Origin of the sequence: Siphonobacter sp. BAB-5385 (genome assembly GCF_002261125.1) — a bacterium.
In the GTDB taxonomy this organism is placed as follows: domain Bacteria; phylum Bacteroidota; class Bacteroidia; order Cytophagales; family Spirosomataceae; genus Siphonobacter.
This window is the reverse complement of sequence record NZ_NMPS01000119.1, coordinates 1-44,864: the sequence shown is the minus strand read 5'-3', so window position 1 is coordinate 44,864 and position 44,864 is coordinate 1. Positions and strand designations below refer to the sequence as shown.

Below are 44,864 nucleotides of genomic sequence, written 5' to 3'. Positions count from 1 at the left end.
CATTTATTTACTCGCTTATGGTACCAACTGGTTTGCCAACAATGCCGACGCGGGTCTGTACCGGATCGAGTACGCGGAAGGTAATCGCAACCCCGTGGCGGATATTCAGGTGGATCACCGCTACGGAGCGGCTCCGTTGAAGGTACATTTATCCGCGGCTCGTTCCAAAGATTACGACCCCGGTGATCAGCTCACATTTGAGTGGCAGGTGGGCAAACAAACGCTGAAAGGTACGGAGGTATCCCCGACTTTCGAGAAGCCCGGCGTCTATCCCGTTACGCTCACGGCCATTGATTCGCAGGGTGGAAAAGGTACGGCTACGGTTACCATTAAGGTAGGTAATACGCCGCCGAAGGTTGAAATTCTTTCGACGAGCAACCGGAGTTTTTACTGGGATCATTCGCGACTGAACTATGAGGTACGGATCACCGACCGCGAAGACCAGAAGATTGATCCGGCCCAGACGAAGCTTTCGTTTACGTACCTGGACTACGGAAAGGACCTGGCCAGCGTTTTGTCAGGAAATTCGCATACTCCAACCGCTCAGGTGAAAGGCGAAAAACTGTTTCTGGCTTCCGACTGCAAATCCTGTCATGCCCTGGCGACGGCTTCCATCGGACCAAACTTGCAGGCCATTGCCGGGAAGTACAAGGACGATGCCGTTGATCGGCTGGCTCAGAAAGTCATCAAGGGCGGTAGCGGCGTTTGGGGTAAGTACGCGATGAGTTCGCACCCCGATTTGTCCGCTGCCGATGCTCAGGAGATGGTTCGCTATATTCTTTCGTTAAATCAGAAAACGAAGACTTTACCGCTGTCGGGTACCTTGTCTCTCAATCAGCATTCTGCCAAAAATCCGGACGGTGCCTACGTACTGCTGGCTCGTTACACTGACCGGGGTGCTCACGGGATTGAACCGTTGACGAGTCGCGAACATCTGGTTTTGCGTAACCCATTGCTTCAGCTGGAAGACAATGATCGGGGTACGGTTGGCGTCGTCATTGCTACGGCCAACAATGGCTACCAATCGTACATCCGGAAGATTTACGATCAGACGTATGTGGCCTTTCATCACCTGGATTTAGTCGGCATTCGGCAGATCAAACTTCGGTTCCTGTCCTACGGCGAAGGCGGTCAGGTGGAGATTCGGCAGGATGGGGTAAACGGTCCTCTAATCGGTCGGGTCACACTACCAGCCGGGAAAGCCAACGTACGAAACGAATGGAAAGAAGTACAAACGCCCATTCAGCCAGCCAAAGGCTTTCACGATCTGTACCTGGTTTTCAGAAATCCAGAAGCAGCACCCAAGCAAGAGCTCTTTTACCTCGACTGGATGTTGATGGAACGTTAATGGTTGCTAGACTACGAAAAAGGCCAGCCTTCTGCCGAGGGCTGGCCTTTTTTCGTAGTTTGTTGTATCGAACGATGGAATAAGCTAAACCAACGAAAGTAGTCGGTCACGAACCAGTAGACAGGCACCTACAATACCCGCGTGCTCGCCCAATTTCGACATTTTCACCTGCGTATCATTGTTGACCAGACTCAGGGAGTATTTGTTAATGGCCGTTTTGATGGGTAAGTAGATGTAATCCTGCGTGGTGGCCAAACTGCCACCAAGAATGATCAGTTCCGGGTTAAAGACATTGATCAGAAAGGCAATGCCCCGCCCGATGTTCTCGCCCAGTTGAGCCATGAGTTCGATGGCCAGTACATCGTCATTTTTGGCCGCCTGAATAATGTCCTGCATTTGAATCTGATCCGGCTGCAACCCCGTACGGGTCAGAACCGACGTAGACCCTTCGCGTATTTTTTCCTGAAACAATCGCGTCAAGGCCCAGCCCGAAGCTTCCGTTTCCAGACAACCTTTCTTGCCGCAGTGACAAATCACTTCATTGTCGAAGATGGGCACGTGGCCGAGTTCCCCGGCGTAACCCGATTTCCCGTAGTACAACTGCCCATCAATGAGAATGCCTACACCGATGCCAAAATCCAGGTTGAGAAAGAATACATTTTTCTCCTTTTCTACAATTCCATTACAGAATTCTCCGTAAGCCATGGCTCGGGAGTCGTTTTCCAGAAAGACCCGGTACCCTACTTTCTTCTCAATGATTTCGCTGAGCGGTCGTTCCTCGAAAAAGAAAAAGCTATAACTGTAACCCGTGGCGTAATTAATCCGGCCGGAAAGATTGATTCCGATACCCAGAATTTTGGTTTTCGGAATCGTTAAACCCGCGATGAAACCAGTAATTAATTCACAAAGCGTATCCAGCGATTCGGTGGTATTGTCGAGCGTATACGGCAAATTCTCGGTCACTTTCAGCAGGTTTTTCTGCAAATCAAGCAGGCCAATGTTGATGTGCGTATGTTTGACATCCACGCCAATAAAAAAAGCGGAATCGGCAACTACTCCGTACAGATTGGGCTTACGACCACCCGTAGAATCAATTTTGCCATAATCCTGAATCAATCCTTCCTGAATCAGCTCATTGACGGTTGAAGTCACCTTGGGAATACTGATGGCTAATTCTTTACTTAATTCGGGAATGATGGCGTTACCGACGTTCGCAAAATAACTCAGAATGCTTCGTTTCGGATCGATACTTTTGTGCGTAGTTCGGGTCTCGCTTACTACCTTGGTCATTGCAAAAGGCGACTGATGTTACAGGAAACAACCCGGATAAAGCCGTTGGTGGAGCCCTTTGTGCAGTCGGGCAAAGGTGATTAAAAAATAAAAACAAAACCAAGGTACGCAGAATTTGTCGCTGTCCCAAACCCCATAAAAGGATAACTATTAAGGCTGCTGAAGTTTAGATTCAGAATGTTTTGATCCATTCCGCCAAGCCGTACGAAAGCGGAAGATTGCTTCAATTTATCGTGACTCAACCGTTTTAAACGATCTGCTTTGGGGACGAAAACCAACGAAAAACCCTAGCCTTCAGGCTAGGGTTGAATCGGGCAGTGGGACTGCCACCTAAAATATCCCAAAGGATGCCTGGCGGGACATTCTTTACTCCTTGTTGTATTTCGGGGGCCAAATATGATAAGATTTGATTACAACCACAAAGTTCCTTTGGTTAAACAATAAAATACTGAATCAAAATTCTGCGTTTGTGGTTTACTATTCATTCAATTACAAATCTAATTTGGTATACTTCACTGATTTCCAGGAATTTTAATCGATAATCAGAATACGATTCATCCTTATGTGTTACTATGTGAAGGCTCAGGCTACGATGCAGCAATTACAGGATCGTTTTCAGGCGGATCCCCTGGAAACGGACGGCTACGAACCGCAGGAGAAAGTCAACGGCTTTGCCATGCCGTATCTGCCGGTCATTACGCAGGAAGATCCTGGTCGGATTCAGTTGTTTCGCTGGGGACTAATTCCGGGCTGGGCCAAGCCGGACAAAGCCCCGGAGCTGGCTAGAATGACTCTAAATGCCAAGTCAGAAACGTTATACGAAAAGCCCAGTTTCAAAGGTTCTGTCCAGCAACGTTGTCTGGTACTGGTCTCAGGGTTTTATGAGTGGCGGCATCAGGGATCCACTAAAATTCCGTACTTCATTCACTTGCCGGATACGCCTCTTTTTGCCCTGGGTGGCTTGTACAGTCACTGGAAAAATGAGCAGACGGGTACCGAAATTCCTACGTTTACCATTATTACGACACCCGCCAATGAGCTAATGGAGTACATCCACAATACTAAAAAGCGGATGCCTTTTGTACTGAATCCAGCCCTGGAAAAAGACTGGATTCGTCCGGATCTGAAGCGAAATGAGATGAACCAGTTCATGCAACCCCTGGAACAGCAACTCATGGCGAGCGAGGTAATTGGAGCGTAATACCTTGAAAATCATTAATATTTGCAACCAAACGCTTCGGTTTTACAACTGATACTTCAATTCCAGTACCCCATTGCTGTAGCTTTTGGTACGGGTAAGCTGAAAGGTATGTTTTTCCGTTAATCCCTGAAACAGCGAAATTCCCGAACCCAGTACGACGGGCATTACATGGATGATCAGTTCATCGATGCATTTTTCCTGTAGAAATGCCGCATTAAGCTGGCCCCCGCCAATCAGCCAGATGCCCTTGCCGGGTTGCTGTTTTAAAGATTGTATGAACGGGAGCCAATCCTCTGTAATGAAGGTTACGTACGGAGCTTCGCCACGGGTAGTCGAACGGGTAAAGACGTAGTTGGTCAGGTTCGCGTACGGAAAGGTCTCTTCCAGACCCAGCACGACTTCATAGGTTCGATAGCCCATCAGGGTGGTATCGATGGTTTCCAGGAAAGCTGCGTAGCCATAATCCGTCTGTTCGGGATTGGGAAATTGGATGAGCCAGTTTAACTCGTCCTGGGGTCCGGCCACAAATCCGTCCAGACTCATGGCTGTGTACAACGTTATTTTTCTCATGCGAAAGGATTTTATTCCGCAAAAGTGAATCCGTTTTTTCCGTGAAAATTGTATAAAATTTACCCAAAACTGCTTACAGATAAATCGTATTGGGTATCTCCCGAGCCACCCGCTGCTCCCGTACAGCCCGACGGTACGCACCCGGCGTCATGCCGGTTAATGACCGGAACGTTCGGATGAAGTGAGCCTGATCGTAGAAACCCGATTCATAGCCGATTTCGGTTAAGGATTGTTCAGGCTGAGTAACCATACAATGCAAAGCCTGATTGAGCTGAATCATTTGCCGGTACTTCTTCGGTGTTATGCCCAGCACTGAAACAAAACTACGCAGAAAGGTTTTATGCGATTGCTCCAGGGTTTGTACGTACGACTGAATGCTTGCTCCGGAACTAGATTCCAGCTCCGTTAATAAGTCCTGTGTGGCCGTTGGAATGGATTGAGGCCGACTATTATCACGAAGAAAGGCTTGCAGGTACTGGACTTTTTCGGCTCCCTGCGTGTGTTCCTTCAGGTTTTGTAGAAATGGTGTGGTTTGTGGACCGAACAGGGGCCGGAGTGTGCTCGGTTTTTCGGGCGTAAATCCGAATAATCGATACAGTCCTCCGGGTTTGAACAAGATCCCAAGAGCCCGATACCGTCCCTGTACCGTCGTATACAAGGGTTGTTGCGATAACCCCAGCACGGAACCTGCGGCAGTATAGGCATAGGGAAAGGCTCCGGTATTACGAAATGAATCGCCGTAGTTGATGAGTAATTCCTGATACGGAAAGGCAACGGTTTGCGTGCGTACGTGCACCTGCGGACTCTCCTCATACCAGATGCAAGCCACGCTATGCCCTAAATCGTCCGTCGGTCTGAGTTGATACGAAGTCTTCATAAAACGGTTGGATAGCCCCTAATTCAGGTGCGAAAGTAAAGGTAATACGACCGTGAAGGAGTCGGCTTCTTCCCGAATAACAATGTCCGACTGCGTCAGCATCCGGTATTTAGCCGTGATATTGTTCAGGCCTACCCCATTGCTCACCACGGCTTTATTTTTACGCTGTACGTTATTCCGAACCCACAGTTGTACTTCGGAAGGGCGGGTGAAAGCGGTAGAAATATCAATCGTCAGCGGCTGACTGGCCCGTACCACATTGTGCTTGACGGCGTTTTCGACCAATAATTGCAGGGTGAGCGGCGGAAGGGTGTAATTCAGGTGTTCGATGGGTACGGACAGTTGTACCCGAATGCCTTCCCCGTGCCGTGTTTGCAGCAAATGCACGTAGGATTCAATAAAACGCAGTTCCGTTTCCAGTGTCGTCAGTTCGCGGTCATTGGCGTATAGCAGGTATCGGTATACCTTGGAAAGTTCGTCCACAAACCGACCCGCCAGCTGGGGCGATTCCTCGATTAAGGAAGACAAGGCATTGAGGGCATTAAACAGAAAGTGCGGATTGACCTGACTTTTAAGCGAATCAAAACGGGCCTGCCATTCGGCCCGCATGAGCTGTTCTTTTTCCTGATACGTCTGTTTCCACTGATGAATCAGATAACTACCCTCGTAAATACTCACATAAACGCACACGTAAACGACCTGAATACCAACGGTTTCAAAGTAATCGTACAGATCATACAGCCATAAACCAGGATTAAGCAACTGATTGACTCCTGAGCGTAAAAACGTATTGACATTGGCTAGCAGAATAATTACAAACAGTAGCCGCCACAACCGACGCCGCGTATTAATCAAGCCGGGATACAGCTTTTGAATAAACCGGACCACCCAGCGGGCCAGCTCCCAACCGATATACCCACAAAACAGACCAATCAGCATGGACCAGAAAAAATCCCGGGGGGTTAGCTCCAGGTACATGCGGAGCTTGAAGAAAATCAGACCGAAGGCAAAAAGCCCAATAGGCCCCAGCAAGCGAAGTCGTAAATTACGTGATTGAGGAAACGGCATATAAGGCAGAAGGTATAAAAACGAAAACTAAAATTACGGCGGGTTTTCGTCACTTCAAAGAAGATTTTCTTCTCTCTCGAAAGAATAAAAGCGGGTATCTATCATCTTCATTTATTCGTCAGTGGTGTAGCTCTTTTAACATTTTATTTAGAGCCAAGGGTGAAAATGGCCGTCTCCACTTTTACCTTTGTTCGCGTATCCAATCCATCACCTGCACCGTTTATTCGGATTTGATTAACGTAGTATGTCTATTTTTTCTGTACGAGTTTACCGCTTCCTGATTTTCCTGTTTACTGGCTTATTGATTCTTACTTTTTATCACCGTACGGAACATTTTGATGATGCCTGGTTTGCGGAACAGTCCTACTGGTTTTTGAAAGAAGGAAAAGTTCGTTCTGAATTATTCCGGGGCCTTTTATACTGGGACGAACGCATTTATGTTTTTCATAAACTTTTCATTTACACCGGAGCCTTTTTAATGGGTGTGGTGGGTTTTAGTGTAGCGGGAAGTAAAGTCATTAGCATTCTTTTTGGAACGATAGCGGCGGGTTTAATCTGGAAGTACACCGAGCGTGAGTCCCGCGAACAACAATGGCTGGCCTTATTGCTGTATCTGGGCTGCGGTACACTAATCCAGTATTTCTGCATCAATCGGCCGGAAATCATGTGTATGACGCTGGGCTTTGCCTCTTACCTGTGCCTGGACCGCCCCGGCGGACGGCTCCCACACGTGGGCTGGGCGGGCGTATTCGCCGGTATGGCCGCTCTGACGCATCTGAATGGGCTGATTTACCTGGCCGCCGGTGCCCTCTGGCTACTCCTTCGCACCGACTGGCGAAAAACGCTCGTCTTTGCGGGTGTTGGCGGATTTGTACTGAGTCTGTATCTGCTGGATGCCCTGCTGGACCAGCGGGTAGACCGGATGGTTTGGCAGTTTGTGGAAGACCCGGCCATGCAATACACGCGTACCCTCTCCGACAAATTAAAAGTGATGGTTGATTATCATCAACTCTTTTTTCACAGCCAGCACGAAGCCGCGTTAACCGCACTCGTCGTGTTGACTATTATCTTCGCTCGCAAGCACCTTTCCCTGACACAGCCAATCCTGTTATACCTGCTTTTACTCGTCGTTTTTTTCTGGTTATTAACCAAAAGTACTTTCGCTTTTTATATTCTTTTATTTGTCCCCTGGTTCGCTATTCTTATAGCGACTTACGCTCCTGCATTTCTCCGAACGCAAGTGCAAAAACGGGTAGCCCGGGTCATTTTATCCGCTTACGTTTTGATTGGATTGTTTACGATTGGCGAAGTAGTATATGAAAATTATACGGTTCCTTATCAGCAAACCTATAACGAACAATTAGCCCGCCTGATGCCCGAAAAGAACAGCAGGGTAATTGCCCCGCTCAGTTTTTTCTTTGGGCAGATGGAAAATTATCAGATTCGGAGCCTGAGTTATTACTGTTCCCTGCGAGACCGTCCTCCGCTGACCTTACCGGAATTTTTCGATCTTGCTGACCGGGAAAAAGTAAAATACATCATCAGTGATGACCCCCTGAATTCGAGCTATTACATTCCGCTGGATACGCCCGAACGAATGGGAGCCTATATCCGAATTTTTAAAGATGATCGAACGGTCGTATACCAACACCAGCCCTAACCGTTAGAACAGACCTGCGACGATTTGGAGAAGCCAGCGCCCTTTGCTTAGTTTTGACTACTAAAAACCACATTCATGAAACTTCTGGGAAGAATTGTAACCGTCGAATCACATAACACCTCCCACCCTGATCCTACCTTCTCGCTTGAATTACACGTTGCTCGCCATGACATCCGCCTTTTCCGTATTACGCAGGAGCAATTCGATGAAGTCAAAGCTCGTGGCTTCGGTAAGGTTGAACTGGAAGTAAATCCGAATAGTGGCCTCGTCCTTTCGATTACCCGTACGTAAGGTAACCGGGTCGGTGGGCCGTTTCATCTGGATCAACATAACTTTGTACGCCATTGATTGGAAATCCCTTCAATCGATACCTATCACGAACGTATCATTAAAGTTCTACAATGGAATTCTATCTGCTTTTTAAAGAAGAGGATACCTAGGAAATACGATATCATTTATCCGTTACAATCCCTGTACATAAATCCCTACAAAAAAGATAATCCGTAAGAACCTTTCGTTTGTTTGAATTTTGCAAGTATTGGTTTGTTTGCTGTAAGCTACTGCTACTGAGTCACGTATACTTTTGCAGTGTACAAGAAACAAACATATTATGACTTCTTCCAAGGTATGGTTCGTCACGGGAGCCTCACAAGGACTGGGATTGATATTGACCCAAAAATTACTACAGCAGGGTTATCGGGTAGCCGCCACCTCAAGAAAGTTAGATACATTAATCAAAGAAATTGGTCCGGCTTCGGATCAGTTTTTACCCCTACAGGTTTCGTTGACGGAACCAGCCAGCGTGCAGGAAGCCGTTGCTCAAACCATCTCCGCTTTCGGTCGTATTGATGTAGTGGTAAACAATGCTGGTTACGGACAGTTTGGAACACTCGAAGAACTTAGCGACGAGGAAGCTCGCAAGAATTTCGACATTAATGTCTTCGGTTCACTTAATGTCATTCGTGAGGTGATGCCTTACCTCCGCAAGCAGCAGTCGGGACACATTTTCAATATCGCTTCGGTCGGCGGCTATACGGCCAATTTTGCGGGTTGGGGCATTTATTGTGCTACGAAGTTTGCCGTCGCTGGTTTTACGGAATCGCTGGCGGCGGAGGCGAAATCATTCGGTATTCATGCGACGGTAGTGTATCCAGGCTATTTTCGAACCAATTTCCTCACCCAGGAATCCATGGCTACGCCGGCCCGCCGTATCGAAGCATATGCGGAAGCTCAGGCCTCTTTGTCGGCCCATCGCGAGGATATCAATGGTAATCAGCCCGGTGACCCGGAGAAAGCCGTAGCTGCCTTGATTAAGGTGGCTACCACACCTAACCCACCGCTCCACCTGTTTCTGGGTAGTGACGCCTACGCAATGATGCAGGAAAAGATGGCGGCCGTGCAGGCGGATGTAGAGGCCTGGAAAGACTTGACTATTTCTACAGATTTTACGACTCAATCCTGAAACGGAACGAACCTGAAACTGTCCCAGCAAAAGTCATGAAAACAAACAATTCTTACGTAGGTATGTGGGTAACGAAAGATGGCTATATCCGGCATGAACTCTTACCTAATGGCCGCTACGATGAAGCCCGGGGTACCCGGAAAAGTGCCTATCAGGGCCGGTACACCCTCACGGGAGATCACATTGATTACGTGGACGATACGGGTTTTACGGCCGACGGTGATTTCCGGGACGGAATTCTGTACCACGCCGGAATGGTTCTGTACCGGGAAGAAAAGTAAACGAAACTCATCTCCATGCAAACGCCCAGCGTCCTGATCGTGACGCTGGGCGTTTTTTTATAACATTAAATGTTCGGGCAAAGGAATGACCTGGCTGCTTTCGTCGGCTACGGGAGCGAGCCGCTGTTGTTGGAACGGAATAATACCCGACCAGATGGGCAATTCCTTATCTTCTGGTTCATCATTGGGCATGCCCGTCCGGATTTTCGCCGAAGCCTGATCGGCTTTAAAAGCCAGAACCGTTGTTTTGCGTAATTCACTGTCGGTCATGGGCCGCAGGTAATCCCAGCTATTCGGTACTATTTTCTCGGTCAGCCATTGGAGAGCCGCTTTTTTAAGGCCAAGCTCTTCTATCTTTTCGGCTTCAGCAAAGAGAATTACGGAACGGTAATTCACCGTATGCGAAAAGGCCGATTTGGCAATGACCAATCCATCCATTAAGGTAACGGAAACGCAAACGGGCAAGCCTTTTTCAATCGTACGAATAAAATGACTGCCCACTGAACCATGGATGTAAATCTTGTCTTCGTAGCGGACAAAAGCCGTTGGAATGGAGTAAGGCTGGTTGTCTACGCAATAGCTGATGGTGCAGTATAAGGCCTCATCGAGAATAGGGTAAATGGTTTCGGCATCAAAATGAGCTTTTTTAGCATCCCGACTGGGAATAAGTTTCGGAGTATTCATTCGGCTGTTTTTTTGACAAAAGTGTAGCTTTGCTGGATTCATCTACGCATCCATTTTTAACAAAACGAGTAGTCCAATTTTATGCAGCCTTTAGCTACTCTCCTTCAGATTTATCGGCAGGATCCTCAGCCCATTTACCTTCAGCTCGCCGCTCAGCTCATTGATCTGATCCGTAAAGGCATCCTGCGTCCGGATTATCGACTCCCCAGTACGCGAGCGTTAGCATCGGGATTAACCATTCACCGAAAAACCGTAATACAGGCTTACGACGAACTCATCGCTCAGGGTTGGTTACAAACGCAGGTAGGAAGCGGTACGTTCGTAAGCCAGCACTTACCGGAATTATCGCCCCGGCCCTTGTTCAGTGCCGACGTTTTCAATCCTGCGAAACAGGCGGGGTTTCCTTTCCACCCCACACCGCATCTGGATCGACAGCCGCTCAAGGCTCAGGCCCGCTATCACCTCGACGATGGGTTTCCCGATGCCCGACTTGCTCCCGTTCAGGAATTATCGCGAGCCTATCGCTCGCAGCTGCTGGCCTCCAATCCTTACATTCGGCTGGGGTATAACGATCCCAGTGGCTCCCGCTGGCTTCGGGAGGAATTAGCCATTTATCTAAATGCTACGCGTGGTTTGCGGGCTGAACCGGAAAATATACTGATTGTACGGGGTACGATGATGGGCGTGTATCTGGCTAGTACCGCATTGCTTCAGCCAGGAGACGAAGTGGCAGTAGAAGAATACACCTGGTCAGGGGCCCGCATGAATTTTCTACAGGCCGGAGCCCGGGTTACGCCTGTACCGGTAGATGCATACGGCATCGATGTGGATGCGTTAGAGCAAATTTGTCAACAACGACCGCTGCGGATGCTGTACCTTACTTCGCATCACCAGTATCCTACAACCGTACCCTTACGAGCGGACCGCCGTATGCGGTTACTGGCTTTAGCTCAGGCCTACAAATTCATTGTTTTCGAGGATGATTATGACTACGATTTTCACTACGAAAGCAAGCCGCTGTTTCCACTCGCCAGTGCCGATCTGGGTGGCATGGTACTCTACAGCGGTTCATTCACCAAAACCATTTCACCAGCCTTTCGGGTTGGGTATCTGGTAGGCCCGGAAAATGTGATCCAGCACCTGGCCAAACTACGCCGAATCGTTGATCGTCAGGGCGATACATTGCTTGAAAATGCTATGGCCGAGTTATTACATATGGGAGTTATTCAACGGCACATCCGGAAATCGCTACGCATGTATCGGCATCGGCGGGATCTGTTCTGTGACTACCTGCAAACGGAATTGGGGCATGTTGTTGATTTTCAAAAACCGGAAGGGGGCATGTCCGTCTGGACTACCTTCGATTCGGGTATTAACCTTGTACGACTGGCCGAAAAAGCTCTTCAGAAAGACTTGTATTTATCCAACGGAACAGCACACGAGTCCGTTTTCCGAAAAGAAAATGTTGCTCGTCTGGGCTTTGCTTCTTCGACGGAAGAGGAACTAGTCTGCTGCGTTAAAATTCTTAAATCGCTACTCTAGCCAGGTAGAACGCTATATAAAACCGGCTGATTAGGCTGTGATCCAGCCCGTTAAAACAGGAAGTAAATAAAAAAGCCAGCGATAAAGGTAGCTCCTGCCATCAGGCGAATTCTATTCAACTTGCGTTCACACATTTCCTGCCGAACGGTAGCTTGTATATGTAAAATGGCGGTGTCAGGACTCAAAAGGTCGGTCGGTTCGACCGAAGGCTTTATCCATAAGATTCGTTTCATACACTTCTCCTCTTGCTTTCAAACTAATAAAGTGATGGGAAATTAACCAATGTTCATCTTCTTTATGAAATTGTACGCTACTGAAACTTGCCTGTAATTCGTCAGATGGTGTATAGGCCTGCCGTAATTCCCAGCAAATCCATACAAACCAGCACACGATATATCCACTAATTATTGCTACCCAGATCATCCGTATTCTTATTTGACAGAACCATTAAAAAAGTCGTATTCGCCTCATCAACAATGCCACAATGAAGAAGATTGAGGAAATCATTACTCAGTTACGGTCGTTCGATTCCTGGCTATAATAAGGATTGAAAAAAGTTTAAATCCCAAAAAATGCTTTTATAGTGCTAAAAAGCCGTTTTACGTATATTGCGTATATATATACCGTTAATGTTGGTATAGTCTTTTAACATACTGGTATAGAATCCATTAAAGATATTTTCTTGTATGTAATGTAGTTTGTTACCGCCAGACAAACGTATCCAAAACCCAGCGTCCGCCAACGGCTGGGTTTTGTGTTGTTAAATGAACAGCTATTAATGCTACGCAGACCTTAAAAGCGAGTCAGATGTCTTTTTCAGGAATTTTTACTAGGAATGCTACCGTCTTTTTTGTCTATTTGCCCAAAAAAGCAGAAATCAATTTTTATTATCGATGGCTACTAACTCAACCAACGATGGGGGCGATTTAACTCCCGTATACGTCTAATCGGCTTTTTGATCGTACTGTCTCTGATCATGTTACCCTTTTTCGACTACACCAACGCTCCGATTACGCCAAGTACTACGACCGGTGATGTGGGTCTGGAGAGTATTTCTCCGAAAGTAAGCCTGCCTAAAGAAGCTGCTGCGGCTGCCAATCATTAATAAAAGAAACCTCTCCTTCGCGAGAGGTTTTTTTTATGTCCTCTCTCTTTCCTGCCCCGATACGCTGTATGGCTTCGTATCGTCTGTAAACTGCTTTAATTAGAAAGCGTATCCTTCCTTAATTTCGATAGTTGGTAGTCATTTTCAGAATCTATTTCTGCCTATACTGCATATTTTATCCGGAGCTGCTGATACAACTTTAGCCTTTCCTGATTTATTTTTGTAAGTGTATCCACTTGATTGATTCTTAAAGCTACCTAACTATACATCCTATGTTATCATTTATCGCTGATAGCTGTAACTACTTTATCTTAATCTGCACGGTCCTGGGCATTCACTTCTACCTGAAAGTACACGGTCGAAATAAAGTGACCAATGCCCGCCTCAAAGGCTTATATGATCTGGGTTTGAACTCGGTTTGCGTGCTGGGCATTGGATTCTGGCTGGTCTGGTTCTGGACGTCCAGATTCTTTTAATCGTTACAAATTCTCTGTCATTCAGGCATTCCGTACCCTTTGGTTTTGAACAACAAATCAAAGGGTATTTTTATTTTTTGAACCGGATGAACGACAATGCTAGTAGCTACTTCCTACAATAGTACGAAGGACGTTGGAAGTAATTATCCTGCATATAACGACATAACAGGTCAGTAGAAAAAAGCAATTTTTCAATATATCGCTAATGCATTAGAGCTTTACAGGGGTTTTCCTACTAAAAAAGGGAATCGTTACCAAGGGATTTTATAAACACTACTTATGGGATACTTATCTCGTTTATTTTATAAGTAAATAGCTACTTTTAGGAAGTAGAATTAAGGACTATGAGCCTTTTTTTACAAGCATGCTAAATTAGATAACGGGTTGCATATGAAAAGAATATGATGTAATCTTGTACCCGAAACGTTGCCCATCATCGTCCTTGATTCTTATGAAAAAAATCTATATTCTTTCTCTTTGAGTTTCCTCCTGGTTCGTATCGTTTTCTCCCTTTTACCTTCCTGCTTTCAACCGTAACGTCATTTCTGCTGGCTACATACATCCGTATCCTGCCGATGCTTCAGCGTGATCTGGCTTTCTAGTGCCTTCTTATTTCCTCCATACATACCATGTTATCTTTTCAAGTAATTGCTCGTCCTTTTAGGCGGGTTGTTGGTTTCCTGAGTCTGTCTGTACTGTTTCTAACGTCCTGCCACAAAGAGCCCGTCGAAAAAGTGGAGCCTTTCTTAGCAGATAGTTCGTTAGTAAGTGTATACGAACCTTCAGCGTTGGCTCTCATTCAGTCTACTAACGATTCCCTGGAATATCGCCCGGCTGACTATACGATGGAAGTCTATCGTCTTACCTATCGCACAAGTTTAGCCGGCGGTACGCCCATTCTTGCTTCGGGTATCGTGTACCTGCCTCGTCAGCCCAAGGCAAAAAACTACCCCTTGTTAAGTTTCCAGCATGCCACGGCCTATTCGCCTGCCGAAGCTCCAACGGGCAATAGTCTGACGGCTCCGAGCTTTTCCTATCCGCTGTACTTTGCCACGCATGGTTACATTGTTGTGTGCCCCGATTACTTGGGTTACGGCCAGTCCAGTCAGGTTTCACACCCTTACGAACATCGCGAAACGCTGGCCAAGGCTTCCGTAGATATGCTCCTGGCCACGAAAGAGTTTCTGGAAGCTAAAAACCGCACCACGAATGGACAGGTTTTTCTGGCCGGCTATTCCGAAGGAGGGTACGCTACCCTTTCAACGCAAAAGATGATTCAGGATAGTTACGCTACTGAGTTTAAGCTTGCCAGTACCAGCTGTGGTTCAGGTCCGTATGCTACGAAAGCTTTCTTTCAGCATATCACTACGCAGCCTACCATCGGTAAGCTGGCTAACTATCTATACGTTTGGCAAACCTTGACTTACAACGAATTACACGGCCTGAATAAGCCCATTAGTTACTATTTCAAGGCTCCGTACGCCGAACAAATCCGGCAGTCCATGGCTAACGCCCGGTCCATTACGGTGAGTTTTCATGAAATGTGCACCGATACCTTCCGGGCCGATGTTTTCGATGATACGTCTATGTTTTCGGAAGCACTCAGGAAAAATGATCTGACGGGTTGGTCAACGCAAACGCCTCTGCATCTGCTGCACGGCGATACCGATGAATACATTCCCTACCTGAATACGGACAAGGTCTACGAGTCCATGCAAAAACTGGGGGCTACCCAGGCTCAACTGACTACCATTCCGAATGGCTATCACGTACCCACGGAAGTGGTATTCATGCGGCGTACCCTCGAATGGTTTGAAAAAGCGAAAACGAAATCAGTTCAGTAAGCATCGCTAATGACACAAAAGGGGTTCTAACCAGGATAGGTTAGAACCCCTTTTGTATTAAAAAAGGATCTGTCCCTACGCTTAGAGGGCAGTCAGGTAATCCACCATCTTTTTTCGGGTAGCTTCGTCCGGTAAAGGGCCAAAACCTGCCTGCATGTTGTCGGCCAGGTGATCCGGATCGGACGTACCCGGAATAACGCAGGTAACGGCGGGGTGCGACACGATGTATTTGAGAAAAAACTGTCCCCAGCTTTTTATTTCATACGCGGAAGCCCAGGCCGGAAGGGGCTGGTTGCGTACCTGAGCAAAAAGTCCCCCTTCACCCAAAGGCCGATTGATCAGCGTCGCGACGCCCCGATCAGCGGCAATGGACAAGAGCCGTTTTTCCGCATTTCGATTCAGAATGGAGTAGTTAAACTGAACAAAATCAATGGCCTCCGTTGCAAGAATGCGTTCCAGCATTTCGTGGCTGCTATCCGTGTAATGGGTTATGCCCAGATATCTGATTTTCTTCGATTCTTTCCATTCCCGCAAGGTTTGCAAATGCGTTTGCCAGTCGGTCAGGTTATGAATCTGCATGAGATCGATCGTCTCCCGTTGCATTCGCTCCCTGGATTCCTCCATTTGTCGAATGCCCTGTTCACGGCCCGTCGTCCAGACTTTGGTAGCGTAAAAAAACGAATCGGCCAGCCGGGCTGCCGTAGTAAGATCACCGATACGGGCTTCCGAACGGCCGTACATGGGCGAGGAATCAATGAGCGTACCTCCCGCCTGATGCATGGTCTCCAGGGTACGTTGTAAGCGGTCAGTGGGTGCGGGCACATCAAACGTTTGCCAGGTACCCAGACCGATCACAGGTAACGTTTCCTGCGTCGAAGGAATGGGGCGTTTAAGCATACAAGTTGAGCAATGAGTTGGGTGGAAATCGAGCGGAATCAGGAGTACAAAATCCGGGCCAATTCATTCGCTAAACCTATGGTAAGAGCGATTGTGGAAATCGTTTGGCAGTTTTCACTGGTACGCATCTTTTGCCGAAAAGAGCAATAGTGAAGCAGTATTCTGTCGATGCATCCACCAAAATCATGAAGAAATGAACGCAAATTCTGAATCCAGCCCAATGACCGATCCCCGAGAAAAATATCCGAAACCGCCGTATCCAGAGCAGGAGCAACCCGTACCCGGTAAAACGGCTAAAATGTCTCCCCAGCCCGATCATGGCGAAACTTCCTATAAAGGTTCCGGCAAACTGGAAGGACGTAAAGCCATTATCACGGGCGGAGATTCCGGCATTGGTCGGGCCGTGGCTATTGCTTTTGCCCGCGAAGGTGCCGACGTATTGATTTCGTATTTGAACGAAGAAGAAGATGCCCGTGAAACCGCTCAGTATATCGAGCAGGCGGGTCGGAAAGCCGTATTGGTGCCGGGCGATATTAGCGAAGAATCACACTGTCAGGAAATTGTACAGAAAGCCGTTGCCGAATTCGGCAGAATCGATATTCTGGTGAATAACGCAGCATTTCAGATGGCCCGCGAATCGTTACAGGAAATTCCCAGCGAGGAATGGGACCGGACGTTTAAGACGAACATCTACGCCATGTTCTATCTCTGCAAAGCTGCCGAACCTTTCATGAAGCCCGGTAGTACGATCGTAAATACAACCTCGGTTAACGCGTATACGCCCAACCCTACGCTGCTGGCCTATACGGCTACGAAAGCCGCCATTCAGAATTTTACGGGCAACCTGGCTCAGAGTATCGCCGAAAAAGGCATTCGGGTCAACTGCGTCGCTCCGGGACCGATCTGGACGCCGCTAATCCCGGCAACCATGCCTCCCGAAAAGGTACAGAAGTTTGGAGAAGATACACCGTTGGGACGGGCAGGCCAACCCGCCGAGCTAGCCCCGATTTACGTATTGCTGGCTTCGGAAGACTCCAGCTATATGTCGGGAGCAACCGTACAGGTTACCGGTGGCCGACCCACGATTTAACGCTCCAGTCATTGAACGGGTTGTTGGAAAATGATCCGTAAGACGAATGATTCCCTGCATCCGTAGTTTGGAAGCTCTACGTTGATTCTTCGGACGCAGTTCCAGATAAAAAAGGCCAGTACGTGCGATACGTACTGGCCTTTTTCGTATAGCCGCCCTTTCGTTTTCTTACAATTTCAGGAAGAATAGAGAATCGACCTTTGTGGTGGGTCAGGCCAAAGCCGGACTCTATCCATCACTACTATATTCCTGAAAAAACCATGTCTACATTCCCAAAAATTCTCATCACCGGAGCTACGGGTGGTGTCGGTTCTGCATTAACTCAGCAACTTGCTCAGCGTGGAATTCCGTTTCGGGCCCTCGTTCGTTCAGAAAAAGAAGCCCTGGCTACATTACCGGGGGTGGAAGTAGTGCGTGGTGACTTCAACGATCCGGCCAGTCTGGCCCGTGCTTTGCAGGGTATCGAACGGGCCTTTTTACTTACCAGTTCTTCTGAACAGGCCGAACAGCAGCAATTAACTTTCGTAGCCGAAGCCCGGCGGGCGGGCGTTCAGCATCTGGTAAAGCTGTCGCAGCTAGCGGCAGATCTGCATTCGCCCGTACGCTTTTTACGGTATCATGCCGTTGTAGAAGAGGCCATCCTGGAAACGGGCTTGACGTATACGTTTCTACGTCCAAACCTATTCATGCAGGGATTACTGGGTTTCCGTTCTTCCATTGCTCAACAGGGCCTGTTCTTTGCAGCCATTGGCGATGCAAAAATCAGCCTGATTGATGTACACGATATTGCCGCTGTAGCCGTAGAAGCGTTAACGGGCGAAGGGCATACCGGGAAAACGTATACCCTAACCGGGTCCGAAGCACTGAGTCATTCGGAAATCGCTCAGCAACTTTCAGCGGTACTTCACAAACCGGTTCATTTCCAGGAGGTATCGCCTGAGCTAATGCGAGAAGCCTTACGAAGCATAGGCTTTCCGGAGTGGCAAGCCGAAGGCCTCGTGGAGGATTACGCTCATTACAGCCGGAACGAAGCCGCTATGGTCACCTATACCGTACGGGAAGTAACGGGACAAGCGGCTCGTACTTTTCAGGCCTTTGCCCAGGAATTTGCTCCACTGTTCCGGAAATAATTTATTTATCGGGGAAACGGAGCAGTACTCCGTTTCCCCGATAACAAATTAGTCACTGTGGACCATGTTGGTCTGCGGTTGAATGTCTACCCGGTTCAAACTGCGGTCTACGAGTAAGTAATAAGTGAACGTCTGACCTGGATGCCGGATCATGAGTTTGTACCGTCCACTCGGAAATTTCTGTAAGTCAATGGACCGACGGTAGGTTGATCGGTTACTACGATCCTGATAGTGACTGTACTCCTCCAGTTCGTCCGTAATACTGACACTCACCTGCTTTGTATCGAGTCGAGCGTAGAAAACCTGGATCTTACCCAGCTCTTTGACCTGAGGGTTGGCCACGAAAAAAGCAACGCCATCCCGGTACCAGGTAATCTTGGTGCCGGGAGATTTTTCGACCGATAAAGGAACGCTATATATCGCCAGATTACGTTCGGGAGACAGGTGCGAACTGACCAGCCGCTGGTTGGTCACTGAAGCCAGTAACTGATCGAACAGGCGGATATTTTTTTGCGTGAGGCGACCCAAATCTTTGGGCAATGTTTCTTCATAAACGACCTGATGGGCAGCCGTATAAAACCGAATCAGAGGACTCTGACTTTCCTGTGAAGCGTACAGTTTCCAATACGCCCGGGTAGAGTCGCTGGAGGCAGACTGAGCCGACACCACCGTTGAAAAGCTAACAAGTACGGCTAGAATGCCGAATAAACGAGTACTGCGGAGGAAGCGTTGCATGAGAAGTTGACGTTAAGATGAAACCATAGGATCCAGCCCCATCCGTCGTGGATGGGTCAAAAACGCATCATAAGGGTGGTTAAGGATCCGTCTGCGAAGAGACGTCAACAGGTGTACGGCGATACGTTCAGCATCCGTAGCTACTGCCGGGCCCGGACAGCGAGGTATCAGAGCTGGTACGAGCGTACTTCTTTTCAAGTACCAAAGCCGTGCCCAGGCAACATCAAAATCGTAATCCGCTAATAATCAGATATATGTTAAAAATGAAATGTGCGAAAGTGAACAAAGTTTGTCCATTTTCGCACAAAAAAGCTTTTGATTTCACTTTCGGACAGGCCTAGCCAGACAACCGCACCGCGGACGTACGTACGGCTACGATCAAACCATCCATCGACGGATCGGAAAGCAATTTAAAACAGAGTGTTTAACGAGGATCGGGCAATGATTACGGAAATGCGACTTGTCGTTTCTGTTCAATAATAATCCTTGAAACCATACAAACGCTGAGCTTTTTCTTACATACGGTACGTCCGCACGTAGTCGCGGGGAGGCATTCCGGTAATTTCCTTGAAGCGTCGGTTGAAATTGGAAAGATTGGTATAGCCGCATTGAAAGGCAATTTCACTGATGGATTCGCGGGACTCGCGAAGGAGTCGACAGGCGTGTTCAATGCGTACTTCGTTGAGTAAATGCGAAAAAGTTTTTCGGGTATGTTGCCGGAAGAAGCGGCAAAAAGCTCCCGGCGTCAGGTTTGCCACACCCGCTACCTCTTCCAGTCCGATCGGAGCGGCGTAATGCTGGAGGATGTAAGAGAAGATCCGCTCAAGTCGCTGGTGATCATCGGGGCGGCTGGGGCGTTCGTAAGCCATTCGCGAAAGAATCTCCCGCTGCTGATTCCCCGCCAGCTGGTCCAGTACGCGTACCAGAAAGAGAAATTGCTGAAACGGACGTTGTTCGGGCAGTTGTTCGAACTCCTGCACCAGCGAGTCATCCGCCGGAACCTGCAACCGAACACCGTGCCGGGCTTCGGACAACAACTGTTTCAGGTGGACCATTTCCGGAAAAGCCAGCAATTGCTGTTCGAATGGTTCACTCATAAATAAAACGGAAGTAGATACTGCCTGTTCATTTTCGGCACCGGGCGTACTCCGCAGCACGTGCGGCAGATTGCTGCCCAGCAGTAACAGATCATAGGGTTGAAAACGGTCAATGCGGTTACCTACCACCAGCGTTCCTTCCCCTTTCTCGATCAGGGTAAGCTGGATTTCGGGATGAAAGTGTAATTGCCCGTAAAAGCTGGGTCCATTCTCCTTCTGAATTCGAAATGAACGCTGATCGACACTGGGTACGCGAAAGAACAGGGGCTTCATACTGATATTTATTTGGTCGATTTATTGGAAAGCCCCATAAAAGTAGTGAAAAAAGTATTAAAGCCAATCAAATCCGAGCAATGAAGCCTGCCAAACCTTTCGGACCTTTGAGCTAACATTTAAGCCCCTTCTACGATATGAACGTTGCCGTTACCTGGCAGGGAATTTACCCTGCACTTCTTACGCCCTTTACTGCTGAGGACACGCTGGACCTGAATCTGTTTGAAACCAACCTCCGGGCTCAGATCGACGCCGGCGTACGAGGTCTGATCATTGGCGGATCGCTGGGAGAAACCAGTACGCTGACCCGCCCCGAAAAACTGCAATTGCTCGAAAGAGCCCTGCAGGTTTGCGACGGACAGGTACCGGTTATCGTGAATATTGCCGAACAGGCCACGCGTGATGCCATCGCCGCTGCTCAGGAAGCGGAAGCGAACGGAGCGGATGGTTTGATGCTGTTGCCTCCTATGCGGTACTTTGCGGATTCCCGCGAAACAGTAGAATACTTCCGGAGCGTGGCCGAGTCAACGAAGCTGCCGATTATGGTTTATAATAATCCGGTGGATTACAAAATCCACATCACGGTACCGATGTTCCAGGAACTGGCTCAGATTCCGAACATTGAAGCCGTGAAAGAATCGACCCGCGACCTGACCAACGTGATCCGGATGCGGAATGCCTTCGGCGATCGCTTCAAAATCATGGGTGGCGTAGATACACAGATTCTGGAATCAGCCGTACTCGGTGTTGATGGCATTGTAGGTGGACTGGTTGATGCCTTCCCGGCTGAAACCGTAGCCCTTTACGAATGGGCTCAGCAGGGCAAAATCAAAGAAGCCTTTGAATTGTATCAGTGGTTCATGCCCTTGCTGGAACTTGACATTCACCCCAAACTTGTTCAGAATATTAAATTGGCTGCCGTGGCTACGGGCATCGGTTCCGAATACGTACGGGCTCCGCGTCTGCCGCTCATTGGCGAAGAACGGGCTCACGTACAGGGCATCATCGATCGGGCGATGGCGAATCGCCCCAGTCTTGCGGTTCCGGCTTAATCCAGCTCACGAAGGCTGTTTTCCCTTGAACTGTGTCGGTCTTAAGCTGGCACAGTTCAATCATTAGGATCTTTGGCAATTTTCGAACGATGTCTACAGCGTATCATTTTTTCTGTATTGATGCCCATACCTGCGGTAACCCCGTACGGGTAGTCACTGGCGGTAGTATTCCCTTTTTGCAGGGAGAGTCCATGAGCGAAAAACGGCAGCACTTCCTCCGGGAGTACGACTGGATTCGCAAGGGTCTGATGTTCGAACCCCGGGGCCATGATATGATGTCGGGGAGCATTCTGTACCCGCCCATTGATCCGGCCAACGACGCAGGCGTTCTGTTTATCGAGACCTCCGGCTGTTTGCCCATGTGCGGACACGGTACCATCGGCACCGTTACCGTAGCCATCGAACAAAATTTGATTCGGCCCAAAACGCCGGGCGTACTGAATCTGGAGGTACCCGCCGGACTGGTACGGGCCGAGTATGTACAGGAAGGCCGGAAGGTCACGTCGGTGAAGATCACCAACATTAAATCCTATCTGGCGGCGGAAGGTCTTACGGTCGAATGCCCGGATCTGGGTACCTTAACCCTTGATGTGGCGTACGGCGGTAATTTCTACGGTATTGTGGATGTGCAGGCCAATTTTCCGGGTCTGGAGCATTTCAGTGCCGATCAGCTCGTTAGCTGGGCCCGCGTTTTACGGGTTCGACTGAATGAACAGTACCGTTTCGTTCACCCCGAAAATGACACCATTCGCGGCCTGAGTCACATCCTCTGGACGGGTGCTACGTTACAAGAAACGTCTACGGCCCGCAATGCCGTTTTTTACGGCGATAAAGCCATTGACCGTTCGCCCTGCGGCACGGGAACTTCGGCCCGCATGGCTCAGTGGTACGCTCAGGGCAAACTCAAGCCCGGCGATACCTTTGTTCACGAAAGTATCATCGGCTCGATTTTTAACGGAAGAATCGAAGCCGAAACCGAACTGGCCGGCAAACCGGCCATTGTACCCAGCATTGAAGGCTGGGCCCGCATACACGGCTACAACCACCTCATCATCGACGAAGACGACCCGTATGCCTTTGGCTTTCAGGTCATTTAACTTATAAAACGAGCGGCCGCTCGTCACCCCAAAACACATGCAACACATTGGAATTGTTGGTGGAGGAATTATTGGTCTAAGCTCGGCTTACTACCTGCGAAAAGCCGGGTATGCTGTAACCATTTTTGACCAGACCGCACTGGCCGACGGCTGCTCCTACGGAAATGCCGGTATGATTGTGCCCAGCCACATTGTGCCGCTGGCCCAGCCGGGTATGATTGCCAAAGGGCTTCGCTGGATGCTTCAGCCGACGAGTCCTTTTTACGTGAAGCCCCGGCTCAACGCGGATTTGCTTCGCTGGGGCTGGCTGTTCTATAAACATTCAACCAACGAGCACGTTCAATACGCCATTCCGGCTTTGCGGGACATCAGCTTACTCAGTAAAACGATGTATCAGCAAATGGCCAAGACGCTGGATTTTGGCTGGCACGAACGCGGTTTGCTGATGCTGTACCAAACGGCTGCTGCGGAACATGAATTACAACACGAAGCGGATCTGGCGAATCAGTCGGGTATTGCAGCCCGCATGCTGGATCAGAAACAGGTACAGGCCCTGGAACCCGACGCGGAAGTGACGGTACACGGAGCCGTATACTATCCCGGCGATGCCCACGTAACGCCCCGCCTGGTTATGGAAACCCTGATTGCCGATTTGAAAAGCAAAGGCGTTCAGTTTCTGGAAAACCATCGGGTAGAGGGCTTCGAAATGAATGGCTTTCGCGTAACGGCCATTCGGGCGGGTGGTGAACAGTACCCCGTCGATGAAGTAGTCATAGCCGGAGGAGCCTGGTCGCCGGAAGTAGTCAAAAGTCTGCAACTCAATCTGCCTTTACAGGGTGGGAAAGGATATAGTTTTCTGCTGAAAGATCAGAGCCCTCAGGTGCGGGTACCGGCCATTATGCTGGAAGCCCGGGCTACGGCCACGCCCATGGGCCAGGATCTGCGGATTGCCGGTACCATGGAAATCAACGGGACTGATCTTTCCGTAAACATGAAACGCGTACAGGGAATCAGTCAGTCCATTCAACGGTATTATCCGGGTATTCGCGTAGATTTGCCCGCCCGCGAAGTCGTCTGGAAAGGCCTGCGACCCTGCTCGCCCGATGGTTTGCCGTATATTGGTCGCATTCCGGCGTACCAAAACGTAACCCTTGCCACGGGTCACGGCATGATGGGTTTAAGTCTGGGACCTGGTACGGGCAAGCTCGTTAGCGAGATCATCCGGGGTCAATCGCTGAGTATGGATATCGCGGCGTTCCATCCGTCCCGCTTTCAGTAAAAGCAGGAAAAAGCTAAGGGTGAAGCAGGGACTCTTTCCGTCCCCTGTAAAGTACAGCGGCGTTTGGCCCTGTATGCCAAGCCCCAGCAAACGGGCCTTATACGCGTTCGAAAACCTCTGTAAACCCAAGCACTGGCATGTCACAAGCTACGATAGACTCTACTTTTCAAGCCATCAATCCGGCCACGGGCGAAACCCTGCCGGGTGAATTTACTGAAACCAGTCTCGAACAAATCACGGATTTTGGTCATCGTTCGGCGGTGGCCTTTGCCGAATACCGAAACGTATCCGGACGTAAAAAAGCGGAGTTTCTTGAGCAGATCGCTCTCGAAATTGAAGCCCTGGGCGACGCTCTGCTGGAACGGGCTCACGCCGAAACGGCTCTGCCCCTACCTCGTCTGACGGGCGAACGCGGTCGTACTACGGGTCAGTTACGCCTCTTTGCGAGCTACGTACGGGAAGGCTCCTGGGTAGACGCCCGCATTGATCCGGCCCTGCCCGAACGGCAGCCCCTGCCCCGCCCCGACCTGCGGCAAATGCTGCGACCGCTCGGACCCGTCGGTATTTTTGGAGCCAGTAACTTTCCGCTGGCCTTCTCCGTAGCGGGTGGCGACACGGCTTCGGCCCTGGCTGCCGGTTGTACGGTGGTGGTTAAAGCTCACCCGGCTCACCCCGGCACATCGGAGCTGGTAGCCGGAGCCATTCGCACGGCCGTACAAAAGTGCAACCTGCCCGAAGATACGTTTCTCTGCATTCAGGGTCGAACGAACGAAACGGGCCAGGCCCTGGTGAATCATCCCGCCATCAAAGCCATTGGCTTTACGGGGTCATTCCGGGGCGGTAAGGCCATTTTCGATGCAGCGGCCCGTCGCCCTGAACCCATTCCGGTGTACGCTGAAATGGGTAGTACGAATCCGGTTTTCTTTTTACCCCAGATTCTGAAAGAACAGGGAGCGGCCCTGGCTCAGGCATACGTCGCTTCCACAACGCTCGGTACCGGTCAGTTTTGTACGAATCCCGGCTTGAGTGTTGTCACGGCTTCGGAAGCTAGCGAGCAATTCAAAACACAGGCCCAGCAGTCCATTACGCAGATAAAACCGACGTCTATGCTGACCAAGGCGATTCGCGAGGCTTTCCATCAGGGCATCACACACCTCACCAGCCACGGAGATGTGCAGGTACTGGGTGAATCGGATGCGACGGAAGGCTATGCACTGGCCCGGCCCGTCCTGCTGACCAGTACGGCTAAAACACTGCTGGCGAATCCGGCCGTAGCTGAAGAAGTATTTGGTCCCAGCAGTATCATTGTTCAGGCGGATAGTCGCGAAGAAATGCTGGCCCTGGCTCAATCGCTGGAAGGTCATTTGACGGCCACGGTTTATGGTACCGAAGATGAACTCCTGCAATACGGCGATCTGCTGGCCATTCTTGAACAAAAAGCGGGTCGATTGATCATCAATGCGTTCCCGACAGGTGTGGAAGTAAGTCACGCCATGCATCACGGCGGACCTTTCCCGGCCACAACCGATGCCCGCTCGACGTCTGTAGGTACGAACGCCATTTGCCGCTTTGCCCGACCCGTATGTTATCAGGGATTTCCCCAGGCTCTGCTTCCGGATGAATTGAAAGATGCCAATCCGCTCTCCATCTGGCGACTTTGGGATGGCGTAACACAGCAGTAGTTCCTCTACGACTTTCCATACATTCGTATCATCATCCCAGTCTGCCACAGGCTGGGATTTTTTTATTCGTTTTCGCTGGCTAGTTTCTTTTCTGTCTGAAGGATCGTAAGACGGTAGGTAGGGTTTTGCCCATTCTCCGCCAATTCTTACTCCTGGCTACAGCCTGCTTACCAAAAGAAAAGCAGGCATTCTTTTTTAACGATTCGTATACGTTTTCGGATTTCCCTGGTACTCCGCCCGTACCCGGTTTTAGCACTTTGCTTTGTTATCCGCCTTTGCAGTTCGTTCATCATCCACTATAAACTCAACGCTATGGTAACCCGCAGAAGCTTTATTCAAACAGTTTCGAACGGCATTGTCTACACAAGTGTAGCGGGCAGCGGCCTTTTGATCGCCTGCCAGGGCAAATCAGATCAGTCCAAAGAATCTGAAAAACAAGCGGATCAACGTGAGGAAAAGAAGAAGGGTAAACTGGGCATTGCTCTGGTTGGCCTGGGAAAATATAGTGAAGAACAGCTGGCTCCGGCTTTGGAGGAAACGAATCATTGCTATCTGGCGGGGATTGTTACGGGCACGCCGGATAAGGCGGAAAAGTGGAAGAAGAAATACGACATTCCCGAGAAGAACATTTATAACTACGAGACTTTCGATACGATCAAGGACAATCCAGACATCGACATTGTCTACGTGGTACTCCCCAACAGCATGCATGCCGAATATACGGTACGGGCAGCCAGGGCTGGCAAACATGTCATTTGCGAGAAACCGATGGCTCTTACCGTAGCCGAATGCGACCAGATGATTGCCGCCTGCAAGGAAGCCGGAAAAATGCTTTCGATTGGGTACCGCCTTCATTTCGAGCCGTATAATCTGGAAATGGTACGCCTGGCCGAAACCAAAACCTTCGGCAATCTGAAAAAAATCAAAGCCGAAAACGGCATGAATGGTACCGAAGGCTGGCGAGTCGATAAAGAGCTTTCGGGAGGAGGTCCGCTGCCTGATGTAGGCATCTACTGCATTCAAGCCGTACGGTATACGACTGGCCAGGAACCCCTGGCCGTACGAGCGAAAGAAGGACCAAAGAAAGACAAGGAATTCTTCAAAGAAGTAGAAGCATCGCTGACCTGGGAAATGGAAATGCCGGGCGGCGTGATTGCCGAGTGCAAAAGCAGCTACGAAGAAGATATGAGTTTGCTACGAGCCGAAGCCGACAAGGGGTTTTTCGAACTAAACCCCGCGTATGGTTATTCCGGTCAGAAAGGCGAAACGTCCCAGGGAAAAATGGACTTGCCCAAGGTCAATCAGCAAGCCTTGCAAATGGACGACTTCGCCGAAGCCATTACCAAAAAGCGGCCCACGCCCGTACCGGGAGAAATGGGTCGTCAGGACGTAAAAATCATTAACGCTATTTACGAGGCGATGAGGACGGGAAAACGGGTCGAGATTCCTGCTTAAGGGGGTGTTTGAGGTTTGAAAGTTTAAATAGGTTCGAGGTTTGAGCAGGTCTCAGGTTTGATCGGGTTTAATCCAAAGGTTTCCGGTAAAACCGAGGTTTCCTGCATACTTTTTACAACGCGTATATCCTTCCAATCTGCCAGTAATCAAACCTCAAATCATTACAGGTTTCGCCTGATCAGATTCGTGTATTAACCATTCAAACCTTAAACCGATTCAAACTTTAACCCGATCAAACTTCATCAAACCTTAAACCAAATCAAACCTCCAACCTACGTAAATGCCGACGCATTCCCACACCCTTTACTTTATAAACACTCTATTCTATCCAATTCAATGAAAACAAGAACTACATTATTCTTAAGTGCTGCACTGGCGGGCGTGATTGGCCTGAGTTGTAGCAAAGGCAGTGGATTCTGGGATTCTTTTATTCCGGAAACTGATGAGGAACCGACTTCTGCTCAGGTTACTGGTTATGTATTTCGTCCGGCTCTGGTACCAGCTACACCCGAACGCATCCAACAATTAAAAGTGCCCACTGGATTTAAAGTACAGGCGTTTGCTCAGGAAGTGGGCAAGCCTCGTATTCTGGCCGTTAGTTCGCAGGGTTATGTGTATGTATCGGATCGCGATGCTGGCATGGTTACGCTTCTGGAAGATAAAGACAAGGATGGCGTAGCTGAACGCAAACAGATGGTAGCCAGCATCAAACAAGCCCACGGATTAGCTATTCATAACTCGAAGCTTTATATCGCGGCAGTTCAGGATCTGTACGTAGCCGATATTAATTCGGATGGTACGCTGAGTCAACCCAAACTGATTAAATCCGGCTTGCCCGATGGTGGGCAACACCCTAACCGTACGCTTGCGTTTGGTCCCGATGGACTGATGTATTTCTCCATAGGCAGTACCTGTAATTCCTGCCCCGAACCCAATGCCATGCATGCTACAATGGTACGTATGAATGCTGATGGATCGAATATGAAGATTTATGCTAAAGGTCTACGAAATACCATCGGTTTTGGCTGGCACCCTGAAACCAAGGAATTCTGGGGCATGGATCACGGAATTGACTGGCTGGGGGATGAAGAACAGAAAGAGGAGGTGAACCTCATCAAGGAAAATGGCGTATATGGCTGGCCTTACATTTATGAGGACGGAAAATATAATCCCGGTACTCGCCCTCCCGGAGACACTACTTACCAACAGTACTCGCAACTTTCTACTAAGCCCTCGCTGACGTATCAGGCTCACGCGGCCCCCATGCAAATGCGTTTTATACGGGTTCGCAGTTTCCAAGCGATTACCAGGGCGACGCATTCGTAGCCATGCGGGGTTCCTGGAATCGGAGTAAGCCTTCGGGATATAGCGTAGTGCGTATGCACTTTGAAAACGGAAAACCCGTACGGTTTGAGGATTTCCTGACGGGCTTCCTCGTCGACAATAACCGTTCTCACATTGGACGACCCGTTGGCGTAGCCGTACACGCGGATGGCTCACTGCTGGTTTCGGATGATACGAATGGGGTGATTTATCGTATTTCGCGTCAGTAAGTATTTCTTCAAAAAGAGCGGCTTTCTATCGGTAGAAAGCCGCTCTTCTTATATGGACGTTCTGTGGGAACGGGGCGGTCCTGTGCCGTGCATTGCATGCGGGGCTATTTAGACTGCACCCCTCCGGGGTTGGATACTCAATTCAGGAGAAAACTGGTACAAGCATACCCCGCATTGCATACGGGGCTATCAACGTTGAACCCCTCTGGGGTTAAATACTTGATTCAAAAGAGAAACTGGTGCAAGTTTCCAAACTTGTACCCATCAACGGGCAGTTTCCAACTGCCGGGGTATGAGAAGCCTCCACCCGTTGAAGGTCATTCGTCGTCCTACAGGTGGTAGCCAGTGACCCTCTACAGCATTAAAGGTTTCGATTAAACTAAGTAAATTATGAAATTTGTACGCATTTTACGTTTCAACCTATGGGTTGAACAAAGCCATTAATCCAGTACGTCTCGTCCTTCATTTTCTGCCTCGCACCTTAAGCAAACCTTGGCCCACGGCTTCCACCGCCCGTTTATGGAGAGTTTTGTCACCCCGCGTCATGCGTTGGAGTAACGTTTTGGATTCAATCAGGTACTTCGGAGCAAAGTCAGATTTCGACGCTACAATATCCAGGCTATTATCCAGAATATCCGCGTACTTGATGGTTTGAGCGGCCGGGCTGACCTTGGCCATTCGTTCCGCTTCCCGAGTTTTTCGTTGATCCCGATTCAGCCCCGGATAATCCGCATGGGTGTATACGTCAGTCAGCTCCTGTACTAATTTTAAGGTACGTCGTGCCTCCGCCTCTTCCATAATACCCGACAGAAATTCCTGCATTCCCTCGGCCGGGACTTCAGTATCTTCCAGTACATCATGTAATAAAGCTGCCGCCAATACCGGTAATTCCGCCGAATATTCCTCACACACCTGCATAACGCGAATGGGATGATTAATGTAAGGTTCGTCGGCGTATTTCCGCCGTTGTCCCTCGTGAGCCTGACGGGCAAATTCCTGAACTTTTTCTAATGTCTCCATGGTTATCCCTGCATTTTCGTTTGTTCGTTCCTTAAAAATTACAGACCAATTTCACGCATTAAGGTTTTTACCTAACTCTAAGCTTCATTTTCACACAGATGCGTAGACGCATTTCCGACTTACGACTATTATTGAACGAAGTATTTTAAAAATAGCCGTCTGCTAGCGTTATTTACACTAGTTGCCATTTTTACCAAAGAAAATAGCGGCACTACCTCGACAAACAAAAGATCATTAGTTTTCAATTTTGCATGGCAACTGTACCTCAGGACACGGGTTTTAAGCCCCGGGTAAATTTATTTGATGCGACGATGGTCGTAGCGGGTTCGATGATCGGGTCCGGGATTTTCATTGTGAGTGCGGAGATTACCCGCAGTGTCGGCGGAGCGGGTTATATGCTGGCGATGTGGTTGCTGGCGGGAGTCGTCACCATCATTGCGGCGGTGAGTTACGGAGAGCTGGCGGCCATGTTTCCCCGGGCGGGCGGCATGTACATTTACCTGCGGGAGGCCTATGGTTCGCTGGTGGGTTTCCTGTACGGATGGGCTTTTTTCACCGTCATTCAAACCGGTACGATTGCAGCCGTAGGGGTAGCCTTTGCCAAGTTTACGGCGTACCTGATTCCGGCAGTTAGTGAGAAAGAAATTTTGCTGAGTCTGGGTGGATTTCAGCTATCGGCGGCTCAGTTGGTTGCGATTGGGACGATTGTCTTTCTGACGTACATCAACAGCCGGGGTGTAGAAAATGGCGTTGCCGTGCAGACGATTCTTACTACGGTTAAAATTCTTTCCCTGGTCGGTTTAACCATCGCTGGTCTGATCTGGGGAGCCAAAGCCGAGGTATGGGAACAGAACTGGCAAAATGCCTGGACGCTGTCGGCCCTGACCCAGAATAATGGGCAAATCGAAAGCACCGCTTTGTCAGGACTCGCTTTTTTCGGAGCCATCGCCGTCGCCATGAAAGGTACTTTATTTTCGAGTGATTCCTGGCATTCCATTACGTCCATTGCGGGGGAAGTAAAAAATCCGCAGAAAAACATCGGCTTGAGTCTGGTACTGGGTACGCTGATTGTAACGTTTCTGTACGTCCTTACCAACGTCATGTATCTGGCCGTTGTACCCTTGTCCGAAATGGCCTTTGCCCCGAATGACCGCGTAGGCGTCGTTGCCGCCGATTACATTTTCGGCTCCTGGGGTACCATCGCCATTGCCATTATGATCATGATTTCCACCTTTGGCTGTAACAACGGATTGATTCTGTCCGGTGCCCGCGTGTACTACACCATGGCGAAGGATGGACTGTTTTTTCGTAAAGCGGGTCTTCTTAATAAAAACAAAGTACCCGCCTATAGCCTCTGGATTCAATGTGCCTGGGCCAGTCTGCTTTGCCTAACGGGGGAGTACAACCGTCTGTTGGCCCTGGTTATTTTTGGTGTACTGATTTTCTACATCCTGACGATTCTGGGTATTTACGTACTGCGGGTCAAGCAACCCGACACCCCCCGCCCCTACCGGGCTTTCGGGTACCCGTATTTGCCCATCATCTATATCGTCGTGGCTCTATTTCTGGCGGTGCTACTGTTGATTTTCGAAGCTCAGTATACCCTTCCGGGCCTGGGACTGATTTTGTTGGGAATTCCGGTGTACTACCTGGTCATGCGAAAAAGGGAGCCGGTAGAGGCTTAGGAACACTGATTACAAAAGGCTTTCGGAACAACGAAAGTCTTTTTTTGTTTCATACGTTTTATAAAAATAGAATTGCCCTTCGCTGAAGACGTAAAACGGACACTTAGCCGAATACCTAATCTGCCCGATGGATTGCTTCCGGTTCACAACTGCTGCTTTCCGAGAAAAAACAGGAGATCGCTGGTCTTCTGAACCAATTCAGGGCTGTACTCCCTTCTGGTTTACTACCCTTTTGGGCGTTTTTCTTCCGGAAAAAGCCCGTTCATTTCACCAGCCATTCGCTACTTAAAAGGCTTTAGTAGGCAGAAAAGGCGGTTTGGCCCTTATTTGCGGCAGGGCCCATGACAACTCGTAGGGAAGGAATTAATTTGCGAGTCTTTTGGCAAGCCTGGCGAAGACTATTTCTGCTCTTTAATCTATTCTTTTCATGCGTAAACCCTTACTCATTGGGGCCTTGGCTCTTTCCCTGGGATTCACGGAAAGCCACGCCCAGCAAGTGTACCACTTTACGAAAGGCTGGGTGGCTACCCTGCCGCAGCGGTACGGCCGCGAAGCCATTTATACCGACGAGCTGGTGTACCAGATGCACACGAAGCAGCTGAAAACACCCGGTTCTGATTCAGAAATTAAATGGCAGGCTATCGAAGCCGACAGCACCAAACGCCTGAGAGCCCGGATGAGTTCGTTCCGTGGCTCGGGAGGTCCGGCCGGACCGGGCATTACGCCGGGCAGCCTTCGCGGCGGCATTGGCGGCAACGGGGGGTATATGTACCTGACCTACACCTCGCCCAAAGCCCAGACGGCCCTGCTGAATATTAAAGGCAACAGCCAGGTTTACGTCAATGGCGAGCTACACATGGGCGATCCGTACAGCATGGGTTATCTGCACCTGCCCGTTTCGCTAAAAAAAGGGTTGAATGAGTTTTACGTACGCGGCTTATCCATTACGGCGAATCTGACGTTTCCGGAAAAACCTGTTTTGCTGAATACGGACGATCTGACGCTACCTTCCGTTATACCGGGCAATGCCAACGAATCCTTGCAGGGAGCTTTGGTGGTTTTGAACACGACCACTAAGGAACTCACGGGCCTGCAAATCAAAAGTACGCTGGCGGGTCAGGAAGTGGTGACCGAATTACCCGCGATTCCGGCTCTTTCCTTCCGTAAGGTGGCCTTTGGTTTCAACGGAAGCAAAGCCACGACGCCCGGAAAACACGACGTTCAGCTCACGCTTCTGCAACAGGGAAAACCCATTGATCAGGCCAAACTTTCAGTAGAAGCCATGGTTAGCGGTGCATCGTATAGTCAGACATTCGTCAGTAGTATCGACGGCAGCCTGCAGTACTATGCCGTGACACCACAAATTGGCGGTCCGCGTTCGCAGCAGTCCCTTTTCCTCTCCGTACACGGAGCAGGCGTTGAAGCCAGTGGTCAGGCCCGGGCTTATAAACCCAAAGACTGGGGTACGCTGGTCGCTGCTACCAACCGTCGCCCGCGGGGCTTTAACTGGGAAGACTGGGGTCGTCTGGATGCTCTGGAAGTACTCTCCATTGCTAAAAACCGTTTTCAGCCCGACCCGCAGCATGTTTACCTAACGGGCCATTCGATGGGTGGACATGGTACCTGGTTTCTTGGAGCGACCTACCCCGATCAGTGGGCGGGCATTGCACCCTGTGCGGGTTACCCCACGCTGAAAGAATACGGCTCGGCGGATGGATTGATTCCGGCAACGAGTCAGGATCCGATGGAGCAGGTATTGCTACAATCCGGCAACCAGAGCGATGTATTAAAACTGGTTTCCAACTATAAACCTTTGGGAGTTTATGTGTTACACGGAGACGCGGACCGTACGGTACCCGTCACGTATGCCCGGCAGATGAAGAAAATTCTGGGTGACTTTCATCCGGATTTCAGCTATTACGAATATCCCGGCGGTGAACACTGGTTTGGCGACCAGAGTGTAGACTGGAAACCTCTGTTTGATTACTTCAAGTGGCATCAGCGGCCCGTGGATTCAACCGTTACGACAATTGATTTCATGACGGCCAACCCCGGTATTTCCTCCACGTTCCGCTGGGCGAGCATTCAGCAGCAGGAACGTCCTTTACAGTACAGCCGCATTCAGCTGACGCGTAATCAGCAGGGTGTATCGGGTCGTACGGAAAACGTAGCCTTACTGAAACTGGTCTTTACGGATGTAGTCGCCAATACACCGATCCGTATTACCCTGGATAGCCTAAATGCTCTGAGCTTTACGCCGAAACAGGCGAAAGACAGCGTATTTCTGGCGAAAGAAGGTAAGCAATGGGCGATTCGCACGGCTCCCGGCCTGGATCAGAAAGGACCGCATCGCTACGGTACCTTCAAAGATGCCTTCCGCAATCGGATGGTTTTTGTGTACTCAACGCAGGGAACACCCGAAGAAAATGAATGGAGCCGTCAGAAAGCTCGTTTCGACGCTGAAAGCTGGTATTACCGGGGCAACGGAGCCGTGGATATTATTGCTGACAAAGCCTATTCGCTAGGCAAGTACGCCGACCGGGGTGTCATTCTGTTTGGGAATGCTCAAAGCAATGCGGCCTGGAAAATTTTGCTGGCTGACTGTCCCATTCAAATTCAGCGGAATCGGGTACAGGCCGGTACACAATCCTACCAGGGCGACGATTGGGGTGCGTACTTTGTATGGCCCATCAAAGGCTCAAACACGGCTTCCGTAGCCGTGGTGAGTGGTACAGGTCTGAAAGGAATGAAAGCCGCCGATGCCAACCAGTATTTTGCCGGAGCCAGCGGTTTCCCGGACTTCATGATCTATCAGTTCGACATGCTGAAGCAAGGCAGCAAAGGCGTAAAACTCGCGGGTTTCTACGACAATGCCTGGAAGTTGAATCCTCAGCTTTGGGTCGTTAATCCATAATCCGTACCTTACGAAAAAGCGGTAAGTTCAGAAGATGCTGGATTTACCGCTTTTTTTATGCGGTAGCTTTTTGAATAATCCACTTCGTTACGGCCTCCGGTTCTTCTGCGGCCAGCCAGTGCGTTGCTTCTTTGAAGTAAATTAATTCGGCATTGGTGCACCAGGCTTTACTGGCTGTAGCCAATTCCGGGATCAGGGCACTGTCGCGAACGCCCCAGAGAATCAGGGTAGGTACAGTAACCCGGTGTTGTACCGACGGTCGGTGTCGAACGAAAGCCCGGTACCAATGGACCATGGTCCGAAATGCCGAAGCTCCGCCGGGCCCCGGCTGACTCCAGGCTTTCTGATATTCGATTAGATCTTCATCCGTAAACGTTCCCGGGCGACTGGTCAATCGCAGCATTCGCCGGATGGCCCAGTACTTGCCCCTTTTCGCAAGCCATTCCGGCAACCAGGGTACTTGAAAAAAGCCCACGTACCAACTCTTGAGCAGTTGCCGGGGATGCCGCCGCAGTACTTCGCCAAAAGCAGCGAGGTGGGGCATATTCAGAATGACCAGTTGATGGATACGTTCGGGGTACGTCATGGCCAGGTACCAGGCGACGCCCCCACCCCAGTCGTGCCCTACCACTGTAGCCTTTTCAACCCCGGCGGCATCAATCAGGCCAATCATATCAGCGGCGAGTTTATCGAGCGTATACGATTGGATTCCCGCTGGTTTATCACTGAGGTTATAGCCCCGCTGGTCGGGTACCCAGACGCGAAACCCGGCTTCGGCAAGTGCCGTAATCTGATGTCGCCAGCCGTACCAGAATTCCGGAAAGCCGTGTAAAAGCAGAATCAGGGGTCCATCAACGGGACCTTCCTGCCGGACGTGCAGCTGAATACCATTACTTGAGACAAATACGGAAGGCATCGGAACAACCAGTTATCATGCGTACTATGGAAGGATCTGTTAGCTAAAAAGCAATGCCGCTTGCGTATAGCTGCAACCGTATTGAGATCCGTTTGCTTGACCTATGTGAAGAAATGACTTGAGAAAGGTACAAATCCTTGATTGCGAAATTATTACAATCTGCTAATTTTTATATTTGAACTACGAACCATCCAATCCTTTAAAACTATGGAGATCGAAAGCTTACACTTTCACAACTACCATGAAGCCAGCCTTTTAGTCATCGAAGACAATCCTGACCACTGGACAATCATGCAGGCGGCATTTAAGGTTAGCCTTCCAGAAATTGAAGTAGCCTGGGCTCAGAATAAAACGCAGGCCTTAACGTATCTGATTACCCGTTCGCTGCTCAAAAAGCCTTTTCCCAAACTTATTTTGTTGGATCTGTACCTACCTGACCGCGAAACGGGCTGGCAGTTATTGCAGGAACTGAAGCATCCGGATAACCATTACGATCATGTCCCCGTCGTTGCTCTGAGTAATTCCAAAGATTCAACGGACGTTAAGAGAACATACACGTTTGGAGCTGCTTCGTACATTGTCAAGCCCCGGCGTTATCAGGACTGGATTACTTACCTCAAACAAATGAGCTCTTACTGGTGGGATCAAACGGCTCTGCCCTATTCCAATGAAACGGATGCTACCGATTTAGTATAAGCGAAGCTGAAAGACGTCTGCTTTCGTACGTTGCTGGCCACCCGCTGTACTGCCACGGTTAGCTGCGTACGTATAGCCCCAATTTTTCATACTTCTGCTCATTTCTGCCTTCGTTTCATAGAAAATAGAGAAATATGCTCTACTAGTGCTGGATTCTCTTCCATATCTGGGTAAAAAATCCTGCATTTCTTAACAAAATTTTGACTGGACTGAAGTTTTCGCATTATCGGCCTGAATCTCGGAAACAGTGCCCCTTCTGTTTCCCGATTGTAGTACACCTTTCAAACTTCGTTTCACTTATGTTCTATCACGACAAAAAACTCCAGTACACGGTACGGGTGGATAAACCCAATCCAGCCTTTGCCCGTATGCTTCAACAAGCTATTGGTGGCATCGAGGGGGAAATTCGCGTATGCCTTCAGTATCTGTTCCAATCCTGGGGCAGCCGGGGACCTCAGAAGTACAAAGACATGCTCCTCGAAACGGGTACGGAAGAAATGGCCCACATCGAAATGCTGGCTACGGCAGTGGCCATGAATCTGGAAGGAGCCAGTAGTACCGTAGTCGATGAAATCGCGGGTACGAGCCCTATTGTATCGGGCATCATGGGGGGTATGGACCCCCGGCATTACCTGTCGGCTGGATTAGCCGCAATGGCAGTGGATGCTAATGGTGTACCCTTCAATGGCTCCTGGGTTGTAGGCAGTGGTAATTTAGCTGCCGATATGTACGCTAACGTCATGGCCGAATCGACGGGCCGCGTATTAGCTACCCGTCTCTACGAATCTACCGATGATCCGGGCATGAAAGAGATGCTATCGTTTCTAATTGCCCGTGATACCATGCACCAGAATCAATGGCTGGCCGTACTGGAAGAGCTGGGTGGGGTACAGAATGCTCTGCCGATCCCGAATACGTTCCCGATGACCAACCAGCCTTCGGAGTTCGCGTATACCTTCCTTTCTACCGATATTAGTAAACCTGAGGCTCCGGATGCCCGCTGGGTTTCGGGTCCCTCCATCGACGGCAAAGGACAGTTTACCTACGACCACGCCCGTCCGTTTGGTCCGGAACCAAAGCTCTCTCCCCCACCGCCAGAAGGTTACGCTCAGCAGGAGCAGATGACCGGCGGTGCTGATGGGTTTATAGAAAAAGTTAAAGAAACCCTGTTCTAATTCGTCAAACCCCCTGGTTCACTAGCCAGGGGGTTTTCATTGTTTACAGTACTTCCCTAGTGTAATCAGACTATGATATTTGGTACCAAAGTGGGTACTTATAGCTTACGTGTATCAAAAACCGGTAGGACTTTTACTATTGGCTTCGTATAATGTATCCGTTCCAGCGTTCCTGATCCCATTTTTAAACTATACTTATTCTATGTTTAGCATAGTGATTTAATTTTTTTTCTGCTTAACTCCATATAAAGTATTTATGATCAGAAAATTAACCCGATGTCCGCTTTCTTCCTGCTCAGGCCCCCTAAATATATTTAGTTAGAATTTATAAGCTAATATTTGGGGACAATCCAAGCGTATCTAATCAAAAATACCTTTCTTTACTTTCCGATTATAATCATACAAGCCGCCTTTACTTCTATGATCTTGTAGTCTGGTTTCTTAGTTTTGTCTTTTCTATTACTTGAAACTACACAGATGAAAATAGCAATCATAGATGATCATTTACTGGTGGCCGAATCCATCAAAACTGCATTATCTTTGAATTCAGATGCTTACGAAGTTTTATGTTTTGGTTCCGGTAAGGAATTCATCGAAAAATCGGAAGGACTGAACCCGGATGTAATTATTGTGGACATTATGATGCCGGAAGTAAATGGCCTCGATTTTCTGGGGCAGTTCCGCGAAACATACGCCGATAGCAAAATTCTCGCCCTTTCTGCCCTGGTTAATGCCCATACCGTAAAAAGTGCGTTACGCATGGGTGCCGACGGTTACGTTTCCAAGTCAGATTCCCTGCAGGAAATTCATCAGGCCGTCGAAGCCGTTTTGCAGGATAAGCAATACCTCAGTAAAAGCATCACGAGTCATCTAGTGAACGAATTATTCGTTGATGAACAGGTAGTTTATCATCTGACCCAGCGGGAACGGGAAGTACTTTCCAGCGTTTGCATGGGCCGTACGATTAAAGAAACGGCCTACTATCTCAAGCTGAGTACGCACACGGTACAAGGCTATTATAATAACATCATGAAAAAATTTAAGGTCAACCGTACGGCTGACCTCATTGTATTTGCCATCAAGCATGGCTTGTATAATCCTTTGTAAAAACGAATAAATCCCTGCTTACTCGGACTGTAATGCTTCTTCAATGAGACGTTTACCTTCAGTACTGTAGGTCAGCGTTAATGCCGCCTGATGTCCGGGTTCGCTCATTTTTGCCCAGGTTTTCCGGAGAATATCGATCATTTTTTCCGCTCCCAGTTTTTCAATGAGATCATCGTACTGAAACTCAAGAAAAACCAGGCAGAGGGCATTTTCAATGGTTCGTACTTCCGGATCTGTTTTCACTTTCTGCTTTAGGTTGATCTGTCGAACGCGTTCGATGGTGGTTTCGTCGTACCCCGCCTGAGCGAGGAGTTGCGAAGAAATCTCCGCGTGGTGTTTCGCCAGATCACTCCGCCATTTCAGGTACCCGACCCGACCTTCGGGATAAGAACTACGGGCTATTTCCCAGCGGCCGATGTGCTGACAACGCGAGGCCAGTAGCAAGGCCTCGCTGGCCTGCGGATCGAGTTTGCGGACCCAGTCGTACAGTTGCTGAGCGTAAAAGACTTCCGATGGATACTGGTTTCCCTGCCATTCAATGGTCTCGGGTGACTGAGCATTGTATTGGTCGAAAAGGGCGAAGGCCTGGGCTTGTTTCTCATTCATACGATCAAAAGTAGTGCAGAACCCTGTATTTCAAAAGGATTCAAGGTAGTCTATGACGTATAGTATAGGGGCTTTTAACAACACTAAACAATGATGCTTCGTATGATAAATACAGAACTAATGATGTATAAAATCTACCCCTTAACGAGCAATAGTTTTAAATCTGGTTATTTAAATAGCTAATATGAATGTACACTTTAATAAAATTCCAGGAATCGATTAACCATACTTAACCTGAATAATTGCAGTCTATTCCTAATGATTAATACAGAAATTTTCCTGTTAGTTTCTATTCAGAATTAGACTTCCTGAAACAATAAGGCACCTTTAATTTAAGGTTAGAAAAACACCTAGATGATCTTTCCTAGTGGCTTAAACTCAATCCGTTTATATCCTAAAACAGATAGATTACTTTCCGTATTTCATACTTAATTACGCATTATTCTTATACAGGAAATACGCATTCAGGCAGGGAGCTGCATTTAAGGTACCATCCACAGGATCAAGGTAAAATCGTAGTTGATCTGGTGGCAGAATCGGTCAATGTGAAGAAAATAAATGATGATCAGAAACATTGTTCTGACCGGGAACTTCGTTCAGAAAAACTAGAACGATACGGTATTGATTAAAAAATAAAAATCCTGTCGCCACCAACGACAGGATTTAACAATTACGTTGCTATTATATATCACCGCCAAGTCAATATAATAGGATGCACAAATATATTACTTTTTGTACGCTTTATTTGGCGGCCTTAATTGGTGCTAGACCTTACTCAAAATTGTTTTTTTCAATACATTTATTTACAGATAATTAACTTTAACATGTAGTACTATTACTACAACATTTTTTTCAGTATTACTACAATATTTTTTTAATTTGTTTATAGTCTACCGTTAAACCCGAACGCACAACGTTTACTCTACGTGAACCATGGCTTTAATGACACCCGTAGCCGGATTAAGCCAACTGGCAAATTCGTCTTTTACCCGATCAAAGGGTACCTGATGCGTAATATAGGTTTTGGGATCAACCAGCCCTTTCTTCATACTGTTAACCACGTGCTCAAAATCCTCACGGGTGGCATTACGGCTGCTCATGAGCGTGGCTTCGCGTTTGTGAAATTCCGGATGGGAAAAATTGAGCTCCCCTTTTTGTAACCCAACCAGTACATAGCGGCCACCATGAGCCAGGTAGGCAAACCCGGCATTAATGGCTTTCAGACTTCCCGTCGCATCCATGACCACCGTTGGCATATCTCCATTCGTGATGGCCTGCAACTGAGCCATGACATCCTCCTGCAGGGCGTTGATCGTATGGGGCACCTGTAAACGCTCCTGGCAAAACCGTAAACGAGCTTCGTTAATATCCAGGGCAATCACGTGGGCTCCGGCGATACGGGCAAACTCCATCATGCCTAAACCAATGGGCCCGGCTCCCACAACCAGTACAAACTCGCCCGGCTGGATGCCGCCCGACGTACCCCGTGGGCTCCAATGGCCAGCGGTTCTACTAGAGCCAGCTCTTCGTAGCTTAAACCTTCCCCGTGAATAAGTGAATAGGAAGGTACCGATACGTACTCGGCCATGCCGCCATCAATGTGTACCCCTGCCACCTGAATCCGGGTACAGCAGTTCGGCTTGCCCGAACGGCAGGCGATGCAGGTACCGCAGTTGAAATAGGGAATGAAGGTTACCCGCTCACCAATTTCAAAACCCGGGGCACCGTCGGCTTCGACGAGTTCTCCGGCCAGTTCATGACCGAGAATCCGGGGATAATTGAAAAAGGGTTGCGTACCTTCAAAGGCGTGTAAATCGGTTCCGCAGATACCGATTCGTTTAATTTTTATGATGGCCTGTCCAGCCGTAAGGCTGGGCTGAAGGGCGGACTGATAATCAAATTGGCCGGGGGTGGTACAAACGAGCGTTCGCATACGCATTGAAAAAGGGTTTTCAGGATAGAGGCAAATATAGACGTATCTCCCTGGGTCTTTTTCCAGAAAATTGACTTCCTTTTCCTAATTCCGCCTAAAAACCGAAAAGCGAAGCTCGGGAGCTTCGCTTTTCGATCAGGAAATTTACAAAATGGGCCGATCAGGCCAGTAAGGTAGCTTGCAGCGTGATGGTTAAGTTATAAGCCTTACTAACGGGACACTCGGCTTTGGCACCGGCGGCAATCTGTTGAAACTGCTCTTCCGTAATACCGGGAATTTTAGCTTCCAATACTAAATCCGAACGTGTGATGACGCCGTTATCCAACGTAATGGTGGCTACTGTTTCCAGGCTGTCGGGATTGAAACCGGCCGTAGTCAGGTCCAGGCTTAGTTTCATGGTAAAACAGCCCGCGTGAGCCGCGGCCATCAGTTCTTCAGGATTCGTACCGACGCCTTCGGCAAAGCGGCTGTTGAATGAATACTGGGTTTGATTAAGGGTAGTGCTTTGGGTCGTCAGATGACCTTTGCCTTCTTTGATGGTGCCGTTCCAAACGGCGGTTGCGTTGCGTTTCATGATACGTTGCGTTATAGAGTGATTTGATTCTTTCTGAATCATTGAACGCAACAAAGGTACCCGAGCGGGACAGGCCACTCAATGCACGATTTTCGACACGTATAGCACATTTTTCCCTATCACCGTTTTTTCAACGTGACCTCAGATCGTCTGCTGGTATTTCAAACGAAAATTTTGGGGCGAAACGGTCGTCTGACTGGTAAAAAGACGAATGAAGTAGGAGGAATCATCGTAGCCGAGTTTGTAACCGATTTCCTTTACGCTCAATGCGGTATGCACCAGCAGGCGTTTGGCTTCCAGGATAATCCGGTTTTTGATAATATCGTTGGGGGTGGTGTTACTGTAGCGGGTAATGCGTTTGTTGAGAGCCTTGGGCGTCATATTCAGCAGGTCAGCGTATTCGGCTACGGTGTGGTGCTGGGTGTAATGCCACTCGACGAGCTGACTGAATTTTCGGGAAAATTCCACTTCCTGCCGGATTTCCTCGGTCGTTACCTGATGCTGTTGTTTCCAGATCCGCGTGGCTTTGATGATGATACTTTTCAGTAGAATCCGCAGCATTTCTTCCATCGTGGAATCCTGCTGTTCGAACTCAGCTTTCAGTTCCGTAAAGATGGTTTCCATGGCCTGAGCGTTTTCCGGACTGAGGTAAACCACGGGAATGTCGTACACATTATGGAAAAGAATGCCGTCACAGGCTACTTCCTTGTCATGAATTTCGACGCAGTAAAAGTCGCGGTTATAGTAGAGAAGGGTTCCCTGACTGGCCTCGTTAAAGTGCGTAAACTGGCCCGGACTAATGAAAAACAAGGCGTCCTGCTCCAGCTGATATTCCTTGAAATCGACTACCGCACTACTCCCGGCTTTGAGGTACGCCACTTTTACGAAACTATCAAAGGCAGGCATGGCCTCGAAGGCCGGCTGACCAAAAGTTGTATAGCCGAACTTCTTAAAAGTAAACTGCTTAAACTGATTCATTGCCGGTTGCTGTATGGAGCAAAGGTAGGCAACGCGTGTAGGATTGAAACCTTAGGGCTTTATTGAAAAAATCTATGGGAATTAAAAATCTACCGTAGGTTATACGGACGGCTGTATATAGGGAACCCCTCCGGAATTGAAAAGTCAATCCTGGAGGGGTTCGTTGTAAAAAGCTTATACGCTACGTTTATCTACTGCTGCTTCTTGAGCGACAAAAGCTGTTCAGGTTCATCCGTGGTAATAAAGTCGGCCTTTTTATCCATCAGCCATTTCATAAGTTCAGGATCGTTCACCGTCCAAACGTTCACCGTCAGATTCTTCTGCTTCGCTTCATCAAAGTAATTTTCCTTACTCTGCATGATTTTGAAGTGGTAATCCAGTCCCGTGAGTTTGTCGGCGGCTACCTGCTCGGGCGTTTGATTGCCCATCAGGTAGGCTACTTTGGCGTAAGGATCCAGGGCGACTACTTTCTTGCAAACGTCGTAGTCAAAAGCGATGTACTCCACCCAGGCCTGAGCTTTCAGATCGCGTACCATCTTCACCACTTTCTCCGTCAAAGCCAGCGAACGTTCTTTACCTAAAATCGAGGTCTTGATTTCCAGAATCAGCTTGGTACCCTTCTGCTTCATCCCTTCGCTGAGGTACTGCTCCAGCGTAGGTAATTTCTCGCCGTTTTTTAGTTGAATAGCCGAGAGTTGCGTAGCATTGGCTTTTTCGATTTCCACGCCCTGAATCTGCGGATCGTGGTTGATGAACAGTACCGAATCGGCGGACATGTGCACGTCGAATTCGCTACCGTAACAACCGAGCTTGATTGCTCCCTGTAGCGAGGCGATGGAGTTCTGAGCCGCTTCCGTGTGTTTCCAGGCTCCCCGGTGAGCAATTACGCCATTGGGATGAAACTCATCCTTAATAATCTGGAAACTTTGGCTGACCTTTCCGCTGGGTTTCTGAGCTTCGATTTTCACTTCGTAGCTCGTCCGCGAGTCCGGCTTTTTCTTGAAATACAATTCCTGTTTTTCGTTCACCCCGAAATACTTGGCCTGAGGGCCGCTCAGTTTGATTTTCGAGAGGGACGTATTCAGAGCTGAAATTTTTCCTACCGTCGGGTTGCCTTCCTTATAAGTATAGTGAGTCAACAGCAAATCCTGAGCCATTCCCGATAGCGACAGCACGCTTAAAATTCCTGCCAGTACAATTCGTTTGTTCATGGTTGTAAAACAAGGATAAATAAGAAAGCATGGACACGAAAAGAGCTAAACCCCGAGGGTCGCCCGCTTCAAATCCATGCTTCATATTGGTAAAACGTCGCAAAGTAGCGGTATACGTCTGACTTTTCAAAGCGTAATGCGTTTGCCCTGGTGTTTGCGACTCTGGTCGGCCGCGTGCATAAAAGCAAAGATTTCAAGGGTTTGCTCAGCAGAAACGGGCGGCTGGCGGGTCTCGAAAAATTTCAGAATCTGATCAACTAAGGGCTGATACGTTGAAAAGGGTCCCAGCGGAGCAATCCCTTTTTCACCGAAAGCCGTACCGGCAATGGAAGTGGCCCCCGCCCGGATGCCGCGTACGGTACCAATACGACCGTCCTTCCAGACACCCGTCACCAGATCGGCCTCTTTTTCATACGTCCGGCTAACGGATACACAACCCGGCCCCATAACGGTAAACAGCATTTCGACGCCGTGGATAGCGTACCAGGCCAGATCAAGGTGATTTTTATCGATCTCGGCGGGTGTATATACATCCGCTCCCAGTACCTTTCCAATCGATCCATCCACCACCTTTTGTACGTTTGCATCGTACCGCAGGGCTGAGGAAGAAAAGACGGGGGTCTGGTACTGCCGGGCGGCTTTGAAAATGGCCTGGGCATCGGCCAGACTTGCCGCGATGGGTTTATCAATGAATACGGGTTTCTGGGCTTTAAGTACGGGTAAGGCTTGCTCCAAGTGGGGGCGGCCGTCGTTGGTTTCCAGCAAGACGTAATCAACTTTTTTCAGCAGGGCCTCAATTGAATCAACGATTTCAACCCCCATCTTCTTTACTGCGTTGATGACGTCTGGCTTCATTTTCAGGGCCGAAGGGATGTCTTTACTGCCCTGCGGATACGCCGCAACCACCTGAAATCCACCCGAATTACCGGCATTAATGAGTTTAGTAAACACCTGACTATGGGAAGTATCCAGTCCGATGATACCAATCCGACGCGTTTCGGGCGGCGTTGCCCAGCTGGCAGGAGCCAGACTCAAACCCAAGCCCGTAACCGCAGTAGTTTGCAAAAATTTGCGACGTGAAAGTTCTTTCATAGAAATAGGATCTTTTCTTAGGCTACTTCAAACAGAATGCGTTTAAGTCCGGTTGGTAAGGCTAACTAGTAGCTTGTAAGCCTCACATGGACTACATATAAACTTTTAAAGGCTTGCTCTTATAGAGCTTCGTTTTTCACCTATACCTAGTTTGGCACTTCAGATAGGGCTGTACGGTAGCCCATGAGCCTTCCAGGCTGGACCTCTCC

The 44,864-nt window shown here is 48.9% G+C and carries 41 protein-coding genes and 1 pseudogene; 24 read left to right on the top strand and 18 right to left on the bottom strand.

Going from position 1 to position 44,864, the window contains the following annotated elements; genetic code table 11:
• Nucleotides 1–1,348, top strand: a 1,348-nt coding sequence (locus BWI93_RS11930) for a PKD domain-containing protein (RefSeq protein ID WP_141217443.1), incomplete at its 5' end; no start/stop codon positions are given.
• Between the two features lie 84 nt (nt 1,349–1,432).
• On the opposite strand, the gene BWI93_RS11925 is transcribed toward BWI93_RS11930, so the two are convergent.
• Nucleotides 1,433–2,638, bottom strand: coding sequence for an ROK family protein (locus BWI93_RS11925; RefSeq protein ID WP_094811559.1), 1,206 nt, complete (start codon nt 2,636–2,638; stop codon nt 1,433–1,435).
• Nucleotides 2,639–3,200: 562 nt separating this feature from the next.
• Here BWI93_RS11925 and BWI93_RS11920 point away from each other — a divergent pair.
• Complete coding sequence (locus BWI93_RS11920; protein ID WP_094811557.1) at nt 3,201–3,839, top strand: SOS response-associated peptidase; 639 nt, start codon at nt 3,201–3,203, stop codon at nt 3,837–3,839.
• 42 nt (nt 3,840–3,881) lie between these two features.
• On the opposite strand, the gene BWI93_RS11915 is transcribed toward BWI93_RS11920, so the two are convergent.
• The 3 genes from BWI93_RS11915 to BWI93_RS11905 form a co-directional block, all read right to left on the bottom strand.
• A complete protein-coding gene (locus BWI93_RS11915) occupies nt 3,882–4,409 on the bottom strand; it encodes a dihydrofolate reductase family protein (RefSeq protein WP_094811555.1) in 528 nt (175 codons plus the stop codon).
• Between the two features lie 73 nt (nt 4,410–4,482).
• Nucleotides 4,483–5,286: an AraC family transcriptional regulator gene (locus tag BWI93_RS11910; RefSeq protein WP_094811553.1), complete on the bottom strand. Its 804-nt coding sequence runs from the start codon at nt 5,284–5,286 to the stop codon at nt 4,483–4,485.
• A gap of 18 nt (nt 5,287–5,304) precedes the next feature.
• Nucleotides 5,305–6,354, bottom strand: coding sequence for a sensor histidine kinase (locus BWI93_RS11905; protein ID WP_094811551.1), 1,050 nt, complete (start codon nt 6,352–6,354; stop codon nt 5,305–5,307).
• A 244-nt stretch (nt 6,355–6,598) separates the two neighbouring features.
• Here BWI93_RS11905 and BWI93_RS11900 point away from each other — a divergent pair, with 244 nt between their 5' ends.
• Complete coding sequence (locus BWI93_RS11900; protein WP_094811549.1) at nt 6,599–8,014, top strand: glycosyltransferase family 39 protein; 1,416 nt, start codon at nt 6,599–6,601, stop codon at nt 8,012–8,014.
• Nucleotides 8,015–8,164: 150 nt separating this feature from the next.
• Here BWI93_RS11900 and BWI93_RS27775 read toward each other — a convergent pair whose 3' ends face one another.
• Complete coding sequence (locus BWI93_RS27775) at nt 8,165–8,359, bottom strand: hypothetical protein (RefSeq protein ID WP_094811547.1); 195 nt, start codon at nt 8,357–8,359, stop codon at nt 8,165–8,167.
• Nucleotides 8,360–8,624: 265 nt separating this feature from the next.
• On the opposite strand from BWI93_RS27775, the gene BWI93_RS11890 reads away from it, so the two are divergent.
• Nucleotides 8,625–9,476 (top strand): oxidoreductase, encoded by an 852-nt coding sequence (locus tag BWI93_RS11890; RefSeq protein WP_094811545.1) that lies wholly within the window; start codon nt 8,625–8,627, stop codon nt 9,474–9,476.
• Nucleotides 9,477–9,511: 35 nt separating this feature from the next.
• Nucleotides 9,512–9,757, top strand: coding sequence for an Atu4866 domain-containing protein (locus tag BWI93_RS11885; protein ID WP_094811542.1), 246 nt, complete (start codon nt 9,512–9,514; stop codon nt 9,755–9,757).
• A gap of 57 nt (nt 9,758–9,814) precedes the next feature.
• Here the strand turns inward: BWI93_RS11885 and BWI93_RS11880 are convergent, their stop codons facing one another.
• Complete coding sequence (locus tag BWI93_RS11880) at nt 9,815–10,441, bottom strand: pyridoxamine 5'-phosphate oxidase family protein (protein WP_094811540.1); 627 nt, start codon at nt 10,439–10,441, stop codon at nt 9,815–9,817.
• Nucleotides 10,442–10,522: 81 nt separating this feature from the next.
• On the opposite strand from BWI93_RS11880, the gene BWI93_RS11875 reads away from it, so the two are divergent.
• Entirely contained in the window at nt 10,523–11,983 is a 1,461-nt protein-coding gene (locus BWI93_RS11875) for a PLP-dependent aminotransferase family protein (protein WP_094811538.1), read from the top strand.
• A gap of 50 nt (nt 11,984–12,033) precedes the next feature.
• On the opposite strand, the gene BWI93_RS11870 is transcribed toward BWI93_RS11875, so the two are convergent.
• The gene (locus BWI93_RS11870; RefSeq protein ID WP_094811536.1) at nt 12,034–12,216 is read right to left on the bottom strand and encodes a hypothetical protein; all 183 of its coding nucleotides are present in this window, start codon (nt 12,214–12,216) and stop codon (nt 12,034–12,036) included.
• Nucleotides 12,217–12,959: 743 nt separating this feature from the next.
• Between BWI93_RS11870 and BWI93_RS28720 the strand changes: the two genes are divergently transcribed.
• The 3 genes from BWI93_RS28720 to BWI93_RS11860 all read left to right on the top strand — a co-directional run bounded on the left by BWI93_RS28720 (nt 12,960) and on the right by BWI93_RS11860 (nt 15,408).
• A complete protein-coding gene (locus tag BWI93_RS28720) occupies nt 12,960–13,088 on the top strand; it encodes a hypothetical protein (RefSeq protein ID WP_255157811.1) in 129 nt (42 codons plus the stop codon).
• Nucleotides 13,089–13,360: 272 nt separating this feature from the next.
• Nucleotides 13,361–13,564 (top strand): hypothetical protein, encoded by a 204-nt coding sequence (locus BWI93_RS11865; RefSeq protein WP_094811534.1) that lies wholly within the window; start codon nt 13,361–13,363, stop codon nt 13,562–13,564.
• A 629-nt stretch (nt 13,565–14,193) separates the two neighbouring features.
• The gene (locus tag BWI93_RS11860; RefSeq protein WP_094811532.1) at nt 14,194–15,408 is read left to right on the top strand and encodes a S9 family peptidase; all 1,215 of its coding nucleotides are present in this window, start codon (nt 14,194–14,196) and stop codon (nt 15,406–15,408) included.
• Nucleotides 15,409–15,489: 81 nt separating this feature from the next.
• On the opposite strand, the gene BWI93_RS11855 is transcribed toward BWI93_RS11860, so the two are convergent.
• Nucleotides 15,490–16,305, bottom strand: a complete 816-nt coding sequence (locus BWI93_RS11855; protein WP_094811530.1) for an aldo/keto reductase — start codon at nt 16,303–16,305, stop codon at nt 15,490–15,492.
• A 12-nt stretch (nt 16,306–16,317) separates the two neighbouring features.
• Here BWI93_RS11855 and BWI93_RS27770 point away from each other — a divergent pair, with 12 nt between their 5' ends.
• The 3 genes from BWI93_RS27770 (at nt 16,318) to BWI93_RS11845 (ending at nt 18,525) form a co-directional block, all read left to right on the top strand.
• The gene (locus BWI93_RS27770; protein ID WP_158242815.1) at nt 16,318–16,455 is read left to right on the top strand and encodes a hypothetical protein; all 138 of its coding nucleotides are present in this window, start codon (nt 16,318–16,320) and stop codon (nt 16,453–16,455) included.
• A gap of 43 nt (nt 16,456–16,498) precedes the next feature.
• The gene (locus tag BWI93_RS11850; RefSeq protein WP_094811561.1) at nt 16,499–17,395 is read left to right on the top strand and encodes an SDR family oxidoreductase; all 897 of its coding nucleotides are present in this window, start codon (nt 16,499–16,501) and stop codon (nt 17,393–17,395) included.
• 260 nt (nt 17,396–17,655) lie between these two features.
• Nucleotides 17,656–18,525 carry an SDR family oxidoreductase gene (locus BWI93_RS11845; RefSeq protein WP_094811528.1) on the top strand — a complete coding sequence of 290 codons (870 nt, stop codon included), beginning with the start codon at nt 17,656–17,658 and terminating at the stop codon, nt 18,523–18,525.
• A gap of 48 nt (nt 18,526–18,573) precedes the next feature.
• Here the strand turns inward: BWI93_RS11845 and BWI93_RS11840 are convergent, their stop codons facing one another.
• Together BWI93_RS11840 and BWI93_RS11835 are read right to left on the bottom strand one after the other, a co-directional pair.
• The gene (locus BWI93_RS11840) at nt 18,574–19,260 is read right to left on the bottom strand and encodes a hypothetical protein (RefSeq protein ID WP_094811526.1); all 687 of its coding nucleotides are present in this window, start codon (nt 19,258–19,260) and stop codon (nt 18,574–18,576) included.
• Between the two features lie 515 nt (nt 19,261–19,775).
• Nucleotides 19,776–20,630: an AraC family transcriptional regulator gene (locus tag BWI93_RS11835; protein WP_094811524.1), complete on the bottom strand. Its 855-nt coding sequence runs from the start codon at nt 20,628–20,630 to the stop codon at nt 19,776–19,778.
• A gap of 137 nt (nt 20,631–20,767) precedes the next feature.
• Between BWI93_RS11835 and BWI93_RS11830 the strand changes: the two genes are divergently transcribed.
• From BWI93_RS11830 to BWI93_RS29535, 7 genes are all read left to right on the top strand, one after another.
• On the top strand, nt 20,768–21,682 hold the full coding sequence (locus BWI93_RS11830; RefSeq protein WP_094811522.1) for a dihydrodipicolinate synthase family protein: 915 nt from the start codon (nt 20,768–20,770) through the stop codon (nt 21,680–21,682).
• Between the two features lie 89 nt (nt 21,683–21,771).
• The gene (locus BWI93_RS11825) at nt 21,772–22,779 is read left to right on the top strand and encodes a 4-hydroxyproline epimerase (protein WP_094811520.1); all 1,008 of its coding nucleotides are present in this window, start codon (nt 21,772–21,774) and stop codon (nt 22,777–22,779) included.
• 37 nt (nt 22,780–22,816) lie between these two features.
• Complete coding sequence (locus tag BWI93_RS11820; RefSeq protein ID WP_094811518.1) at nt 22,817–24,058, top strand: FAD-binding oxidoreductase; 1,242 nt, start codon at nt 22,817–22,819, stop codon at nt 24,056–24,058.
• 137 nt (nt 24,059–24,195) lie between these two features.
• Nucleotides 24,196–25,740: an aldehyde dehydrogenase (NADP(+)) gene (locus BWI93_RS11815; protein WP_094811516.1), complete on the top strand. Its 1,545-nt coding sequence runs from the start codon at nt 24,196–24,198 to the stop codon at nt 25,738–25,740.
• 312 nt (nt 25,741–26,052) lie between these two features.
• Entirely contained in the window at nt 26,053–27,195 is a 1,143-nt protein-coding gene (locus BWI93_RS11810) for a Gfo/Idh/MocA family protein (protein ID WP_094811513.1), read from the top strand.
• A gap of 336 nt (nt 27,196–27,531) precedes the next feature.
• Nucleotides 27,532–28,521, top strand: a complete 990-nt coding sequence (locus BWI93_RS11805; protein ID WP_369679142.1) for a sorbosone dehydrogenase family protein — start codon at nt 27,532–27,534, stop codon at nt 28,519–28,521.
• 2 nt (nt 28,522–28,523) lie between these two features.
• On the top strand, nt 28,524–28,748 hold the full coding sequence (locus BWI93_RS29535) for a hypothetical protein (protein WP_369679141.1): 225 nt from the start codon (nt 28,524–28,526) through the stop codon (nt 28,746–28,748).
• Nucleotides 28,749–29,210: 462 nt separating this feature from the next.
• On the opposite strand, the gene BWI93_RS11800 is transcribed toward BWI93_RS29535, so the two are convergent.
• Nucleotides 29,211–29,768, bottom strand: a complete 558-nt coding sequence (locus BWI93_RS11800; RefSeq protein ID WP_094811511.1) for an HD domain-containing protein — start codon at nt 29,766–29,768, stop codon at nt 29,211–29,213.
• A gap of 251 nt (nt 29,769–30,019) precedes the next feature.
• On the opposite strand from BWI93_RS11800, the gene BWI93_RS11795 reads away from it, so the two are divergent.
• Both BWI93_RS11795 and BWI93_RS11790 read left to right on the top strand, forming a co-directional pair.
• A complete protein-coding gene (locus BWI93_RS11795; RefSeq protein ID WP_094811509.1) occupies nt 30,020–31,453 on the top strand; it encodes an APC family permease in 1,434 nt (477 codons plus the stop codon).
• A 427-nt stretch (nt 31,454–31,880) separates the two neighbouring features.
• Complete coding sequence (locus BWI93_RS11790) at nt 31,881–34,367, top strand: prolyl oligopeptidase family serine peptidase (RefSeq protein WP_094811506.1); 2,487 nt, start codon at nt 31,881–31,883, stop codon at nt 34,365–34,367.
• Nucleotides 34,368–34,422: 55 nt separating this feature from the next.
• Here BWI93_RS11790 and BWI93_RS11785 read toward each other — a convergent pair whose 3' ends face one another.
• Nucleotides 34,423–35,283, bottom strand: coding sequence for an alpha/beta fold hydrolase (locus BWI93_RS11785; RefSeq protein WP_094811504.1), 861 nt, complete (start codon nt 35,281–35,283; stop codon nt 34,423–34,425).
• Nucleotides 35,284–35,490: 207 nt separating this feature from the next.
• Between BWI93_RS11785 and BWI93_RS11780 the strand changes: the two genes are divergently transcribed.
• The 3 genes from BWI93_RS11780 to BWI93_RS11770 all read left to right on the top strand — a co-directional run bounded on the left by BWI93_RS11780 (nt 35,491) and on the right by BWI93_RS11770 (nt 38,261).
• A complete protein-coding gene (locus BWI93_RS11780; protein WP_094811502.1) occupies nt 35,491–35,979 on the top strand; it encodes a response regulator in 489 nt (162 codons plus the stop codon).
• Nucleotides 35,980–36,278: 299 nt separating this feature from the next.
• Nucleotides 36,279–37,154 carry a manganese catalase family protein gene (locus BWI93_RS11775; RefSeq protein WP_094811500.1) on the top strand — a complete coding sequence of 292 codons (876 nt, stop codon included), beginning with the start codon at nt 36,279–36,281 and terminating at the stop codon, nt 37,152–37,154.
• Nucleotides 37,155–37,631: 477 nt separating this feature from the next.
• Nucleotides 37,632–38,261, top strand: coding sequence for a response regulator transcription factor (locus BWI93_RS11770; RefSeq protein WP_094811498.1), 630 nt, complete (start codon nt 37,632–37,634; stop codon nt 38,259–38,261).
• 18 nt (nt 38,262–38,279) lie between these two features.
• On the opposite strand, the gene BWI93_RS11765 is transcribed toward BWI93_RS11770, so the two are convergent.
• The 6 genes and pseudogenes from BWI93_RS11765 to BWI93_RS11740 all read right to left on the bottom strand — a co-directional run bounded on the left by BWI93_RS11765 (nt 38,280) and on the right by BWI93_RS11740 (nt 44,655).
• A complete protein-coding gene (locus BWI93_RS11765; RefSeq protein ID WP_094811496.1) occupies nt 38,280–38,867 on the bottom strand; it encodes a DUF4202 domain-containing protein in 588 nt (195 codons plus the stop codon).
• Between the two features lie 917 nt (nt 38,868–39,784).
• Nucleotides 39,785–40,800 (bottom strand): annotated as a pseudogene (locus BWI93_RS11760) (zinc-binding alcohol dehydrogenase family protein).
• Between the two features lie 160 nt (nt 40,801–40,960).
• Nucleotides 40,961–41,374, bottom strand: a complete 414-nt coding sequence (locus tag BWI93_RS11755) for an OsmC family protein (RefSeq protein WP_094811494.1) — start codon at nt 41,372–41,374, stop codon at nt 40,961–40,963.
• 141 nt (nt 41,375–41,515) lie between these two features.
• Complete coding sequence (locus BWI93_RS11750; protein WP_094811492.1) at nt 41,516–42,352, bottom strand: AraC family transcriptional regulator; 837 nt, start codon at nt 42,350–42,352, stop codon at nt 41,516–41,518.
• Nucleotides 42,353–42,543: 191 nt separating this feature from the next.
• Nucleotides 42,544–43,563 carry a glycerophosphodiester phosphodiesterase family protein gene (locus BWI93_RS11745; RefSeq protein WP_094811490.1) on the bottom strand — a complete coding sequence of 340 codons (1,020 nt, stop codon included), beginning with the start codon at nt 43,561–43,563 and terminating at the stop codon, nt 42,544–42,546.
• A 126-nt stretch (nt 43,564–43,689) separates the two neighbouring features.
• Complete coding sequence (locus BWI93_RS11740; RefSeq protein WP_094811488.1) at nt 43,690–44,655, bottom strand: Gfo/Idh/MocA family protein; 966 nt, start codon at nt 44,653–44,655, stop codon at nt 43,690–43,692.
• Nucleotides 44,656–44,864: the final 209 nt, after the last annotated feature.

Bases quoted from the DNA above. Each gene is read 5' to 3' on its own strand.
- BWI93_RS11920 (WP_094811557.1), top strand. From the start codon at position 3,201: ATGTGTTACTATGTGAAGGCTCAGGCTACGATGCAGCAATTACAGGAT.
- BWI93_RS11885 (WP_094811542.1), top strand. From the start codon at position 9,512: ATGAAAACAAACAATTCTTACGTAGGTATGTGGGTAACGAAAGATGGC.
- BWI93_RS27770 (WP_158242815.1), top strand. From the start codon at position 16,318: ATGAGTTGGGTGGAAATCGAGCGGAATCAGGAGTACAAAATCCGGGCC.
- BWI93_RS11855 (WP_094811530.1), bottom strand. From the start codon at position 16,305: ATGCTTAAACGCCCCATTCCTTCGACGCAGGAAACGTTACCTGTGATC.
- BWI93_RS27775 (WP_094811547.1), bottom strand. From the start codon at position 8,359: ATGGCGTACAAAGTTATGTTGATCCAGATGAAACGGCCCACCGACCCG.
- BWI93_RS11740 (WP_094811488.1), bottom strand. From the start codon at position 44,655: ATGAAAGAACTTTCACGTCGCAAATTTTTGCAAACTACTGCGGTTACG.
- BWI93_RS11810 (WP_094811513.1), top strand. From the start codon at position 26,053: ATGGTAACCCGCAGAAGCTTTATTCAAACAGTTTCGAACGGCATTGTC.
- BWI93_RS11825 (WP_094811520.1), top strand. From the start codon at position 21,772: ATGTCTACAGCGTATCATTTTTTCTGTATTGATGCCCATACCTGCGGT.
- BWI93_RS11745 (WP_094811490.1), bottom strand. From the start codon at position 43,563: ATGAACAAACGAATTGTACTGGCAGGAATTTTAAGCGTGCTGTCGCTA.
- BWI93_RS11755 (WP_094811494.1), bottom strand. From the start codon at position 41,374: ATGAAACGCAACGCAACCGCCGTTTGGAACGGCACCATCAAAGAAGGC.
- BWI93_RS11870 (WP_094811536.1), bottom strand. From the start codon at position 12,216: ATGAAACGAATCTTATGGATAAAGCCTTCGGTCGAACCGACCGACCTT.
- BWI93_RS28720 (WP_255157811.1), top strand. From the start codon at position 12,960: ATGTTACCCTTTTTCGACTACACCAACGCTCCGATTACGCCAAGTACT.
- BWI93_RS11900 (WP_094811549.1), top strand. From the start codon at position 6,599: ATGTCTATTTTTTCTGTACGAGTTTACCGCTTCCTGATTTTCCTGTTT.
- BWI93_RS11865 (WP_094811534.1), top strand. From the start codon at position 13,361: ATGTTATCATTTATCGCTGATAGCTGTAACTACTTTATCTTAATCTGC.
- BWI93_RS11805 (WP_369679142.1), top strand. From the start codon at position 27,532: ATGAAAACAAGAACTACATTATTCTTAAGTGCTGCACTGGCGGGCGTG.
- BWI93_RS11915 (WP_094811555.1), bottom strand. From the start codon at position 4,409: ATGAGAAAAATAACGTTGTACACAGCCATGAGTCTGGACGGATTTGTG.
- BWI93_RS11840 (WP_094811526.1), bottom strand. From the start codon at position 19,260: ATGCAACGCTTCCTCCGCAGTACTCGTTTATTCGGCATTCTAGCCGTA.
- BWI93_RS11880 (WP_094811540.1), bottom strand. From the start codon at position 10,441: ATGAATACTCCGAAACTTATTCCCAGTCGGGATGCTAAAAAAGCTCAT.
- BWI93_RS11910 (WP_094811553.1), bottom strand. From the start codon at position 5,286: ATGAAGACTTCGTATCAACTCAGACCGACGGACGATTTAGGGCATAGC.
- BWI93_RS11830 (WP_094811522.1), top strand. From the start codon at position 20,768: ATGAACGTTGCCGTTACCTGGCAGGGAATTTACCCTGCACTTCTTACG.
- BWI93_RS11925 (WP_094811559.1), bottom strand. From the start codon at position 2,638: ATGACCAAGGTAGTAAGCGAGACCCGAACTACGCACAAAAGTATCGAT.
- BWI93_RS11795 (WP_094811509.1), top strand. From the start codon at position 30,020: ATGGCAACTGTACCTCAGGACACGGGTTTTAAGCCCCGGGTAAATTTA.
- BWI93_RS11860 (WP_094811532.1), top strand. From the start codon at position 14,194: ATGTTATCTTTTCAAGTAATTGCTCGTCCTTTTAGGCGGGTTGTTGGT.
- BWI93_RS11905 (WP_094811551.1), bottom strand. From the start codon at position 6,354: ATGCCGTTTCCTCAATCACGTAATTTACGACTTCGCTTGCTGGGGCCT.
- BWI93_RS11845 (WP_094811528.1), top strand. From the start codon at position 17,656: ATGTCTACATTCCCAAAAATTCTCATCACCGGAGCTACGGGTGGTGTC.
- BWI93_RS11780 (WP_094811502.1), top strand. From the start codon at position 35,491: ATGGAGATCGAAAGCTTACACTTTCACAACTACCATGAAGCCAGCCTT.
- BWI93_RS11775 (WP_094811500.1), top strand. From the start codon at position 36,279: ATGTTCTATCACGACAAAAAACTCCAGTACACGGTACGGGTGGATAAA.
- BWI93_RS11790 (WP_094811506.1), top strand. From the start codon at position 31,881: ATGCGTAAACCCTTACTCATTGGGGCCTTGGCTCTTTCCCTGGGATTC.
- BWI93_RS11850 (WP_094811561.1), top strand. From the start codon at position 16,499: ATGAACGCAAATTCTGAATCCAGCCCAATGACCGATCCCCGAGAAAAA.
- BWI93_RS11750 (WP_094811492.1), bottom strand. From the start codon at position 42,352: ATGAATCAGTTTAAGCAGTTTACTTTTAAGAAGTTCGGCTATACAACT.
- BWI93_RS11835 (WP_094811524.1), bottom strand. From the start codon at position 20,630: ATGAAGCCCCTGTTCTTTCGCGTACCCAGTGTCGATCAGCGTTCATTT.
- BWI93_RS29535 (WP_369679141.1), top strand. From the start codon at position 28,524: ATGCGGGGTTCCTGGAATCGGAGTAAGCCTTCGGGATATAGCGTAGTG.
- BWI93_RS11820 (WP_094811518.1), top strand. From the start codon at position 22,817: ATGCAACACATTGGAATTGTTGGTGGAGGAATTATTGGTCTAAGCTCG.
- BWI93_RS11875 (WP_094811538.1), top strand. From the start codon at position 10,523: ATGCAGCCTTTAGCTACTCTCCTTCAGATTTATCGGCAGGATCCTCAG.
- BWI93_RS11890 (WP_094811545.1), top strand. From the start codon at position 8,625: ATGACTTCTTCCAAGGTATGGTTCGTCACGGGAGCCTCACAAGGACTG.
- BWI93_RS11770 (WP_094811498.1), top strand. From the start codon at position 37,632: ATGAAAATAGCAATCATAGATGATCATTTACTGGTGGCCGAATCCATC.
- BWI93_RS11815 (WP_094811516.1), top strand. From the start codon at position 24,196: ATGTCACAAGCTACGATAGACTCTACTTTTCAAGCCATCAATCCGGCC.
- BWI93_RS11800 (WP_094811511.1), bottom strand. From the start codon at position 29,768: ATGGAGACATTAGAAAAAGTTCAGGAATTTGCCCGTCAGGCTCACGAG.
- BWI93_RS11765 (WP_094811496.1), bottom strand. From the start codon at position 38,867: ATGAATGAGAAACAAGCCCAGGCCTTCGCCCTTTTCGACCAATACAAT.
- BWI93_RS11785 (WP_094811504.1), bottom strand. From the start codon at position 35,283: ATGCCTTCCGTATTTGTCTCAAGTAATGGTATTCAGCTGCACGTCCGG.